Here is a 57671-nt window from a genome sequence, read left to right as displayed (position 1 = left end):
AATACACGCATGGAACTCCGTTCCGGCGCGCGGTGGAGGAGGGCATCCTCGACACCGAGGCGATCAGCCACGTAGGCACCCGCGGCCCCCTGTACGGCAAGCGCGATCTGGAGGAGGACCGCCGCCTGGGCTTCGGCATCATCACCTCCGCCGATGTCATGCGACGCGGCGTGGACGAGACCGTCGACGCGCTGCGCCAGCGGATCGGCGACCGTCCGCTCTACGTCTCCATCGACATCGACGTACTGGACCCGGCCCACGCCCCCGGCACCGGCACCCCCGAGGCGGGCGGTCTGACCAGCCGCGAGTTGCTGGAGATCCTGCGCGGTCTGGCCGGCACCGACCTGGTCGGGGCGGATGTCGTCGAGGTCGCCCCGGCCTACGATCATGCCGAGATCACCTCGGTGGCGGCCTCCCACGTGGCCTACGACCTGGTCAGCCTGCTGGCCCTGGGCGGGAAGTCATGAACCGGCCCGGATGCCGATCCGTACCTTCCGCAACTGGCGCGAGCTGCGATTTACCGCGCGTCGGACGGCGCCGGACGGCGTGCGGGTACTGACCTGGACGTCCGCCCGGTCCTCGGGCCCTTCAGCCCGCTCCCTCAAGACCCGCACCCCCTCTTATGAAGGTGGACAACTCCCGCGCGAAACGCGAAGACACCGTCGTCTCCCGTCTGGCGGCCCGGGCCGTACACAGCACAGCGGCACATCACCTACCGCGTTGATCCAAGGAGGCGCCGACATGGCGGAAGCAACGAGCACACGGGCCGAAGTCCCTGACAGACCCGGCGGAGCCCTGGGCGTGGAGACCCGGTCCATCGACTGGATTCCCGACGCCGAACGGCACGGGAAGATCTGGCACCAAGGCCCCCTGTGGTTCCTGGGCAATTTCCAGTACTTCACCATCGCGCTGGGCTTCGTCGGCCCCTCGCTGGGACTGCCCCTGGGCCACACCATCCTCGCGGGGGTGCTCGGCATCGTCGTCGGCACCCTGTTCATGGCCTTCCACGCCTCGCAGGGCCCGGTCCTCGGGCTGCCCCAGATGATCCAGTCCCGGGCCCAGTTCGGCTACCGCGGCGTCGTCGTGGTCCTGATCGGCACCCTGTTCACCTACCTGGGTTTCAACGTCGCCGACCAGGTACTGCTCTCCGAGGGGCTGAACGGCGTATTCGGCTGGAGCCCCGGCTGGGTGGCCGCCGGCACCGCGCTGCTGGCAGTCCTGCTCGCGGTCTACGGGCACGACTGGCTGCACCGGGCCTTCCGCTGGCTGCTGTACGTCTCGCTGCCCCTGATGCTGCTGCTGACCGTGGGCGTACTGACCGGACAGGCCGGCGGGCACACCCCCAGCCAGCACCTGGCCTTCACCTGGGCGGCCTTCTTCGCCCAGTTCTCCGCCGCCGCCGCGTACAACATCACCTACGCGCCCTACGTCTCGGACTACTCGCGCTACCTGCCCCGCACGACCTCCGCCCGTGCGCTCATCGCCTCCGTGTTCTTCGGCGCCTCCGGCTCCGCGGTCTGGCTGATCGCCCTGGGCGCATGGCTGGCCATCCGGCTCGGCGCCGCGGACGGCCTGGTGGGCCTGCGCGACGCCGGCGACCACTTCATCCCCGGCCTGGGCGCGGCCGCCGCCGTGCTCTCCGCGCTCAGCCTCGTCGCCACCATGGGCATGAACGCCTACGGAGGCATGCTGACGGTGCTGACCGGTATCGACTCCGTCCGGAGCATCAGACCCGGCCGAACGGCACGCATCGTCACCGTCCTGGGGCTGGCCGCGCTGTGGTACACCGTCGGCTCGCTGATCACGGCGGACGCCGTGTCCACCATCTTCACCGCCCTCACCCTGATGCTGTACCTGCTCGTCCCATGGACGGCGACCAACCTCGTGGACTTCTTCCTGGTCCGGCGCGGGCACTACGCCATCACCGACCTCTTCACCCCCACCGGTGTCTACGGCGCCTGGGCCTGGCGCGGTCTGACCGCCTACGCGATCGGCTTCGCCGCCGAGATCCCGTTCATGGTCCTCCCCGACCTCGGCGGCTGGCACTACACCGGACCGGCCGCGCAGCAACTGGCCGGAACCGACGTCGCCTGGATCGTCGGACTGATCGTGTCCGCCCTGGCCTACCTGGTGGTCTCACGCTCACTGAACCTCAGCACGGAGACGGCCGCGACGACCCTCAGCGAACAGGAGCTGGCCGCACGCTGACACCGGACGTCAGCAGTCCGCCGGACGGCCCCGGCACCACGACCCGCCCGAACACCCTCGGAGTTGTCTTGCCGCGGGTCATTCCGGCAACGCGACCAGCCCCCCAGGCGCAGCGCACGACGGGCCCGCACCCCTCGTGCGTCGGAGCGCGGGTGAGGCGGCGCTGTGAAACGTGGTCACACCACATTCCTCGCCGACACCGTCACGCGTGCTTGGTGCCGGCCTCACTGCCGGTGAAGCCGCAGCGCTGGTGGCAACGAACATCCCGGCGGCCGCTGACCAGGCACGTCCGGCGCCGGCACGTCTCCCACCTCCTCAGGAACAGCCAGGGCCTCGGACGGTTCCTCCCGCGCGATGACCCGGCGCTCCAGCACCAATTTCGGCTTCACCGAGAGCGGCCAGGATCCGGTCCGCCTCCGCCTGAAGCTTCTCCGCGGCCACCCGGGCCACCCGCTCCCGCTCCTCCAGCAAGCCCTTCACCGATGACACCGACCGCCTCCACACCGCCCTCGACGAACAGAACGGTCCAAGCCTCCCTCGGCAACACCGAAACCATGCTTGACCAGCGGAAAGTCAGCGATCGCATCCGGAAGGCAACTCAGGAGCGGGGGTTCGGTGGGCGGCGCACTTGAGGAAGAAGCTTCGGTCAGGCCGCCGCGGGCACCCGCACCCGCGCCGCCGCCCGAGACCCCATCACCGTGACCGTCACCACGCCGAGCACCGCCAGCAACCCCATCGCCACCGTCCCCGACCAGCCACCCGCGTGGAACGCCACCGCTCCCAACGTACTGCCGGCGCTGGAGCCGATGTAGTACGCCGACTGATACAGCGCCGACGCCTGCGCACGCCCCTCCTTCGCCGTGTGGCTCACCGCCGACGACGCCACCGCGTGCCCCGCGAAGAACCCCGCCGTGATCAGCACCAGGCCCAGCAGAACCAGCGCCAGGGAGTCCGACAGGGACAGCAGCAGGCCTGTCGTCGTCGTACCGCCGGCCAGATACAGCGCGCCCCTGCGTCCCAGGCGGCCCACCAGCTTCCCCGCCGTCGACGCCGACACCGTACCCACCAGGTACACCAGGAAGACCGAGCCGACGATGCCCTGGGGCAGGCTGAAGGGCGCCTCCGTCAGGCGGTAACCGATCACCGTGTAGACCCCGCCGAACACCGTCATGAACAGCGCGCCGATCGCGTACAGCCGCCGCAGCAACGGGTTCGCCAGATGCGTACGGACCGTGCGCGCCAGCACCCGTGGCCGCAGCGAGCCCGTCCGGAAGTGACGCGGCGCGGGCAGCAGCAGCCGGAAGGCCACCGCGCAGCCCACCGCCACGACGCCGATCACGGCGACCGCGACCCGCCAGCCCCACTCCTGCGCGACCCAGCCCGTGATGACCCGGCCGCTCATCCCGCCCACGCTGTTGCCGGCCACGAACAGGCCGATCGCCGTGATCAGCGCCTTGGGGCGGACCTCTTCGGCCAGATACGCGGTCGCCGACGCCGGCAGCCCCGCCAGCGCGGCACCCTGCACCGCCCGCAGGGCGACCAGCGCGCCCAGTGACGGGGCGAAGGGCACCAGCAGCCCGACCGTCGCCGCCACGGCCAGCGACGCCGTCATCACCGTACGCCGCCCGAACCGTTCCGACAGCGCGCTCATCGGGAGGACGAACAGCGCCAGCGCACCGGTCGCCGCCGAGACCGTCCAGCTCGCGTCGCTCGCCGGCACCCCGAACTCGCCGGAGATCAACGGCAGCAGCGCCTGCGTGGAGTAGAGCAGGGCGAACGTCGCGACACCCGCGAGGAAGAGCGCGAAGCTCATCCGCCGGTAGCCGGGCCCACCCGGGGCCATCCGGGAGTCGACGACGGGAAGTGCGGGGCGGGAGGGAGGGGCGGCGGCCGTGATCACGGACGCCCCGGTACTGGCAGCAGGCATGCCTCGAAGTTACGTACGCCCCCGTTCATCCGTCCAATGCACGGAAACCCCATAATCGTTCCCATGGTGCATCAGCAGAGGTCAGCGGCCCGTCTGTCACCGTCCAGTGACACGGAAGACATTGTCACCGCGCTCGCCCCCCGTCTGTCCTACTTCGCCGGGGTCGCCCGCACGGAGCACGTCACCCGCGCCGCCCAGGAGATGCAGGTCCCGCAGTCGACGCTCTCCCGGGCGATGGTCCGCCTCGAACAGGACCTGGGTGTCGATCTCTTCGCGCGCCGCGGCCGTACCGTCTCCCTCACCCCCGCCGGCCGTACGTTCCTCGCCTCCGTCGAACGGGCCCTCGCCGAGATCGGGCGGGCCGCCGACGAGGTACGCGCCGACGCCGACCCCGCCACCGGCAAGGTCGCCTTCGGCTTCCTGCACACCATGGGCGCCGAGACCGTCCCCGGCCTGCTGCACGCCTTCCGCGCGGACCATCCACGCGTCCGCTTCACCCTCGTACAGAACTACGGCGAGGCCATGATCGAACGCCTGCGCTCCGGCGAACTGGACCTCTGCCTCACCTCGCCCGTCCCCGACGCCCCCGACCTGGTCGGCCGCCGCCTGGACGAACAGAAACTCCGTCTGGTCGTCCCCGCCGATCACCGTCTCGCCACCCGCAGACGGGTTCGCCTGGCCGAAGCGGCCGACGAAACCTTCGTCACCCTCGAACCCGGCTACGGCCTCCGCCGCATCACCGACGACCTGTGCCAGCAGGCCGGTTTCCGCCCCCGCATCGCCTTCGAGGGAGAGGAGGCGGAGACCCTGCGGGGCCTGGTGGCGGCCGGCTTGGGGGTGGCGCTGCTCCCGCCTCCGGCCGTTCCCCGCCCGGGAGTGGCAGAACTGACGGTGACCTCACCGAGAGCGGCCAGGGAGATCGGCGTGGCCTGGCTGGACGGCCACCCGGACACCCCGCCGGTGGCCGCGTTCAAGAAGTTCCTGCTGGCAAGAAAGGGCAACCTGCTGCCGTGAAGGGCGCGGACAGCCCCCACCCCGAGCACAACCGCGACCGCGCCCGCCGCGGACCTAACGCCGCAGAGACCCGCCGAACCCCGCCGCCAACGGCATCCTCAGCCCCAGCGGTGGCGGAGCCATCAGCGCGTCCTGCACGGGCCGGGAGAACCCCCGCCCGAACAGCGCCCCCATCACGAAGTCCTCCGCCAGCGCGTGCACTTCCCGCCGGTACTGATGCAACCCGTGTCCGTCCGCGTGCACTTCGAACCGGCAGATGTCCCGGTTCGCCTTCTTGGCGCGCGCCGCGAACCGGAACGACAGTTCGGGATCGGTCCGTTGGTCGTTCGTGCCGTGCACGATCAGCACCCGTCGCCCGGTCAGCTGCCGTACCGGTTCCGGCGGCGCCGCCACGTCCTCCTCGGGCAGCCAAGGGGCCAGCGCCAGTACGGAGTTGACGGCCTCGTGGTCCGCCGCGCGAAGCGCCGCCCGGCCGCCCATGTCGACACCGGCGAGGCACACGGAGACATCGCCGTACCGTCGTACGACCTCGTCGACGGCCCATCGCGCGTCGTGCGCGAGCTGCGCCTCGATGCCGTTCCAGCCGCGGTAGCGGTAGTGGACGACGTGCACGGCAAGCCCGTCCGTACGGCCCGCGCGGGCGAGCCGGCGGCCCAACGTCCGTACGGAGGCGGCGGCCAGCATGGGTGACGGTCTGCGGGTCGACACCTCGTCACCGGCGGGAAGCAGCAGGACCACGCCACTGACCGACGTCGGCTCCGGGCCCAGCGCCTTTCCGAGCCGGGCCTGTCGTACCGGCGTCACTTGGTGTGCCATCAGAGCCCTTTCGAGGGGACGCCCCGGCGTAGCGGGGTAGGGAATCGAATCTCCAACTGTTCTGACCTCAACTTTCCTCACGGATCTGCACTTTTGACCTGATCCGTGTATTGCAAAATGCTAGACATGTAGCGTCTGTATAGTGATCGCATGACCGTGGTGAGGAAGGTTCGCCGGTTCGCTGGTGGAGTGTCCAATCTCGGGCTCCACGTTGTGTGGTGCCCGAAGTACCGCCGCCCGGTCCTCGGCGGACGGGTCGCGGAACGCCTGGACGAGCTGATCCGGGCCAAGGCCGACGAGCGTGGGTGGGAGATCATCTCCCTTGAGGTGATGCCGGACCACGTCCACCTGTTCCTGAAGCACGACCCGAAGTCGTCGGCCTCGTACGTCGCCAACCAGTTCAAGGGCTTCACCTCCCGCGTTCTGCGCTTCGAGTTCCCGCACCTGAAGTCGCGGATGCCCACCTTGTGGTCGTCGTCGTACTTCGTGGCCTCCGTCGGCGCGGTCAGCGCGGACGCGCTGGAGGAGTACATCAGCACCCAGTGGGAACGCCCCTTGAAGAAGGACAACGAGGCCCGCTCTTGATGCGGGCCCACAAGTTTCGCCTGCGCCCCACCGTCCGGCAGGCGCAAGCCCTGTCCGAGATGCTGCGCGATCACTGTTCCCTCTACAACGGGGCCCTGCAGGAACGTCGCGCCGCCTACCGGCACGTCTCGAAGACGAGTGTCAAGTACGGTGACCAGTCCGTGCAGCTCAAGGAGATCCGGGCGTTCGATCCGGAGCGACAGGGGCGTTGGTCCTTCTCCAGCCAACAAGCCACCCTCCGTCGTCTCGACAAGGCGATGCAGGCGTTCTTCCGCCGGGTCAAGGCCGGACAGACGCCCGGGTACCCGCGTTTCAAGGGGGTGGGGCACTTCGACACGGTGGACTTCCCAAAGGACGGGGACGGCTGCCGGTGGGACTCCACCCCGCACGATGCGCAGACCCGCGTACGACTCCAGGGCGTCGGACACGTCCGCGTCCACCAGCACCGGCCCGTGCGGGGCAGGGTCAAGACGATTAGCGTCAAGCGGGAGGGCAAGCACTGGTACGTGGTGCTTGCCTGCGACGACGTACCCGTCGAACCGCTTGTGCCCACGGGGTCGGTCGTCGGGATCGACATGGGCGTCACGCACTTTCTCACCACCAGCAACGGTGAGCACGTCGCGAATCCGCGCTTCCTCGAAGCGTCCGCTGCCGAACTGGCCGAGGCCCAGCGCGTGCTGGCGACGTTCCCCAAGTGCACCCGCCGCCGTACCAAGAAGCACCGGACGGCAGCACGAAGGGTCGCCAGGCTGCACGCCAAGATCCGGCGACAGCGACTGGACCACCACCACAAGACCGCGAACGTCCTGGTCCGTGAAAACGACGTGATCGGGCACGAGCGGCTGAACACGGCGGGCATGACCCGCGCCCCCAAGGCCAAGCCCGACCCCGAGCAGCCCAGCCGCTTCCTGCCGAACGGCGCCGCCGCGAAAGCGGGCCTGAACCGCAGCATCCTCGACGCGGGTTGGGGTATCTTCCTGGCAATTCTGGCGAACAAGGCTGAAAGTGCCGGTCGCCGAGTGATCCCGGTCGATGCCCGCAACACCTCCCGCACCTGCCCGCCTTCCGTAGGAGGATGCGGGCACGTGAGTGCGGAGAACCGCCCCACCCAAGAAAAGTTTGAGTGCACCGAGTGCGGCTTCCTCGCGAACGCCGACCACGTAGGCGCCCTCAACGTACGCCACAGGGCCGGGCTGGCCCTCTGTGCGGAGGCTTAGCCGCCGACACAGGAAGCCCGCGACTTCAGTCGTGGGTGGAGTCACGACAGAACAGTGTCAGAAGCATCGGTGTACGCGACCCGTCCTCGCGGTCACCGTTACATATCGACGGAAACGTACAGGCGAAGAAAGGGAGAAGAGGAGGGAGGGAGAGCGGGCGATCTACGCGCGTAGGAGTTAGAGTGCGGAAATGACGAGCCAGAGTGACCGGACGACGAGCCAGACGAGTCGGAAGACGACCGGGAGCGCGAACGCGAGCGTGAGTTCCGGTCCCAGTCCCACCCCGGACCAGATCCGCCGCGCACCCAAGGTCCTGCTGCACGACCACCTCGACGGCGGCCTGCGCCCCGGCACGATCGTCGACCTGGCCCGCGACACGGGCTACACCCAACTGCCGCAGACCGACGCCGACAAGCTCGGCGCCTGGTTCCGCGACGCGGCCGACTCGGGTTCCCTGGAACGGTACTTGGAGACCTTCGCCCACACCTGCGCCGTCATGCAGACCCGCGACGCCCTCGTCCGGGTGGCCGCCGAGTGTGCCGAGGACCTCGCCGAGGACGGTGTCGTCTACGCCGAGGTGCGGTACGCGCCCGAGCAGCACCTGGAAGCCGGGCTCACGCTCGAAGAGGTCGTCGAGGCCGTCAACGAGGGTTTCCGGGAAGGTGAGCGGCGAGCCCGGGAGAACGGTCACCGCATCCGGGTCGGCGCCCTGCTCACGGCGATGCGGCACGCCGCGCGCTCGCTGGAGATCGCCGAACTGGCGAACCGGTACCGCGATCTTGGCGTCGTCGGGTTCGACATCGCCGGTGCCGAGGCCGGCTTCCCGCCCACCCGGCACCTCGACGCGTTCGAGTACCTCAAGCGGGAGAACAACCACTTCACCATCCACGCCGGCGAGGCCTTCGGGCTCCCCTCCATCTGGCAGGCCCTCCAGTGGTGCGGCGCCGACCGGCTCGGCCACGGTGTGCGCATCATCGACGACATCCAGGTCCAGGACGACGGCTCGGTGAAACTCGGCCGCCTGGCCTCCTATGTACGGGACAAGCGCATCCCCCTCGAACTGTGCCCCAGCTCCAACCTCCAGACCGGCGCCGTCGCCTCCTACGCCGAGCACCCCATCGGACTGCTGCGCAAGCTGCACTTCCGCGCGACCGTGAACACCGACAACCGGCTGATGTCGGGCACCGGGATGAGCCGGGAATTCGAGCATCTTGTCGAAGCATTCGCTTATACGCTCGACGACCTGCAATGGTTCTCGGTCAATGCTATGAAGTCAGCATTCATTCCTTTCGATGAACGACTAGCGATGATCAATGACGTCATCAAGCCCGGATACGCCGAGCTGAAATCCGAATGGCTGTTCAGGCAGACCGTTTCCACCAGCGGTTCTGTCGATACGCAGGGCTGATCCAGAGGTCCGGGAAGCGGTCGGGTCGGTGCGACCCGGCCGCTTTTCGATGTTTGCGGCGGGCGGCTTCTCGTGTTTACGGTCATGAACCGCTCACATCCCCGTCTCGCATTCAAGGACGCATTCACTATGAAGCAGTCTGCTGCCAAGACCCTCGGTGTCGCCGCTCTCGGTGCCGCCTTCGCCGCGGCGGGTGCGGGTGCCGCCAACGCAGCCCCGGCCCTTCCCGCCCTCCCGGACTCCGCCGCGCTGGGCTCCGTGACCCAGACGCTGCCCGTGGAGAACGCGTCGAAGGCGCTGCCGGGTGCCGCCGAGGCCGTGGCCCAGGGGCAGAGTGCGCTCGGCGCGGGCGTGGCCGCCGCGCAGCCTGCCGTCACGAAGGTGCTGTCCGAGGGCCCGACCGCGCCGGTCTCCGGTCTGCTCGGCGGTCTCCCGCTGCAGGGCCTGCCCACCCACGGGCTCCCGCTGAACGGCATTCCGCTCGGCTGACCCACCCCGTGAACGCGCCGATGGGGCGCACCCCTTCTTCAGGGGTGCGCCCCATCGGCGTACAGGCGGGTCGTCAGGGTCGGCTACCAGGCGGCGTGGGCCTTGTTCTCGTACTTCTCGGAGGGCAGCAGGATCCACATGGCTATGTAGAGCAGGAACTGCGGTCCGGGCAGCAGACACGAGACCACGAAGATCACGCGCATCGTCGTCGCGGAGGTGCCGAAGCGCCGTGCCAGCGCGGCACACACTCCGCCGATCATGCGGCCGTTGGTGGGGCGGGCAAGGGCGGTCATGGCGTCTCCTGAGTGAGTACGGTGACGGGGACCGGCTGTTCCGGTCGCCTCATCTGCGTTCTGTACTCGACATTACGGACACACGGCGGACGAAGCGTCGCTCTACGGGGCGATCCCGACCCTGGGAATCGTCGGGGTCCTACCCTGAGTCGCGTCCTCCGTACGGACGGCCGCCCGGCGCCTGCGGTCGCTCCTGCGGCGGAGCCAGGACCGTACGGCGGGCACCACGGCGACATACGCGAGGCCCACGCCCACCGTGTTCAGGAGCAGTGAGTCGACGTCCACGACCTGACCGGGCACGCCGGTCTGCAACAGCTCGATGCCCAGCGAGATCATGGCACCGGCCATGACCGTACGGACGAGCGAGGCGAGCGGGGAGACATCGAGGCGTCCGCCCGCCATCGGCAGCAGCACACCCAGCGGAGCCAGCAGGGCCAGCCCCTCCACGATGCGCCGGACCGCGTCCTGCCAGCCGAGGGTCAGATCGGCCCGTATGCCCGCGAAGGGCTGCAGGTTGGCGGGCAGTTGCCACGGGACGTCCAGCGGACGCAGCGTGATCCAGGCGACGAGCGCGAGATGGGCGACGAGGAGAACACCTCCCGCCGCACGGATGCGATTCGCGGCACTTTCGCCGCCCGAGCCATGACGCTGCACGCCCCCCAAGACGCGGCCATCGGCACGATCGGTTCCGGGATGCCCCCGTTCAGGCGAGTGAGGCATGTGCCACACGGGAGCCGGGGCCCCGCCAGGACAGGCCTAGCCGCCGTCCACACCGGACGACGGGGGCACCTGGGCCCCCGGCCGGGAGCGGACTTCCGGGGTGCACGCGTACCGGCGCAGCGGGTCGCTGTCCGGGCCGCCCAGGACGACGGAGCCGTCTCCCTCGGCCGCGGCCGAGTCGGAGAACGTACAGACGATCTGGGCGAGGGCGTACGACGCGAGGTCGGCCGGGGACGTGCTCAGACGCAGGGTGTCCTTGGGGTCCTTCGGGCCCGGGCCGCGCACGCTCATCCCGCCGCGTACGTCGGTCGTGTAGCGGGCCTCGGTCTCGCGCGCCGTCGGAGTCCGGGCCAGCTCGTCCAGCAGCCCCTGGGCCACCAGGACGCGCCGCTCCGCCTCCGCCGTACCGTCGGGGACGCGCACCGCGCGGTCGACGGTCACCAGCTGGGAGGAGCACAGGAGGAACACCTGGACCGGGACGCCCGCGGACGTCTCCGCGACGTCCGGCGTGGCGGGCGTAGTGGGCGTGGAGACGTCCGAGAGGGAGCACGGGACGCGGGAGGGCGCCGGACCGAAGTCCGTCGGGACCTCCGTGGCCCGGATCCCGCACCCGGCGAGCAGCACGGCGAGCGCCCCGAGCAGGGGGACGGCCGGCCAGCGGCGTACGCCCTGTACACCCCGTACGCCTTGTACGTTCGTCACGCGCTCTCCCCGTCGCCGTTCGCGCCGTCCGGCTCGGCCGGTGTCTCCGTCAGTGCCGACGGGTCCCTGGGCAGCCGCAGGGTGAACACCGCGCCGCCCTTGGGCGAGTTGGCGGCGGTGATCTCACCGCCGTGGATGTGGGCGTTCTCCAGGGCGATGGACAGGCCCAGGCCGCTGCCCTCGGAGCGGGGGCGGGAGGCGCTCGCCTTGTAGAAGCGGTCGAAGACGTGCGGCAGGACGTCCTCGGGGATGCCCGGACCGTTGTCCCGCACCTCGATCAGCAGCTCGCCGCCGTCGCCGTCGGACGCGCACACCGACACCCGTACCGGCGAGCCGCCGTGCTTGAGGGCGTTGCCGATGAGGTTGGCCAGGATGACGTCCAGGCGGCGGGGGTCGAGCAGGGACATGATGCCGCGCTCGGCGTCCAGTTCGACCGCGTCCAGCCAGGCGCGGGCGTCGATGCAGGCCGTGATCTGGTCGGCGATGTCGACGTTGTCGAGGACCAGCCGGGCGGTGCCCGCGTCGAAGCGGGTGACCTCCATCAGGTTCTCCACCAGGGAGTTGAGCCGCCGCGTCTCGCTCACCACCAGCTTCACCGCCGGTTCGATCATCGGGTCGATGCTGCCGGTCTCCGCGTCCAGTTCCTCTTCGAGGATCTCCGTCACGGCGGTGATCGCGGTGAGCGGCGTACGCAGCTCGTGGGACATGTCCGCCACGAACCGCCGCGAGGCGTCCTCCCGGGCGCTCATGTCGGCGACCCGTGTCTCCAGGGCCTCCGCCGTGTGGTTGAACGTCCGGGCGAGGTCGGCCAGTTCGTCCGTCCCGGACACCCGCAGCCGGGTGTCCAGCTTCCCCTCGCCGAGCCGCCGGGCCGCGATACCGAGGCGCTGCACTGGCTTCAGCACGGTCGTCGCGGCGGCCTGTGCGAGCAGCGCCGAGCCGACCAGCGCGAGGCCGGTGGCGATGCCCAGCGACCAGGCCAGCGAGTTGAGGTCCTTCTCCTCGGGCTCCAGCGACTTCAGCATGTAGCCGGCCGGACCGCCGCCGATCACCTTCGTGCCCGCGACCAGGTACGGCTTGTCGCCGTTGATGATCCGCTGCCAGTACAGGTGGTACGGGGACTTGTTGTTCGAGGTGATCGCCTGCTGCTTTCCGACCGCCGTACGCAGCGACTCGGGCACGTCCGCCAGCGAGAAGGGGTCCAGCGCCCCGGAGTTGCCGACGACCGTCCGCCCGCTCTCGTCCTCGGCGACCAGCAGCACACTGAAGCGCTGGCTGCTGGCGGCCATCTGGCCCGCCGTGTGCTGGAGTTCGTCCTGCGTGGGGTGGGGGGACAGTACGCCCGCGCGGTTCTGCATCTCCTGCTGGAAGTCGCGCAGCACCGCGTCCTGCGTACGCGTGAGCACGGCCTCGCGGTTGAGCCAGTACGCGATCCCGGAGGCCGACACGGCCGCCGTCAGCGCCACCAGGCCGAAGACCACGACGAGCCGCAGCCGCAGGCTGGTGAAGCGCAGTCCGGAAAGTATCGCCCTGCGCGCCACGGCCCAGCCACGGAGCTTGTCCTGCGGTCTGCTCACTGAGGCGAGTCCAGCCGGTAGCCGACCCCGCGGACGGTACGGATCAACGTCGGCGACGAGGGCACGTCCTCGACCTTGGCGCGCAGCCGCTGCACACACGCGTCCACCAGCCGCGAGTCGCCCAGGTAGTCGTGCTCCCAGACCAGCCGCAGCAACTGCTGGCGGGACAGCGCCTGACCGGGCCGCCGGCTCAGCTCCAGGAGCAGCCGCAGCTCGGTGGGCGTCAGCTGCAGATCCTCGCCGTTCTTCGTCACCGTCATCGCCGACCGGTCGATGACCAGCGAACCGAAGGTCGCCGAGTCGCTGGACTCCCGCTCCCCGCGCCGCAGCACGGCCCGGATACGGGCGTCGAGCACCCGCCCCTGCACCGGTTTGACGACATAGTCGTCGGCGCCGGACTCCAGCCCGACGACCACGTCGATGTCGTCGCTGCGCGCGGTGAGCAGAATGATCGGCAGCTGGTCCGTGCGCCGGATGCGCCGGCACACCTCGAATCCGTCGATGCCGGGCAGCATCACATCCAGGACGATCAGATCAGGCCGCTGCTCACGCAGCAGCTTCAGACCGTCCTCACCGGTGGCAGCGGTGGCGACCCGGTGGCCCTGGCGGGTCAAAGACAGCTCCAGGGCCGTACGGATGGCGTCGTCGTCCTCGATCAGCAACAGGGAAGGCACGGATGCATTCTGGCCCATGGCATGGCCGGGCTGCGACTGTCAGGTGCTTGTCGGGCGATTTCGGGGTGTCGACGGGCCTTTACCGGGCCACTCTGTGACCTTCCTGTGTTGTTGGCCGTCCTGTTCCTGAGAAGTGCCCCTGTTGCACGCCTGTGACAGTCGGCGGACACCGTCATGAAGTGGCGTGGGCAAGCTTCTCGGCACAGGCAAGGGAGCACATCGGACCGGGCCGAAGACGGTAAGTCCACGACGGGGGGCGCGAGATGAGCACGCTGCACAGCACAAGCGCGAACGCAGTGATCACGCGTCTGCACGACGTCACCAGGACCACCGAGAAGTCCGGTGCCGTGAACGGACGGGGGTGCGTTCGCGGCACCGGGCGTCAGCACACCACGTACATGTCGGTGGTTGACGCACACACGGGGGGAAGCGGCGGCGCCGCCACGAAAGAGGCGGGGCTTACGGGGGCCGCGTACAGGGAGTCCACGGGGGAGCGTCGTTCGCTGTCGGAGGCGGAGTTCACCGCCTACGTCCAGGAGCGCCGCGCCTCCCTGTACGCAACCGCCTACCACCTCACCGGCGACCGCTTCGAGGCCGAGGACCTGCTCCAGAGCGCGTTGTTCTCGACGTACCGGGCATGGGACCGGATCAGTGACAAGGCCGCGGTCGGCGGGTACCTCCGCCGGACGATGACCAACCTGCACATCAGCGCGTGGCGCCGCCGCAAGCTGAACGAGTACCCGACCGAGGAACTGCCGGAGACGGCCGGCGACACGGACGCGATGCGCGGCACGGAACTGCGCGCGGTCCTGTGGCAGGCGCTCGCCCGGCTCCCCGAACTCCAGCGGACGATGCTGGTCCTTCGTTACTACGAGGGCCGCACGGACCCGGAGATCGCGGAGATCCTCGACATCAGTGTCGGCACGGTGAAGTCCAGCATCTGGCGGTCGCTCCGCCGGATGCGTGAGGACGAGGTCCTCAGCTTCGGCCGTGACGAGGAGGAATCCTTCGGGGAGCTTGTCGCCTGAGGGTGTGGGGGAAGCACCGCTCGGGGGAGCGGTGAACGGGGGAAGCACGGGGGAGCCACCGGGGCTGGGGGGCCGCGGGGGTGGCACCACACGGGGGAAAGCACAAAAGAAGCGGGACTGGAGGGCCGGGGGGTCCTTCCGGTCCCGCTTTTCGTGTGCGTACGCGCATGTGTGCGTACGTGCGTTTCGTGTACGTGTGTTGCGTGGGCGCGAGTGCGGGGTGAGTGCGCGGGTCAGGCCGCCGTGCTCGTCTGTGTGCGGCGGCCGGCCGCGGCGTCCGCCAGTCTGCCCATCGCCTCGTCCCGGTCGCACGCGTGGGCGCCCAGGGCCGTCTGGCGGGCCACGATGGAACGCTCGGCTCGCATCAGCCGCCAGCCGCGGCGCACCAGGAACGGCACCGACTTGCGACCCTCGCGCAGATCCCGCAGGAAGCGCCGGCGGAATGTCCGAGCCGGCCCCCGGCTCAGACAGAGCGCGTCCGCGAGGACGCCCTCCTCCCGGCAGCGCGCGACGATCTCGGCGGCGAAGATGCCCTCCGCGATGAACAGGGGGGTCCGGCCGATCTCGACGCTCTCCTCGCCCGTGCGCTCGCTCAGCGAGATGTCGTACACCGGGACGTTCGTACGACCCGTGCGGCACAGCTCGGTGATCGCGGTGACCGCCGTGTCCGCGTCCCACGACCGGGGGTGGTCCCAGTCGATGTCGGTGCTTCCCAGGACCTGCGGCAGTGTCGGGTCGGCGCCCTCCTTGTAGAAGTCGTCGAGCCGCAGCACCGGGAGACCGGAGCGGGCCGCGAGGAGGGACTTGCCGGAGCCTGAAGGGCCGCAGAGCAGCACGACTCGCGTGGGTGTGGGCGGGTGGGAGGTCACGAGACACCAGTGTGAGGCATCGGGCGCCCACCTGCCGACCCCGCGGGTCGGCTTTGAAAGCTGCGTCACACGTCAACTACCCTACGTGTCTATCCGATTACCCGGCGCACCAGAAGGCGGCCACCAGTCATGGCACGACGTACGTCCACCCAGAACCAGACCGCTCAGCGCGCCCTGATCGCCCTCGCGGCCACCGGCGCCGCCCTGGGGGCGGGCGCCGCGACGGCCTCCGCCGCCGAGGGCGGACCCGCGGTGGACGTCGTTCGCACCAACCCCACCACCTCGCTGGGGAACATCGACCCCCAGTCGGGCCTCGCGGCGCTCACCGGCTCGGTCGGTTATGTCACGGGGGCGGTCCAGGGCCTCAAGCCCAACCCCCTCGCCGGTACGGGCGTCGACCCGCTCGACAACGGCGTGGGCACCCAGCTCGCCGACTTCCAGCCCCTGACCTCCCAGGCCCTGACCGGCCCGGTCGCGCAGGCGCAGTCCATCGGCAGCATCCCGGTGCTGGGGCAGGCCGCGGGGCTGCTGGGCGGCTGAACGCCCGCCCGGCGACAGAAGAAGAGGGCCGCGCCTCCCCGGACGGTGGGAGGCGCGGCCCTCGGCTTCAGCGGCAGCGGCCGTCGGTCAGTTTGTCGGTCAGGCTGTCCGTCAGTACGAGGAACCCGACGCGCCCAGGGAACCCGTCGGGTGCCAGACCGTCTTCGTCTCCAGGAAGGCGGTCATGCGTTCCGTGCCAGGTGTGGCGAACCACTGTGCGTTGTCCACAGTCTGTGGACGGAGAACGCGCTTGAGGTTGTCGGCCGCCGCGATCTCCAGCTCCTTCGCGAGGACCTCGTCCGCGCCCGCCAGGTCGATCGCGTTGACGTCCTGGTGCGCGGCCAGGGACGGGGTGATCTCCGCCGTACGGCCGGAGAGGATGTTGACGACTCCGCCGGGTACGTCCGAGGTGGCCAGGACCTCGCCGAGGGAGAGCGCGGGAAGCGGGGACCTCTCGCTGGCGACCACGATCGCCGTGTTGCCGGTGGCGATCACCGGGGCGAGCACCGACACCAGGCCCAGGAACGACGACTCCTGGGGGGCGAGGACGACGACCACGCCGGTCGGCTCGGGGGAGGAGAGGTTGAAGTACGGTCCCGCGACCGGGTTTCCGCCGCCGACGACCTGGGCGATCTTGTCCGTCCAGCCCGCGTACCAGACCCAGCGGTCGATCGCCGCGTCCACCTGTGCGGTGGCCTTCGGCTTCGACAGGCTCTCCGCCTCGGCGACCTCCCGGACGAACTGCTCCTTGCGGCCCTCCAGCATCTCGGCGACGCGGTAGAGGATCTGACCGCGGTTGTACGCCGTGGCCCCGGCCCAGCCGCCGAACGCCTTGCGCGCGGCGACGACCGCGTCACGGGCGTCCTTGCGGGAGGACAGGGGCGCGTTCGCCACCCAGTTGCCCTTCGCGTCGCTCACCTCGTACACCCGGCCGCTCTCGGAACGCGGGAACTTCCCGCCCACGTACAGCTTGTAGGTCTTGAAGACGGACAGACGTGCGTCCGGCCGTGTGTCCACTCGGGGGTCAGACATCGAGGTACGCCTCCAGGCCGTGGCGACCGCCCTCGCGGCCGAAGCCCGACTCCTTGTAGCCGCCGAACGGCGAGGTGGGGTCGAACTTGTTGAACGTGTTGGACCAGACGACGCCGGCGCGCAGCTTGTTGGCCACGGCGAGGATCCGCGAACCCTTCTCCGTCCAGATGCCCGCCGACAGGCCGTACTGGGTGTTGTTGGCCTTGGCGACGGCCTCGTCCGGGGTGCGGAAGGTGAGGACCGAGAGCACCGGGCCGAAGATCTCGTCGCGGGCGATGGTGTGCGCCTGGGTGACGTTCGTGAAGAGCGTCGGGGCGAACCAGTAGCCGGAGGAGGGGAGTTCGCAGGCCGGGGACCAGCGCTCGGCGCCCTCCGCCTCGCCCGCCGCGACGAGCGAGGTGATGCGGGCGAGCTGCTCGGCGGAGTTGATCGCGCCGATGTCGGTGTTCTTGTCCAGCGGGTCGCCGAGGCGGAGCGTGGAGAGACGGCGCTTGAGCGAGTCGAGCAACTCGTCCTGGATCGACTCCTGTACGAGGAGCCGGGAGCCCGCGCAGCAGACCTGGCCCTGGTTGAAGAAGATGCCGGTGACGATGCCCTCGACGGCCTGGTCGATGGGCGCGTCGTCGAAGACGATGTTCGCGCCCTTGCCGCCCAGTTCGAGGGTGAGCTTCTTGCGGGTGCCGGCGACGGTGCGCGCGATCTCCTTGCCGACGGCCGTCGACCCGGTGAACGCGACCTTGTTGACGTCCGGGTGCGCGACGAGCGCGGCTCCCGTGTCGCCGTACCCGGGAAGGATGTTGACGACGCCCTTGGGCAGGCCCGCCTGACGGCAGATGTCCGCGAAGAACAACGCCGACAGCGGAGTGGTCTCCGCGGGCTTCAGGACGACCGTGTTGCCGGTCGCCAGGGCCGGGGCGATCTTCCAGGCCAGCATCAGGAGCGGGAAGTTCCAGGGGATGACCTGGCCCGCGACGCCCAGCGGCTTCGGGTTCGCGCCGAAGCCGGCGTGGCCGAGCTTGTCGGCCCAGCCCGCGTAGTAGAAGAAGTGCGCGGCGACCAGCGGGAGATCCGCGTCGCGCGTCTCCTTGATGGGCTTGCCGTTGTCCAGGGTCTCCAGGACGGCCAGCTCGCGGGAGCGCTCCTGGATGATGCGGGCGATGCGGAAGAGGTACTTGGCGCGCTCGGAGCCCGGGAGCGCCGACCACTTCTCGAAGGCCTTGCGGGCGGCCTTCACCGCGCGCTCGACGTCCGCCTCGCCCGCCTGGGCGACCTCGGCGAGGACCTCCTCGGTGGAGGGGGAGACGGTCTTGAAGACCCTGCCCTCGGCGGCCTCGGTGAACTCGCCGTCGATGAACAGGCCGTAGGAGGGGGCGATGTCGACGACGGCGCGGGACTCGGGCGCCGGTGCGTACTCGAATGCGGATGACCGCTTCTCGATGGTCATGGTGATCAGTCCACCGTCACGTAGTCGGGGCCGGAGTAGCGGCCGGTGGCCAGCTTCTGGCGCTGCATCAGCAGGTCGTTGAGCAGCGAGGAGGCGCCGAAGCGGAACCAGTGGTTGTCGAGCCAGTCCTCGCCCACGGTCTCGTTGACCACGACCAGGAACTTCACCGCGTCCTTGGTGGTACGGATACCACCGGCCGGCTTCACGCCCACCTGGATGCCGGTCTGCGCGCGGAAGTCGCGTACGGCCTCCAGCATCAGGAGGGTGTTCGAGGGCGTCGCGTTCACCGCCACCTTGCCGGTGGACGTCTTGATGAAATCGGCCCCGGCGATCATGCCGAGCCAGGAGGCGCGCCGGATGTTGTCGTACGTCGACAGCTCGCCGGTCTCGAAGATGACCTTGAGCCGGGCGGACGCCCCGCAGGCCTCCTTCACGGCGACGATCTCCTCGTACACCTTCAGGTAGTGGCCCGCGAGGAAGGCGCCGCGGTCGATGACCATGTCGATCTCGTCGGCGCCGGCGGCGACGGCGTCACGCACGTCGGCCAGCTTCACGCCGAGGGCGGCGCGGCCGGCGGGGAACGCGGTGGCGACGGAGGCGACCTTGACGGTGGACCCGGCGACGGCCTCCTTCGCGACGGCCACCATGTCGGGGTAGACACAGACGGCGGCCGTGGCGGGGGCCGTGCGGTCGGTCGGGTCGGGGCGGACCGCCTTGGCGCCGAGCGACCGGACCTTGCCGGGGGTGTCCGCGCCCTCCAGCGTCGTCAGGTCGACCATCGAGATGGCCAGGTCGATGGCGTACGCCTTGGCGGTCGTCTTGATGGAACGCGTGCCGAGGGAGGCGGCGCGCGCCTCCAGGCCGACCGCGTCGACGCCGGGCAGCCCGTGAAGGTAGCGGCGCAGTGTGCTGTCGGACGCGGTCACGTCCTTGAGCGGGAGTGCGGTGGATGCAGTGGTGGGCATGGTCACAAGCCGAGCATATCTACGCGCGTAGCGGCTGTACAGCCCGGGAAATCGCCGAGCCGGGGTTTGTTTCGCCCCCGCCGCCCCTACCCGTCCCGTCCCGTCCCGTCCCCAGGAGCTGTGCCCCTGGACCCCCCTTCGCGCTGAAGGCGCTCGTCCTCAAACGCCGGACGGGCCGGAACAGGCCGGACGGGCTGGAATAGGCGGTGTTCGGCGCGTCGGGCAGAATCGGGGGCATGACGACCCCGGACCACCCGTCGCCCGTGCAGGGCCCTACGCAGCCAGAGTCTCCCGACCGGGTCTACCGGTCGACCTCCGCCCTCGTGGCCGGAGCGCTGCTGCTCGGGATCGCGGCCTGGCTCGGCGGTGACGCGCTGTTCGTCGGCCACGGGCGGATCCCGTGGCTGGCGCTCGCCACGCTGCTCCTCGTCGTACCGCTGGTGATCGCCTTCACGCTGCGGCCCGTCGTGCTGGCCAATGACCACCGGCTGCGCGTGCGCAACCCGTTCCGGACCGTCGTGCTGCCCTGGGGCGCCGTCGCCGGGTTCCGGTCGGGCTTCTCGAACGAGGTCGTCGTCGAGTCCGGTGCGAAGTACCAGCTCTGGGCCGTCCCCGTCTCGCTGCGTGCCCGCAAGCGGGCCAACCGGGCCATGATGCGCCAGACCCGCGAGGCCGGGGGCACCGCCGGACGGACGCCCCTGGTGCCGTCCGGTCCGACCCGCGCCCAGACCGACCAGATCATGGACGACCTGGGCCGGCTGCGGGAGGCCCGGGGGGAGGCGGCCACCTCACAGGGCGAGGTCACCGTGAAATGGGCGTACGAGATCATGGCGCCCGCTGCCGCTGGTGCGGTTCTGCTGGCGATTCTGCTCGCGGTCGGCTGACCCGCGTGGCCTTCCCCGACGAGTCGTTGCGGCTGCCCTCCGCCTCCATACCCGACGGCTGCCGCGACTGGACCACCGTCCGCGCGGCGGGCTGGTCGGCCGCGCTGCCACCGCGCTGGACCTTCCTCCGGGTACGCCGCTCCATCGCGGCCGGCCTCGCCACCCTGGTGCTGTGCGTGGGTGCCCTGGTGGCCATGGCCGGCGGTCTGTGGCCGTTCGTCGCCGCCGGGTTCGCGGTGTACGTGCTGTGGGTGCTCGCCCGGCCCGAGCTCGTGTGGGTCGGCGCGCCTCTGCTGCTGCTCGCCCTCGCCGCGGAGGCCTCCGCGAAGTCGTGGGCGCTGACCGGCTTCGGAGTGGTGGTCGTGGTCGGCTCCTGGGCTGTCGTGGCCGTGCGGCTGCGGGCGCGCGGTGAGCAGCTGGAGCGGGCCGTGGCGGCTGCCGGGGGCGTCGCCGTGCCCGTGCCTGGCTCCGACGTTCCCGTACGGCGCGGGCGGTTGCTGTTCGCGCTGGGGTTCCTCGTGCTCGGGCTCGGTGTGCTGACCGGGAGCACCGCCGGTCTCTGGGGCTCGGCCGAGGACCAGGAGGGCGCCTGGGTCGTCACCGTCTTCCTGGCCGGCCTCGGGGTGACCGCGCTGGCCTCGGCATGGCTCGGCCGGCAGCGGGCGGGCGCGCTGCGCGGGGCTCCGGTGCCGGTGCTGCGCGTCCTCGTCCGGGACGACGCGCAGGGCGGTACGGAGGTGTACGCCGCCGACGACCTCGGCGCCGAGCGGCCCCTGTTCACCGTCGACCTCACCTCCTTCGACGAGGACGACGAGGAAGAGGAAGAGGACGAGGGCGAGGGCGACGGGGTTGCGGAGGACCAGGCCGGCGGGGACGGTGACGACGAGCTTCGGCGGGTGCTTCTCGGTCTTGACGACGACACCCTCGGGCCGGTCCGGGAAGCCGTTCTCTACGGCGCTCCCTTCGACGGCGCCGAGGTGCTCGTCGTCAGCGCCGACGAGGATCCCGAGCAGCCGCCGCTGACGGAGTGGTCGGCGGGGCCGGTCCGGCCGCTGTCGCCGGACGCGAGTCGCAGACGCGTGGCCCGGCACCGCGAACACGCCGTCGACAGTCTCCGACTGGAGCTTCAGGGGCGGGAGTTGGCCGGGCAGCAGGAGGCGGTCGGCAAGGTACGGCGATGGCGGGCGGGGTGGCTGGACTGGCTGGGCACCGTGCTTCCCGTGTTGTGGGGCCTGTGGCTGGCCCTGGACTGGATCTACGAGCCCGGCCACTCGACGTGGCAGCTGGTGTTCCTCCTCCTGCTCGGGCTGTTCGGCGCGGCCAACGTCTCCATGAAGCTCGCCTGGCGCGTCACGGCCGACCGGTCCGGCATCTGGATCAACGGGCTGCGCGGGACCCGACATGTGCCCTGGGACGATCTCCGTTTCGTACGCCGCCGGTCGCTGGAACTGAAGATCGACTGGCAGGACGGCGCCTGGTCGGTCTTCGCGCCCCGTTGGGGCCGGCTCCAGCGACGCCGGGGGCTGACCCATCCGTACGACGCCCTGGCCGCCGAACTGACCGCCATGCGCCTCGACGCCGACCTGCGGCCGACCGGCGAGAGCGACGCGACGGAACGGGGACGGCCGCTCTGGCCGCTGGCCGCGGTGCTGGCGGCGGCGTGGGTGGTGGCGTTGGTGGCGGCGCGCTGAGACGGGGCAGATCATGGACGACCCGGCCGGCTGGGGGAGGCGCGGGAGAAGGCGGTCGCCTCACCGGGCGAGGTGACCGTGAAACGGGCGTACGACATCACGGCGCCGGGCCGCCCCTGCGGGGAACCCGGCGCAGCTCGTACGGGAGTCAGCCCACCACGTTGACGAAGGTGGCCGGGGAGGCCGCGGCCGCGGTGGTGGCCGTACCGGCGTAGGACCAGCGGTAGTAGCCGTCGGCGTACGCGCGGACGGTGGTGGAGAGGGTGCCGTCCGCGGCGGTCCGGACGGTCTTGAGGGCGCAGTAGGCGCTGCTGCCCCGCGGGCGGAACTCCAGGGTCGCGGGCAGGCCGGCCTCGGCGGCGACGGACGTGCCGGTCGTCCAGTCCGCGTGGGTCACACCGCCCGTGACGGTGAGGTTGCGGCCCCACTTCACCGGCTTGGGGGTGGTGTCGACGCTCACCTCGGTGGCGCGCAGCATGGTGAACGAGGCCGCGTCGTCCCGGAACACGGCGTCGCTGTCGGCCGCGATCGCGTAGGCGCTGACGCTCCAGCCGCCGGCCAGCGAGCCGGCGGCCGGGACCGTGCCCGGGGTGAGGGCGAAGGTCAGGGTGCAGGTGGTCGTCGTGGCGGACGTCGGACCGCAGGCGGCCGCCGGGGCCACGCTGCTGTCCGGAGCGCTGAAGGAGCCGTGGTAGAGCCTGGCGCTGATCTGTTCGAGACCCGCCGGGTCGGCCGCGGTGACCTCGACGGTGACGGTTCTCGCACCGGTGCCGACCACGACGGGGGCGCCGTCGTTGACGACCACACCGGTGATCTCGGTGTCACCGAACTGCTCGTCCGCGTGTGCGGCCGGCACGGCGAGGGCGGTCAGGGCCACGACGCCACAGGCTGCGGCGACGCTTGAGTTCATACGCATGCGAATTCCCCAATGTGAATGCCACGGCCTGTCAATTTCCCACCGGCAGGCCCGAATTGACGTGTGCAGCGTACTCGTTGACCGGAGATTTCGGAACGTTTCCGTATGCGGTTCAAACAGGCCCGTAATTTCCTGGGGAAGGGAATGCGGGTGAATATCTGGTGAGCCGGTTGCGTGGAAAGCCGAAGGGGAAATTCGATTCAAATTTCAGCGGACCTGGCGACCACCTACGCGTACCGTGCCTCGTCAGGGCGGGGCGCTTCGCCCTATGGTGATCCGGTGGTCCGGCGTGTGAACGAGGGGCAACTTCCGGGTGAAACATCCCCCATGAGTGGATCACGTTCCTCTCTTGTCTCAGTAACCTGCGGATGCCGCATGACCGACGAACCAGCGTCGACTCATGCGGCTTCCTGATATGGGGAAACAGGAGTGGGGATGGATGGCGACAAGAATGGGGGGCGCGGCCGCACCGGGCACGCGCTGTCACATAGACATAGGTGCAGATGGCACTTACTCGTGGCGGCTGACCGCCACGAACGGGCGGGTGATCGCCGTGGCCGCAAGGGCGTACCGGGACTACGAGGAGTGCCGTGCCGCCTTCGATCGAATGTGTACCGACATCGGGGGGTTACCGGGCGCGGTGCACCACACGACGGGGGGCAGTGGATGGGTCTGGCGGTTGCGTGATCGCACGGGGGGTGCGGTGGCCGTGTCCGCGCGCTCTTACGAGCGTCACTCGACCTGCCAGGCCGCTTATGAGCGGTTCCGGATGCTGTTGGCCGCACTCGGGTCGGGTGGGGTGATTTCGTGGGACGACGCCGGCTGAGAGGGCCGGGCTGACGGCTCGGACGGTTTGCGTCAATTCGCGGTAAGTGGATATTTCGTACCAAGGGGTCGAGGCCCGCCATGCCGGCGAGCGTCGGCCCTTATTTGTTTCTTGTCGCCGCGTTCACGTCGACATTGGAAGTTGCCTGGCGGGAGCACCTCGTTCACATGCGCGTGAGCGGGTGTCCATGACGCCTCAGGAGTGTCGTCCTGTGTGACGACTCGAATCTTTGAGCGACCTATGGCTCCGGCGGACGACCCGCCGAGACGCCTGCACCCCGACAGGGGTGTGCCCGACCGCGTGTTCAGGGGCATTCTGCGCGGCGGTGGCGGCCTGGTCCTCGCGATCATGCTGCTGGTCGGTGGCTTTCTGACGTACCGGGCCTGGCAGGCGCTGTCGCTCGCGAAGTGGGACTTCGTCACCACCGAGGTGTGGGAGCCCGAAGGGGGCAAGTTCGGGATCGCGGCGGTGCTCGTCGGGACGGTGCTGATCGCCATGGTCGCGATCCTGTTCGCCGTACCGCTGGCGCTCGGCACCGCGCTCTACATCTCCGAGTACGCGCCGCCGAGGATCCGCCAGACCCTGGTCAGTGTCGTCGACCTGATGGCCGCCGTGCCGTCGGTCGTCTACGGACTGTGGGGCCTGTTCTACTTCCAGGGGCATGTGCTCACCCTGTCGCGCTGGATCTCGACCTACTTCGGGTGGATCCCGCTCTTCAAGGTCGACGGCACCGACCCGGCAGACCCGCTCGCCACGGCCACGGTCTACACCTCCTCCACCTTCATCGCGGGCATGGTCGTGTCCTTGATGGTCGCGCCGATCATCTGCTCGGTGGTCCGTGAGGTGTTCTCGCAGGCCCCGGTCGGAGAACGGGAGGGGGCGTACGCCCTCGGCGCCAACCGCTGGGGCATGATCCGCAGCGTCGTCCTGCCCTTCGGCAAGGGCGGAATGATCGGCGGCACCATGCTGGGCCTGGGCCGGGCGCTCGGCGAGACCATCGCAGTGGTCCTGATCATCTCGCCGGTGTTCGTGATCCAGCCGCACATCCTGCAGAACGGCACCAGCTCGGTCTCGTCCCTGATCGCCCTGCGCTACGGCGAGGCGTCCCCCCTGGGCATGTCGGCGCTGATGGCCGCAGGCCTCGCGCTCTTCCTGATGACCCTCGTCGTCAACTTCGCCGCTTCGTCGATCGTCGCCCGCAGCCGTTCCGGCGCGACGAGCGACTCCTGAGGAGACCGCGCCCGATGACCGTCACCGCACCACAGAGCCCCGCGGGCCCGCCGAAAGAACCGGCCCCGGCCCCGGCCCCGGCCCCGGCCACCGAACTTCCCGGACACCGGTCCGACGGCAGGTCGACGCGCGGAGAACCGCGCCGCAACCTCTCCACGCTGCGCGCCACCGACGTGTACGCCATGACGGGTGCCGCCGCCGCGTCCCTCGCCATCACCTGGGTGATGTTCGACCGGCTGCTGCCCTTCAACGGCGTCCTGGGCTTCCTCGTCATCGCGTACGTGCTCTTCATGGGCCTGTACGCGCTCCTGGTCTCCTTCGACGAGGACGGCCCCGCGGTCCGCGACCGGGTGGCCGCCGCTGTCGTGCAGAGCCTCGGCCTGGTGATGCTGGCCGTCCTGGGATTCGTGGTCGTCTACACCCTCTACGAGGGCCGTGAGGCGCTGCCGCACCTGAACTTCTACACCGAGTCGATGGCCGACGCGGGTCCGGTCGAGCCGCTCACCGCCGGCGGCATCCTGCACGCGATCGTCGGCACGCTGTGGCAGATCTCCATCGCCCTGTTCTTCTGCATACCGACCGGGCTGGTGTGCGCGGTCTTCCTCAACGAGGTCCCGGGCGCCTTCAGCCGGTTCGTCCGCACGATCGTCGAGGCGATGACAGCGTTGCCGTCCATCGTGGCGGGCCTGTTCATCTACGCGACCTTCATCCTGACCCTCGGCTTCGACCAGTCCGGCCTCGCCGCCGCGCTCGCCATCTCCGTGATGATGCTGCCGATCATCATCCGCGCGTCGGACATGGTGATCCGGCTGGTCCCCGGCACGCTGCGCGAGGCGTCGTACGCGCTCGGCACCTCACGGTGGCGCACGGTCTGGCACGTGGTGCTGCCCACCTCCCGGTCCGGACTGACCACGGCGGTCATCCTGGGGACCGCGCGCGGTGTGGGCGAGACCTCGCCGGTCCTGCTGACCGCCGGCTTCACCCAGGAGTTCAACTCCGACCCGTTTCACGACCCGATGGTGTCGCTGCCCCTCGCGGCCTTCAAGCTCGTCGAGAACCCCGAGCCCACCTACGTCGCCCGCGGCTTCGGCACCGCCGCGGTGCTGCTGGTGCTGGTGCTCGTGCTGTTCGTCGCCGCCCGCATCGCCGGCGGCCGCGGACCGGGCAAGCTGACCCGCCGCCAGGAACACCACCGGGTCAGGACCTCCCGCCGCGACGCGCAGCGCTTCGCGGCGAAAGCGGCCTCCGGCCGGCCGACGACCGGCCCCGCCTCGACCAGTCCCGCATCGACGAGGAGCACCACGTGATATCCGCACCCGTCCGTCGTCCACGCGGCATGCGCGTGTACCAGGCGTCGGCGCTGGTCGTCGCACTGGTCTGCGCGCTGCTGGCCGTCAACCCCCCGGGCGCCGACGCCGCCACCTACACCAAGATCAGCGGCTCCGGCTCGACGTGGAGCGCCAACGCGATCGAGCAGTGGCGCCGCAACGTCCGCCAGCAGGGCATGACCGTGAACTACGCGTCGGTGGGCTCGTCGGTCGGCCGTACCCAGTTCGCGAACGGCACCTCGGACTTCGGCGTCTCCGAGATCCCGTACGGCCTCACCGAGTTCGGCCAGCTGGACCCGCCGCCCGCGCGAAAGTTCGCCTACATGCCGATCGTCGCCGGCGGTACGTCGTTCATGTACAACCTGAACATCGGGGGCAAGCGGGTCACCAACCTCCGGTTGTCCGGGGACGTCCTGACCAAGATCTTCACCGGCAGGCTCAAGCAGTGGAACGCGCCGGAGATCAAGGCGGACAACCCCAGGCTGGCGCTCCCGGCCCGCCGGATCGTCCCGGTCGTCCGCTCCGACGGCTCCGGTACGACCGCGCAGTTCACCCTGTGGATGTCCAAGCAGCACAGCGCCCTGTGGAACGACTACTGCAAGCGGGCCGGCAAGCCCACGCCCTGCGGTCTGACGTCGTACTTCCCGAACATCCCGGGCTCCGGCTTCGTCGCCCAGTCCGGCTCGCTCGGCGTCGCGGGCTACACCAAGCAGTCGCAGGCAGACGGCGCCATCACGTACGTCGAGTACTCGTACGCCCGGAACGCGGGTTTCCCGGTCGCCAAGGTCCTCAACAGGTCCGGCTACTACGTCGAGCCGACCGCGTCGGGTGTGGCCGTCGCGCTGACCAAGGCGCAGATCAACAACGACCCGCGCTCCGCGAACTACCTGACCCAGAACCTGGACGGGGTGTACACGTACGGCGACCGGCGGACCTACCCGCTGTCCAGCTACAGCTACATGATCGTCCCGACCAAGGAGGAGGCGAACTTCACCAAGGACAAGGGCAGGACACTCAGCGCGTTCAACAACTACTTCCTCTGCGAGGGCCAGCAGCAGGCCGACCGGCTCGGCTACTCGCCGCTTCCGAAGAACCTGGTGGAAGCCGCCATGGCCCAGACGCGGAAGATCCCCGGCGCCGAAACGGCGGGCATCGACATCAACAAGTGCAACAACCCGACGTTCTCCGGCGGCAAGAACCTTCTGATCGACAACGCCCCCTACCCGGCGGCGTGCGACAAGAAGGGCTCGGACCAGTGCTCCACGGGCACCGGCGGAGCCAAGACGCCCACCGCCCCGAGCGGGACCGGGACCACCGGCGGCACCGGTTCGGGCGGCTCCGGCACCACGGGCGGCACGGGTACGACGGGCGGTACGGCCGGCACCACGGGCGGCACGAGTGCGACGGGCGGTACGGGTACGGGTACGACGGGCGGCACCACCGGCACCACCGGCGCCGGCACGGCGGGCACGACCGGCGGAGCAACGGGAACCACGACGGGCGCAGCCGTCGTCGACCCCGACACCGGTGAGGTGGTCGGCACAGGTCAGGGCGCCGGCGACACCTCGGTCGTCGCCAGCCCCGTCGCCCTCGGCTCAGGCGACGCCCTCGGCCTGCGCACGGCGCTGATGGCACTGTCGGCCCTGCTCCTGCTCGGCGTCGTCGTCGGACCACCCCTGGTCGGACGTCTGCTGGCCAACCGCACGCGCCGCCGGGGAGGCGTGCTGTGACCGCCGCGACCCGGCCCCGCGTCGTCGCGGCCGTGGGCGCCCTGCTGGCCGGACTCGTGCTGGCCCTGCTCCCCGTGGCACCCGCCACCACGCCTGCCTCGGCGGCGGACGGGACGGAGGGCTCCGCGCTGACACTGACGGGACGGAAGGGCGCGTACGACGACTTCTCCGGCCTGCGGGTGACCGTCCACCAGACGAAGAACCTGCGCTCCCAGGGCGTTCGGGTGAGCTGGGAGGGCGGGGCGCCGACGCTTCCGGACACCGGCTTCAACGCCGACTACCTGCAGATCATGCAGTGCTGGGGGGACGATCCGACCGGTCCCACCCGTGACCAGTGCGAGTACGGGACCGGGCTCGTCCCGGGCACCTTCACCGGTACGCGGAGAGTCGACAACGGGTCGGCCTACGATCCGGGGGAGAAGCAGTACACGGGCGCGGGCGCCTTCGTCCCGTTCCGCCCCGCCACCGGGAAACCGGCCACCACCCGCTCGGACGACTACACCTACTTCAGCCCGCTCGACAGCAACGAGCAGGCGGCCACCCGTACGTTCGCCAACGGCACGGGCGAAGTGGAGTTCGAGCTGCAGGACGGGGTCCAGTCGGACTACCTCGGCTGTGGAGTGAACACGGCGCCCGCGGGCGGCACCCCGGCTCCGCGGTCCTGCTGGCTGGTGGTCGTGCCGCGGGGCAATCACGAGGCGAACGGCCAGGAAGTCCTCAACCCCAGCAGTAACAGCCTCAACACCTCTCCGCTGTCCGCGACGAACTGGGCTCAGAGAATCGTCTTCCGCCTGGACTTCCTGCCGGTCGGCCAGTTCTGCCCGGAGGGTCAGCCGGAGCGGCCCACGGTCGGCTCCGAACTGGTCACGGACGCCGTCACGTCGTGGCAGCCGAAGCTGTGCACGTCCACGGCGAGCACCTTCGGCTTCAACTCGGCGGGCGAGGAGGACGCCAGAGGCCAGGTGGCGAACACGACGAGCGAGACGCCCTTGCTGGGCTTCACGGTCGACCCGGTGGCCGAGCCGGAGGGCGGACCGTCCGTCGTGCACGCACCGGTGGCCGTGTCCGCTCTGGCGATCGCCTTCTTCGTGGAAGGCCCGTCCGGCGTGGTGCAGGAAATGAAACTGAACCCGCGGCTCGTGGCCAAGATGCTCACCCACTCCTACGTGGGGGACGTACCGCAGGCCGTTCCCGTTCCGGCACATCTGAAAGGGAACCCGCAGTACTACACCAAGGATCCGGAATTCCGGAAACTGAACCCGGAATTCCCGGAGAATTTGCCGGGTGAACCCATGAGCCTCGTGGTCCCCCTCGGGAGCTCCGACACCGCACGGCTGGTCTGGAACTGGCTCCGGTCGGACACGGAAGCTCGTGAATTTCTCGCCGGAAAGAAAGACCCATGGGGAATGCGGCTGAACTCCTACTTCACGGGTCTGGACAAGAACACGGCCCTGAACAGTTACCCCAAGAGTGACGAGACGCGGGCTGCGGCGCTGGCCGCGGGCGGAGCCCATCCTCTCGACTACGGAATCCTTGACCTCGCTCCGTACTCGGCCGACCTCCACGACGGCGCCGTGCGCGCCCGCCGGGGATCCAACGGCCGCACCATCATGCAGAACGAGTTGCAGTCGCCGGCCCCGAAACTTGTCGAGGAGCAGATCTACCCGGGCCGGCACGCCGTCATGGCCATCGTCGAAGCCGCGTCGGCGAAGCGCTACGGACTGAACGTGGCCGCCCTGCCCAACGCGGACGGCCGTTTCGTGAAGCCCTCGACCGACACACTGCTGGCCGGCGTCGACGCCATGCGGCCGTCGTCCGAGAACGCCTCGGTCCTCGAGCCCGACCCGGCGCGGGCCAAGGGCCAGGCGTACCCGCTCACGGTGGTGACGTACGCGGCGGCCTCCGTGAACCAGGACGCCGAATCCCGCGAAGCCTACGCGCAGTTCATCAGGTTCGCGGCGGGATCGGGCCAGACGCCGGGCCTGTCGGCGGGCCAACTGCCTCCCGGTTACGCGCCGTTGACGGCGAAGCTGCGACAGCAGGCCGAGGCCGCCGCTGACGACCTGGAGCGCGGAGCGGTCTCGGAGGATCCGCCGGCCGGCGATCCGGGCTCCGGCGGCTCCGGGGGTCTCGCGGGCGGGGCGGACACCGGAGGAGGCACCTCCGGTGGGGCGGCCGTCGGCGGAACGAGCGGAGGCGCGACGGGCGGCAGCGTGACGGGCGGCGGTGGTGACGCCAGTCCGTCGGCGTCGCGGCCCGTCGCAGCGGGCGGCTCCCCGCCACCCTCCACGGGGCCGCAGCAGAACGTCGCGGAATCCCAGGGCGGGGTCACCCCGGGAGGGATTCTCGGAATTGTCCGCTGGGTTCTTCTCGTCGTCCTGCTCGTGGGTGGAGCAGCGGGTCTTTCAGGTCCGATAATGCTGTATTTCGCGCAGCGCCGGACTCCCTAGGAGACACCTAGGAAGCTTTCCCGTAACCTTTCCCTCTTCGGGAATTGGTGGTCGCCGTGCGGAATTACTGGAAATGTGTGCGGTGACCGGTCGACGGGTCGGTCGCAAAAGAAATCCGGATTCAGGTCGAACGTCCAGTCTTCGAAATTCGAAAACGAGGAGTTCAGAAGTGAACGTCAAGTCTCGCGCCAAGGTCGGCGCCGCGGTTCTCGGTGCTGCCGCCCTCGGTGTCGGTGTCCTGTCCACCCCTGCCTCTGCGGACTACTCGACTCCCTCGTGGCGTGCCCTGGCGGGCGTCGGCTCGGACACCACGCAGTACGTGGTGAACGGCCTTGGCGAGGTCGCCGTCGACGCCAGTGGCAACAAGATCATCGGTTCGTGGGACGCCGTCCCGCCCACCGGTGCCACCACCACGATCACCCCCAAGGACCCCGCGACGAGCCCGCACTGTGCGAACATCGTCCGCCCGAACGGCTCGTCCGCCGGCATCGACAGGCTGAACGCCGAGGTCGCCGACACGACGACGGCGGACTGTGTCGACTTCGCCCGTTCCTCGCGCGGCCCGTCCACCGCGGGCACGAACCTCACCTTCATCCCGTTCGGCAAGGACGCGGTCACCTACGCCACGGACCTGGGCAGCACGCTGCCGACGAACCTGACGAAGGCGCAGCTCGCCTCCATCTACCAGACGTGCGCCTTCGTGAACGCCTCCGGCGCCACCCAGACGGTCTCCAAGGCGCTGCTGCCGCAGAGCGGTTCGGGCACCCGGACGTACTGGCTGACCTCCATCGGCGTGACCGAGGCGCAGATCGCCACGGCCAAGGCCGCCGGCTGCGTCGACGACACGGTGCAGGAGCACAACGGTGCGGCGATCGCCAACGGCACCCAGATCATGCCGATGTCGGTCGCGCAGTGGCTCGCCCAGGGCAAGACCCTCCCGAACGTCCCGAACCGTCGCGGTGAGTCGCGTCTGCGCGGCATCGAGGGCACGGCCCCGACCACCGGTACGGGCACGGCCATCGAGCTCAACCCGAACTTCTTCTTCGCCCGTGACGTCTACAACGTCGTCCCGAGCACCAAGATCACCGGGGCGACCGCCGACCCGACCATCGTCCGTGCCTTCGTCGGTGCCACCTCCCAGGTCTGCGCGAACCTCGCCACCATCAAGACCTACGGCTTCGGTGACCTCAGCGCCGACTCCGGGGCGTCCAGCTGCGGTGACACCAACCTCACCGGCAACCGGTAGCCGTTGACCGCCACCTGACCTCCGCGTGACGGCCGGGCACCCTCCAGGTGCCCGGCCCCACGCGCTGTCCTGTTTTCCGTCCGTCAACCGTCCCTCGGGGGGCAACCGCAATGACAGTGCCACATCCGTTCCGAAGAGTCGCCGCGATCATGGCCGTCTGTGCCGTGCTCGCCGCGGGCCTGGTGACCCTGGTCGCGTTCCAGAGCCAGTCAGCCCGGGCGGCGTCCGTCGGGGAGTTCACCATGGAGCCCGCCACCGGCAGGCTGAGCGATCCGCAGCCCTTCGCCGGTTCCATCGGAATCCCCGGCAAGTGCCCCGACACCACGGTCGAGGAACTCAACTGGAACAACTTCCTCCGCCTGTACGTGGTCAAGGCCGACGGCACCACCGAGGTGACAGCGCTGAACGGGATCAGCGCGGGAGCGCCCTTCAGTGAGGCGACGTCGGCTGTCTCGCTGAAGGCGGAGGACAACCCGGGGATGGCCGTGGCCGACCTGGCCGGAGTCATCGCGGGCGACGGCACGTACGAACTGCGCGTACGGTGCGTGGACCCCTTCGACCTGAGCCCCGCCCCCGAGGACTGGGTGCCCGGCGACCCGTACTGGACCCAGAAGATCACCGTCACCGGCGACAACTGGGTGGTCGGTGAGGGCGCCGAGGCCACCACCACCGAGCTGACGTACAGCCCCTCCACTCCCGAGCCCGGCCAGGAGGTGACGCTCAGCGCGACCGTCGGCCCCGCGGAGGCGGCGGGCACCGTGGCGTTCCTGGACGGTGAGACGTCGCTGGGACAGGCCACGGTCGCCGGCGGGAAGGCCGATCTCAAGACATCGGCGCTGACCGAGGGACCGCACAGGATCGTCGCCCGCTTCACACCCACGGACACCACCAAGTGGGCGGTCTCCGAGTCCGCGTCCAGAGACGTGACCGTGCAGGCGCCGCGATTCGAGATGCAGAACGCCTCGGGGGAGCGGCTGCCCGTCAACCCCGAGCTGCAGCGCGGCCAGGAGGTGAAGCTCATCCTCCGCGGCTGCACGGTGGGCACGCCGTACGCCGTCGCCCTCAACGGGAACGACACCGCGTTCCCGGCTGCCACGGCCGACGCGAACGGCACGGTGAGCTGGGCATCCCTGAAGGTTCCGGACGACGCGGTCGGCGGGAACAACGCATGGAAGGTGACCCCGAGGTGCGGCGAAGTCGACACGGTCGCCTTCACCGTCCCCGAGCCGTCCGAGTCCCCGTCGCCGACCGCGACCGACGACCCGACCGGTGACCCGACGGACGATCCCACGGACGACCCGACCGCCGACCCCACCGACGACGCGACCGACGGCGGTTCGGGCGACACCTCCGGTACGACGTCCGGCACGACCGGCGGTGACGGCACGTCCGGCACGACCGGTGGCACCAGTGGTACCGGCGGCACCTCGCCCCAGGGCGGCCTCGCCTCCACCGGCAGCCGGATCGCGCTGTTCTCCGGCATCGGCGCCGTCGTCCTCCTCGCGGCCGGCATCTTCGCCGTCAGGTTCGGCCGCCGCAACGGGCTGCTGACCTTCGGCGAGCCCCGCCCCTAGGGCCTGTCCGGCGGATCATGCCGGAGACGCGGGGCTTGGTACGCACTCCCCCAGAGGGGGGACCCCCAGCGGCGTTGTCGTCGGTTGCCGACCCCCCACTCTCGGCTTCGCTCGACCGGGGGGACCCCCATCGCGTCGACGCCCTCCTCCGCCTTGCAGCTGCACGTACCAAGCCCCGCTCACGTTCGCCGAAGAGGCACCGTTGCTTCCCTCCGACCTGATCCGCCGGACAGGCCCTCACAGCAGACGGAGCACGGGCGGCGGGCCACCGTCCCGCCGCCCGTACCTGTCGTTTCGCCACCCCATACCTCTCCACAGGAGCGCACCCCGTGACCGTGTTGTCCCCGCCCCCGCCGGCCGCCGCGCCGCCGGTGCCGGCGCCCGCACCCGAGCCCCGGCCCGCCTCGGGGCGACCCCGGGTCGAGCGCCCCGGCTTCGCGTTCGCCGGGGCGGCGATGTGCCTGCTCGCGGCGCTGCTGCTCGGTTTCGCGGCCAACCTGACCCTCGTGGGCCACCTCCAGCACAGCCGCGACCAGCAGACCGCCTACGACGAACTCCGGCGTCAACTCGCCCTCGGCACCGCCCCGGTGGGCCAGCAGACGTACGACGGCAAGATGCTGCGGCCGGGTGCGCCCGTCGCGCTGCTGCGCATCCCCGTGCTGGGCCTGAAGGAGGTCGTCGGGGAGGGCACCACCTCCGGGGTGCTGATGTCCGGCCCCGGCCACCGCCGGGACACCCCGTTGCCTGGGCAGGCGGGCACCAGCCTGATCATGGGCCGCCAGTGGGGGTACGGCAGCCCGTTCAACGAGCTGCGCAAGCTGCCCGTCGGCACCGAGATCCGGGTGACGACCGGTCAGGGCACGGCCGTCTACGAGGTCTCGGGCATCCGCCGCGAGGGTGACCCGCTGCCGGCCACCCTCAAGGAGGGCGAGGGCCGGCTCACGCTCGTGACGGCCGACGGATCGCCCTACACGCCCTCGGGCACCCTCCGCCTCGACGCCACCCTGACGAGTGACGCCCAGCCCAGCCCGCCCCGCCCGCTGACGCTCGCCTGGATCGGTGAGGCCGAGCAGGCCATGGGCACCGAGGACGGGGCCTGGCTCCCGGTCTTCCTCTGGTCGCAGGCGCTGCTCGCCGCGGCCCTGCTCACCATGGCCGCGTACCGCGTGTGGGGCCGCTGGCAGACCTGGGTCGTCAGCGTGCCCGTACTGGCCGCCCTCGGCCTCGCCGTCTCCGGCGCCGCCACCCGGCTGCTGCCCAACCTGCTCTGACCGACGAGGAGTTCACCCATCATGTCCGACACCAACGACACGCTCGTCGACGCGGTCCATGCCCCGACGGTGAAGCTGGAGACCGTGCGGACGAGCAGGCCCGCCGACACCCCGGCGAGCAACCCGGCCACCCTGGAGGCCGACTCCATCTCGGCCTGGTTCGGTGATCACAAGGTCCTGGAGCAGGTGTCCCTCTCCATGCCCGCCCGCAAGGTCACCGCGCTCATCGGCCCGTCCGGCTGCGGCAAGTCCACCTTCCTGCGGATCCTCAACCGCATGCACGAACTGATCGGCTCCGCCTCCCTCTCGGGCCGGGTGCTGCTCGACGGCGAGGACATCTACGACCGGGGCCGCCGCATCACCCACGCCCGCCGTCAGATCGGCATGGTCTTCCAGAAGCCCAACCCCTTCCCGGCGATGTCGATCTACGACAACGTCACCGCGGGCCTCAAGCTGGGCGGCATCAGGGCCTCCCGCGACGAGAAGGACGTACTCGTCGAGGAGTGCCTGACCAAGGCGGGCCTGTGGAAAGAGGTCCGCGACCGGCTCCGGCAGCCCGGCGGCGCGCTCTCCGGTGGCCAGCAGCAGCGCCTGTGCATCGCGCGGTCGCTGGCGGTACGCCCGAGGGTCCTCCTCATGGACGAGCCGTGCTCCGCCCTGGACCCCACCTCCACCCGCCGCATCGAGGAGACGATCCACGAGCTGTCCGAAGAGGTCACCATCGTGATCGTCACCCACAACATGCAGCAGGCGGCCCGCGTCTCCGACCAGTGCGCGTTCTTCCTCGCCGAACAGGGCACTCCCGGCCTCATCGTCGAACACGGCACCACACGCGCGATGTTCGACAACCCGCAGGATCCACGCACGACGGACTACGTCAACGGACGCTTCGGATAGGCGAACGAGGGGCGTTCGAGCCGCGGCCGAGCAGGTGAGGAGTCCACCCATGAACGTCAGGTCCCGCTCCGGAACGGCCGTCGCACCGTCCGACGCCGGTGACACCTCGCTCACGGGCAGACGGCGGCCGGTGATCGGCGGCCGGTCCGTCCAACCGCCCGGAGGCGTTCCCTCCCGAGGCGCCCCGCACCGTGGCCGGGCGACCGCCGCGGCCTTCCTGGGATTTGTCGCGGCCGTCGCCCTTGCGGGCTGTGCCGTCCCCGGAGGGTCCGACGAGCCCTTGGCGGCCCCGCCGGCGTCCGCCCCGTCCGTGCTTCCCTCCGCTCTCCCGTCCGCCGAGCGGGAGCCGGAGGACCCGGCCGGGCGCTCCGCTCCCGCACCGCCGCCCCCCGAGGAGGTGCCGGCCGACCCGGCTCCCACGACCGCCACCACCGACCCCACGCCCCACCCCACACCGTCCCGGACCGCGTCCACCGGGTCGCCGGAGGCGGCACTGCCGGCCTCGTCACCCACGGCGTCCCCGTCCGTTGCCCCGCGCCTCCGCGCCACACCCACCGAGGCACCCCGCGCCGAGACGCCCGACGGGCGCAGCCGTGACGGTTCGACCACCCTCCGGATCGGCTCCTGGTCGGCCCGTGTCGTCCGGGGCGGGCAGGAGGAGGTGGACAGGTGCCGGGACGCCGTGCAGTGGACGGGGCCCGACCTCGGGACGACGGAGGACGGCTTCGCGCTACGGACCGCCGTCGTCGTGGGCCACGACTACTGCGGGTTCGACCGGTTCGCCGAACTGCCCCTGGGCACGGTCGTCACGGCCACGACACCACGCGGCACGTTCGAGTACCGCGTGTACGCCCGCCATGTCTCACCCGGCCGCGGTACCCCCTCCCACGGCCTCTACTGGGGCGACCTCACTCTTCAGTCCTGCGTCGGCCCGGACACGGGTTTCAGCTATCTCATGCGGGTGTGAAACGCGATCGTCACCGGACGCCGTAAGCGCGTGGGCCGGCCGCGAGATGCGGCTGACTCATGTGTGACCGCACCCCACGACCGGCCTGTGCACGGCATCGGCAGCCCGCCAGGGTGTGAGAGGGGCGGCGGGCGCCTGGAGGCGGATGCCCTCCAAGGGGGGCGAGGAAGGCATCCGTGCCGCCGTTCCAGGATGGGACGGGTGCGGAGGGGACGAGCAGCCGGGGAGCATCCGGCAGCCCAACACCCGGTGAATCAGGGCCGGACGGCGTCCGGTCGGCCGCGGCTCAGATGCCCGCCGCCGTGGACAGGTCCCGCTTGATCGTCTCCAGCAGGTCCGTCGCCTTCGCGCGGGCCGCCGGGAGATCCGCGTGCGTGGCCACCGGGAGGACGACCTCCAGGTAGCACTTCAGTTTGGGCTCCGTACCGCTGGGGCGGACGATGACGCGGGCGCCGTCGAGCGTGTAGCGCAGGCCGTCCGTGGGCGGGAGCGTCTCCGTGCCCCGCGTGAGGTCCTCGGCCTTCGTGATCGCCAGGCCCGCGAGGTGGGTCGGGGGCTGCTCGCGCAGCCGGCCCATGGCGTTCGCGATCACCGACAGGTCCTCGACGCGGACCGAGAGCTGGTCCGTGGCGTGCAGACCGTGCTCGACGGCGATGTCGTCGAGCAGGTCGAGGAGCGTACGGCCCTCGGACTTCAGCTCGGAGGCGAGTTCCGTGATGGCGAGCGCGGCGGTGATGCCGTCCTTGTCGCGTACACCCTCGGGGTCCACGCAGTAGCCGAGGGCCTCCTCGTAGCCGTAGCGCAGGCCGTCGACGCGGGCGATCCACTTGAAGCCGGTCAGGGTCTCCTCGTACGGCAGACCCGCCTTCTCGGCGATCCGGCCGAGGAGGGACGAGGAGACGATCGACTCGGCGAACGTGCCCCGCGCTCCGTGCCGGACCAGGTGGGTGGCGAGGAGGGCGCCCACCTCGTCGCCGCGCAGCATGCGCCAGCCGTCGCCGCCCGGTACGGCCACGGCGCAACGGTCCGCGTCCGGGTCGTTCGCGATGATCAGGTCCGGGTTCGTCTCGCGGGCCTTCGCGAAGGCGAGGTCCATCGCGCCGGGCTCTTCCGGGTTCGGGAAGGCGACGGTCGGGAAGTCCGGGTCGGGGTCGGCCTGTTCGGCGACCAGCTCGGGGGCGGGGAAACCGGCCCGGGCGAAGGCCGCGAGGAGGGTCTCCCGGCCGACGCCGTGCATCGCGGTGTAGACCGTGCGGGCGGTACGGGGCGAGCCGGGGGTGAGAACGGCGTCCGTACGGGCCAGGTAGGCGTTCAGGACCGTGTCGTCGAGGGTTTCCCAGCCGGTTTCCGGGCGCGGTACGTCGTTCAGCGCGCGTACGGCGTCGATCTCGGCGGCGATCTCGGCGTCGGCGGGCGGGACGATCTGGGAACCGTCGCCCAGGTACACCTTGTAGCCGTTGTCGCGGGGCGGGTTGTGGCTGGCGGTGACCTCCACGCCCGCGACGGCGCCGAGGTGCCTTATGGCGAACGCGAGTACGGGGGTGGGGAGGGGGCGGGGGAGGACGGCTGCCCTGAGACCGGCTCCGGTCATCACGGCGGCGGTGTCCTGGGCGAAGTCCGCCGACTTGTGGCGGGCGTCGTAGCCGATGACGACGAGGCCGTCGGTCCGGCCCTTCGCCCTGAGATACGCGGCGAGGCCGGCGGCGGCGCGGATGACGACCGAGCGGTTCATGCGCATGGGGCCGGCGCCGAGTTCGCCGCGGAGGCCCGCGGTGCCGAACTGGAGGGTGCCGGTGAAGCGGGTGGTGAGTTCGGGGAGGTCCTGGGCGTCGATGAGCTTGGCGAGTTCCTCACGGGTTTCGGCGTCGGGGTCCTCGGCCAGCCACGCCTTGGCGCGTGCGATGAGTTCGTCGTCGTGCACGTCGGTGCCTCTCGTTGTGGTGGTGCGTTGCCTTGCGTGGTCGGGTGCGGGGCCATTGTCGTCGCCCCCGCCGCCCCTACCCGTCCCATCCTGTCCCTGGGGGCTGCGCCCCCAGACCCCCCGTTCGCGCTGAACGCGCTCGTCCTCAAACTCCCCCAGAGGGGGGACCCCCAGACGGGCTGGAAATGCGGGAGGTTCGGGGGCTGACCAAGCGTTACAGGCGGTCCAGGACCTGGGTCAGGAGGGCGCCCATGCGTGTCGCGCTGTCGCGGCCCGCCTGGAGGACCTCCTCGTGGTTCAGGGGCTCCCCCGTCATCCCCGCCGCGAGGTTCGTCACCAGGGAGATGCCCAGGATCTCGGCGCCGGCCTCGCGAGCCGCGATCGCCTCCAGCACCGTCGACATCCCGACCAGGTCCGCGCCGATGGTCCGCGCCATCCGGATCTCCGCCGGCGTCTCGTAGTGGGGGCCCGTGAACTGGGCGTACACGCCCTCCTCAAGGCTCGGGTCGATCTCCTTGCACAGGGCACGCAGCCGCGGCGAGTACAGGTCCGTCAGGTCGACGAAGTTCGCGCCGACGATCGGGGACGTCGCCGTGAGGTTGATGTGGTCGCTGATCAGGACCGGCTGGCCGGGGCGCATGTCGGCGCGCAGCCCGCCGCAGCCGTTGGTCAGGACGATGGTCTTGCAGCCGGCGGCCACGGCGGTACGGACACCGTGCGCCACGGACGCGACGCCCCGGCCCTCGTAGTAGTGCGTGCGGCCCAGGAAGACCAGCGCGCGCTTGTCACCGATCCGGTACGAGCGGATCTTGCCGCCATGGCCCTCGACCGCCGACGGCGGGAAGCCGGGCAGGTCGGTGACCTGGAGCTCGGCCTCGGGGTCGCCCAGGGCGTCCACGGCCGGTGCCCAGCCGGAGCCCATCACGAGGGCGACGTCGTGGGTCTCGGCGCCCGTGAGCTCGCGCAGGCGCGCGGCGGCGGCGTCGGCGGCGGAGTAGGGGTCGCCCTGGATGTCGTCCGGAAGAAGAGATGCGTTCACGCGCATGAGGGTATCCGGTTCGAGCCTACGCGCGTAGATGAGGGAGGTCACGGGATGGCGATCGTTGTCCTGTCGTTTCCAACGGCACGCGGCCGACGGCTTTCAACAGGGACGTTTTCTCAGTTCCATCACATAGTCGTGCGGCGCCCCCGCCGACTCCGCCGCGTCGGCGATCTCACCCAGGTTCCGGGCCGACGGCAGGCCGCCCTCGTATCCGTTGAGGACGTACACCCACGCCGGTTCCTCGCCCTCCAGCGTGTCCACGCGCAACCGCATCCGGCGGTAGATGTCGAGGCCCACGCCCTCCCAGCGGTCCAGGGAGTCCTCGTCGAGCGGGGCGATCTCGTACAGGGCGACGAAGACCTGGGAGCGCGGTGCCTCGACGATCGTCGGGAGGGCGCCCTCCCAGCCCATGTGCTCGCCGCCGAACGTCAGCCGCCAGCCGGTCAGCCAGCCGGTGGCGCGCAGCGGCGAGTGCGGTGCGCGGCGCGTCATGAGCCGGGCGTCGAGATTGCCGGCGTAGGCGGCGTAGAGCGACATGGATCGAGAGTACGGCAGCGGACACGGCCGTCACTCCGGCAGCACACGCCTCTCCCGCACCCGTACAGACGTCCGTCCTCGCCCGTGCCGCACCCGTCGGCCGTCCCCCTGGCACGCGCCCCGGGACCCGTGCGGGGGCCCCGTGGCATCGGCACCCCGGCGCGTACGGGACAATGGGGTATGTGACTCGGATCGTGATCATTGGTGGCGGACCCGGCGGCTACGAAGCGGCGCTGGTGGCAGCGCAGCTCGGCGCGGAGGTGACCGTCGTCGACTGCGACGGTCTGGGCGGGGCGTCGGTGCTCACCGACTGCGTACCGTCGAAGACCCTGATCGCCACGGCCGAGGTGATGACCACCTTCGACTCCTCGTACGAGGAGCTGGGGATCATCGTCGCGGACGACACCCCACCCGACAAACAGGCCGCCCGCGTCGTAGGCGTCGACCTCGGCAAGGTCAACCGACGGGTGAAGCGCCTCGCCCTCGCCCAGTCGCACGACATCACCGCCTCCGTCACCCGGGCCGGCGCACGCGTCCTGCGCGGGCGCGGGCGGCTCGACGGCCTCCAGGGCGTCGACGGCTCCCGCAAGGTCGTCGTACGGGCCGTGGACGGCAGCGAGGAGACACTCGTCGCCGACGCCGTGCTGATCGCCACCGGCGGACACCCGCGTGAGCTGGAAGACGCGCAGCCCGACGGTGAGCGCATCCTCAACTGGACCCAGGTCTACGACCTCACCGAGCTGCCCGAGGAACTCATCGTGGTCGGGTCCGGTGTGACCGGAGCCGAGTTCGCCGGTGCCTATCAGGCCCTCGGGTCCAAGGTCACCCTCGTCTCCTCCCGTGACCGCGTGCTGCCGGGTGAGGACCCCGACGCCGCCGCCGTCCTCGAAGAGGTCTTCCGGCGCCGTGGCATGAACGTCATGGCCCGCTCCCGCGCCGAGTCCGCCAAGCGCGTCGGCGACCGGGTCGAGGTCACCCTCTCCGACGGGCGGGTTATCAGCGGCTCGCACTGTCTGATGGCCGTCGGCGCGATTCCCAACAGCGCCGGAATGGGCCTGGAGGAGGCCGGGGTCAAGCTCCGCGACTCCGGGCACATCTGGACCGACAAGGTGTCGCGGACGACAGCCCCGGGCGTGTACGCCGCCGGTGACGTGACCGGCGTCTTCGCCCTCGCGTCCGTCGCCGCCATGCAGGGCCGTATCGCCATGTACCACTTCCTCGGCGACGCGGTGGCCCCCCTGAACCTGAAGACCGTCTCCTCCAACGTCTTCACCGACCCCGAGATCGCCACCGTCGGCTACACCCAGGCCGATGTCGACGCCGGGAAGATCGAGGCCGTGGTCGTCAAACTGCCGCTGCTGCGCAATCCGCGCGCGAAGATGATGGGCATCCGGGACGGTTTCGTCAAGCTCATGTGCCGGCCCGGTACCGGGATTGTCGTGGGCGGGTGCGTCGTGTCGCCGCGCGCCTCCGAACTCATCCACCCGATCTCGATCGCCGTCGACAACAATCTGACGGTCGAGCAGATCGCGAACGCGTTCACGGTCTATCCGTCCCTTTCGGGATCGATCGCCGAGGTCGCCCGGCAGCTTCACACGCGCAAGGCGGCGGGCGAGGCCTGACGGCCGGGAGGTGCCGGGGAGGCGCCGGAGAGGGCAACTTCCGGCTGGTCACGGGGATTTGCTGCCCATTCCTGTGGCATAGGCAGAGGAGATAGGCGCGTATACCACTTCGCGTACCTCCATGCGAACAACTTCTGCTATTCGGCGCAAACTGCTGAAAGCAGACGGTCCTTGGGGTTACTGTCAGTTTCGTGTTCGCTGCAGAACGTCGTCAATTGATCCTCGAAATGGTGCGTGCCAATGGAGCTGTGTCGCTCCGTGAGCTCGCCCGCGTCGTCCAGACCTCCGAAGTGACCGTACGGCGGGACGTGCGCGCACTGGAGGCAGAAGGACTCCTCGACCGCCGGCATGGCGGTGCGGTATTGCCGGGCGGGTTCACGCGAGAATCCGGCTTTCCGCAGAAATCCCATCTCGCGACCGCCGAGAAGACGGCCATCGCCGACCTCGCCGCGAGCTTCGTCGAAGAGGGCGAGGCCATCGTGGTCGGGGCGGGGACCACCACGCAGGAGCTGGCACGCCGGCTCGCGCGGGTCCCCGGGCTGACCGTCGTCACCAACTCCCTGTTGGTGGCTCAGGCGTTGGCCCACGCGAACAGAGTGGAGGTCGTGATGACCGGTGGCACTCTGCGCGGTTCCAACTACGCCCTGGTCGGCAGCGGTGCCGAGCAGTCCCTGCACGGGCTGCGGGTGTCCAAGGCCTTCCTCTCCGGAAGCGGGCTCACGGCCGAACGCGGGCTGTCCACCTCCAACATGCTGTCGGCGTCCGTCGACCGCGCGCTGGTGCAGGCCGCCGCCGAGGTCGTCGTGCTCGCCGATCACACCAAGCTCGGTTCGGACACCATGTTCCAGACCGTGCCCACGGATGTGATCACCCGCCTCGTCACCGACGAACCGCCCGTCCACGACGACCGCGCCGGTACGGAGCTCCAGGCCCTGGCCGACCAGGGAGTGCAGATCGCCGTGGCCGGATCGTCGGGCTCGGGCAACAGTTCCCCGGGAAACGGGCCGCAGGGCGGTGAGCACGTCCCGACCCGCCAACAGCGCCGGGACGTGCCGCTTCCCAACCCGCGCCGGGGCCAGCTGCCCGGCGGCTCGGCGGGCCATCCGCTGCGCGGCACGATGCTGGGCGAGCAGCCCGGCGGACCCGGTGAGCGCGAGCGGGAACGAGCCAGGGTGGCGGACCTCCGCCGCCGCTGACCGTCGTACGAACCGGGTAACCGGGGCCAACCGGGTTACCGGGGTACGGCCTTCAGGCCCCGCAGTGTCAGGGTCAGGAGGCGGTCGGCGAGGTCCGGGTCGTCCGGGGTCTCCTCGGCCGCCAGCGCGATGGCGTTGGTGAGCTGGAGCAGGTCGCCGATGGAGACATCGGTGCGCAGGGTGCCGGCCTGCTGGGCGCGGGCGAGCAGGGCCGCGCCCGCCTCCCGCATCGGGTTGCTGCACCTGGCCAGGGCCGAGTCGGCGTCGGACGACACCGACATGAGCGCCCGTGCCAGGCCGCGGTACTCACCGGCGTGCGTGACGATCTCGCGCAGCCAGGTCACCAGCGCGGCGCACGGCTCCGGGGCGGTCAGCAGTTCGCGGGAGCGGGCCAGCAGGTCGCTCACCGCGTCCTCGAAGACCGCGCTCAGCAGGGCGTGCCGGTTGGGGAAGTGGCGGTAGAGCGTGCCGATACCGACTCCGGCGCGCCGTGCCACGTCCTCCAGGGAGGCGTCGGCCCCGTGCTCGGCGAAGGCGGAACGCGCCTCGGCGAGCAGCCGCTCGTAGTTGCGGCGGGCGTCCGCACGCATGGCGCGCGGCGGCACGGCGCCCCCGTCCTCCGCCGCCTCCCGTGAGGTCGCCTCCTGCGAGGCTGTGCCCACCATCCCGCTCACCTGCCCTCTCGCCCGACTCCCGTACCGGGTCGGCCTGCACCCAGGATGCCATCGGGTGGAGAGCGACGAAGCGCCCGGCGGACCGACTGCTCGGTCCACCGGGCGCTTCGGAACTCCGTAGGACCACTCAGTCCTTGATCTCGCAGATGGGAGCGCCCGAGGTGAGGGAGGCGCCGACCTCGGCGGCGAGGCCCTTGATGGTGCCGGCCTTGTGGGCGTTGAGGGGCTGCTCCATCTTCATGGCCTCCAGGACGACGATCAGGTCGCCCTCCTTGACCTCCTGGCCCTCCTCGACCGCGACCTTGACGATCGTGCCCTGCATGGGCGAGGCGAGGGCGTCGCCGGAGGCTGCCGGGCCGGTCTTCTTGGCGGCGCGGCGCTTCGGCTTGGCGCCGGCCGCGAGACCGGTGCGGGCCAGGGACATACCGAGGGAGATCGGGAGGGAGACCTCCAGGCGCTTGCCGCCGACCTCGACGACCACGGTCTCGCGGCCCGCCTCCTCGTCCGCCTCGATGTCGGCGGGCGCGGCGAAGGCCGGGATCTCGTTGGCGAACTCGGTCTCGATCCACCGCGTGTGGATCGTGAACGGGGCGTCGGAGCCGGTGAGTTCGGGTGCGAACGCGGGGTCGACGACCACCGCGCGGTGGAAGGGGATGGCGGTGGCCATGCCCTCGACCTGGAACTCGGCCAGCGCGCGGGCCGCCCGCTGGAGGGCCTGGGCGCGGGTGGCGCCGGTGACGATCAGCTTGGCGAGGAGCGAGTCCCACGCCGGACCGATCACGCTGCCGGACTCGACGCCCGCGTCGAGGCGGACACCGGGGCCCGAGGGCGGGGCGAAGGTGGTGACGGTGCCGGGGGCGGGCAGGAAGCCGCGGCCCGGGTCCTCGCCGTTGATCCGGAACTCGAAGGAGTGACCACGCAGTTCGGGGTCGCCGTAACCGAGTTCCTCGCCGTCGGCGATACGGAACATCTCGCGCACGAGGTCGATGCCGGCGACCTCCTCGGTGACCGGGTGCTCGACCTGCAGACGCGTGTTGACCTCCAGGAAGGAGATCGTGCCGTCCGTGCCGACCAGGAACTCGACGGTCCCGGCGCCGACGTAGCCGGCCTCCTTCAGGATCGCCTTGGAGGACGCGTACAGCTCCGCCACCTGCGCCTCGGAGAGGAACGGTGCCGGGGCCTCCTCCACCAGCTTCTGGTGGCGCCGCTGGAGTGAGCAGTCACGCGTCGACACGACGACCACGTTGCCGTGGGAGTCGGCCAGGCACTGGGTCTCCACGTGCCGGGGCTTGTCGAGGTAGCGCTCGACGAAGCACTCGCCGCGCCCGAACGCGGCCACGGCCTCGCGGACCGCCGAGTCGTACAGCTCCGGCACCTCTTCGAGGGTGCGGGCGACCTTCAGACCGCGTCCGCCACCGCCGAAGGCGGCCTTGATCGCGATCGGCAGACCGTGCTGCTCGGCGAAGGCGACGACCTCGTCCGCGCCGGAGACCGGGTCGGGGGTGCCGGCGACCAGGGGGGCGCCGGCACGCTGGGCGATGTGCCGGGCGGCGACCTTGTCGCCGAGGTCACGGATGGCCTGCGGGGGCGGGCCGATCCAGGTCAGGCCGGCGTCGATGACTGCCTGGGCGAAGTCGGCGTTCTCCGAGAGGAAGCCGTATCCGGGATGGATCGCGTCCGCCCCTGAGTCCTTGGCGGCCTGCAGCACCTTGGCGATGTCGAGATAACTGCTCGCCGGGGTGTCACCGCCCAGGGCGAACGCCTCGTCCGCGGCACGCACATGAAGCGCGTCCCGGTCCGGCTCGGCGTACACGGCCACGCTCGCGATCCCGGCATCCTGGCAGGCCCGGGCAACGCGGACAGCGATTTCGCCACGGTTGGCGATGAGCACCTTGCGCACGATTGAGGCTCCCTCCTTGAAACAAGCCGAGTTTAGGGACTGCCGACACGGCGCATCGACCCGTCCCCACTGGTGAGCTTGCCCACACGGAGCGTGATGCGAGGCTCGCCCTACCCGTGAAATCCCTTGTCGCACCTATGTACACGGGACTCCATCGGGAAACCCTAGCCCCCTGATGTGGTCAAGGTCTCTGTGAGAGCGTGCTGCGGCCCACTCGGATTCTTTGTGGACACCCTACGAACGGCCCAATGATTCTTTGCCCGCCGAGGAACCTCCCCCGAACCCTTGTCCGCACGTTTACCGGTTAGTAGCGTTCACGATGTACCGAACGTAGTACCAACCGAACGTACTAGTGGTAACAACAGCCTTCCTCGTGCGGCGCCCTGCGCGGTGCCCGCGCGCAGTCGAAAGTGGGTGGGGGCCGGTGGTCCGCAGACCGGTGGCATGGATCGTCGCGATCGTCCTCTTCGTGGAGGCGTTCGGTATAGCCGCGCTGAACTGGTTCCTGGGGATCGTGGCCGACAACCAGCGGATGTCCCTCGCCGGCCTCGACCCGGACATGATGTCCGTGTCCTCGAAGGTCGGCGGCGTGGTCTTCGGTCTCTACTTCGCGCTGTGCGGCGTGGTGGCCCTGCTCGTCGCCTGGCGCGACCGCTCCCCGGCCGGGCTCGGCCGCATCCTGCTGATCAGTGTGGCCGTGGTGCACGCGCTGCTGGGGGCGTTCGCCTGGGGGCTGGTGGGCGTGCCGGCGTTCCTGACCATGGTCGTGGTGCTGACGCTGGTGGTGCTCCTGCTGATGACGTACGACAAGCAGAACCCCACCGCGACCGAGACCCACGAGACCCCCGACGCCCCCGAGGACGCCTCCCCGCTGGCGCCCCCGCCGGCCCCCAGCACCCCCTGAGCGCTACACCTCCCGGGGCGTCCACAACTCCGTGATGCCGACGCCCAGTTCGGCGAGCAGCTTGCGCACCAGGGGCAGGCTGATGCCGATGACGTTGCCGTGGCCGCCGTCGATGCCGTCGATGAACGGTGCCGAGCGGCCGTCGAGGGTGAACGCCCCGGCGACGTGGAGCGGCTCGCCCGAGGCGACGTACGCGGCGATCTCCTCGTCCGTCGGCTCGCCGAAACGGACCACGGTGGACGCGGTGGCGGACACGACGCGTCCCGTCGCCGTGTCGTGGACGCAGTGCCCGGTCTCCAGGGTGCCCGTCCGGCCGCGCATCGACTTCCAGCGGGCGGTGGCCTCCTCGGCGTCGGCGGGCTTGCCGTACGCCTCGCCGTCGAGGTCGAGGACGGAGTCGCAGCCGATCACCAGCGCGCCGTGCGCCTCGGGCAGCGCGGCCACCACGGCGGCCTTGGCCTCGGCCAGGACGAGGGCCAGTTCGGCCGGGGTCGGCGCGGTCACGGCGTCCTCGTCGAACCCGCTGACGATCACCTCGGGGTCGAGTCCGGCCTGCCTGAGCAGGTTGAGCCGGGCGGGGGACTGGGAGGCGAGCACGAGACGGCGGCGCGGCTGATCGGTCATGCGGCCAGGGTATCGGCGGGGTTCGGGCTCCGGACAGGCCCTACAGCACGCCGAGCACGATCATCGCGAGCAGCATGGCCAGCGCCATGAGAAACCCGAGCCGCCGAAGCATCTGCTGCGCGTCGCGCAGTTCCTTCGGCGGCTCGTTCTCGGGGTCGGACCACAGCATGCCACCAGCGTGGGGCTTGGCGGGCCGGGGCGCCTGAGTAGACGTACTCAGATTGGCGCCCTTTCCTGTCCTTCCGTGCGCGGTTCCTCGCGCCCCTTTGGGGCGCTCAGCCCGGCCAGTAGGTGCGGGTCCAGGACGATGGGCCGGGGTGGGGCAGGTGCTGGGTGGCGATTCTTGCCGGGTCCGCCCAGGCGTCCTTCGTGCCCGGTGCGCCGGGCGGGGTGGAGGGCGCCGCCACTGCGCGGGCCCGGACCACCGCCAGGGCGGCGGCGAGCTCCTCGGGGGTCGGATTGCCCCGTACGACCTTGATGTTCACAACGGCTCCTGAACGGTCCGGGCGGTCTAGAGGGGGATGTTGCCGTGCTTCTTCGGGGGCAGGGACTCGCGCTTCGTACGGAGCTGGCGCAGGCCCCGTACGACCTGGCGGCGGGTGTCGGACGGCAGGATCACCGCGTCGACGTAGCCACGCTCGGCCGCGATGTAGGGGTTGAGGAGGTGGTCCTCGTACTCTTGGATCAGCCGGGCGCGGACCACGTCCGGATCCTCACCGTTCGCCTCCGCCTCGGCGATCGTGCGGCGGTGCAGGATGTTGACCGCGCCCTGGGCGCCCATCACGGCGATCTGGGCGGTCGGCCAGGCGAGGTTGAGGTCGGCCCCCAGGTGCTTGGAGCCCATGACGTCGTAGGCGCCGCCGAAGGCCTTGCGGGTGATGACCGTGATCAGCGGGACGGTCGCCTCCGCGTAGGCGTAGATCAGCTTCGCGCCCCTGCGGATGATGCCCGTGTGCTCCTGGTCGACACCCGGCAGGAAGCCGGGGACGTCCACGAAGGTGAGGACCGGGACGTTGAAGGCGTCGCACGTACGGACGAAGCGGGCCGCCTTCTCCGAGGCGTCGATGTCGAGGCAGCCCGCGAACTGCATCGGCTGGTTGGCGACCACACCGACCGGACGGCCCTCCACCCGGCCGAACCCGGTGAGGATGTTCGGCGCGAACAGGGACTGCGTCTCGAAGAACTCGGCGTCGTCCAGGACGTGTTCGATCACCGTGTGCATGTCGTACGGCTGGTTCGCGCTGTCCGGGATCAGGACGTCCAGCTCGCGGTCCTCGTCCGTGACGGCGAGGTCCGCCTCCTCCGGGAACAGCGGGGGCTCGCTGAGGTTGTTGGACGGCAGGTACGACAGCAGCTGCTTGACGTACTCGATGGCGTCCTTCTCGTCGCCGGCCATGTGATGGGCCACGCCCGAGGCGGAGTTGTGGGTGCGGGCGCCGCCCAGCTCCTCCATGCCGACGTCCTCGCCGGTGACCGTCTTGATGACGTCCGGGCCGGTGATGAACATGTGCGAGGTCTGGTCGACCATGACCGTGAAGTCGGTGATGGCCGGCGAGTACACGGCGCCGCCGGCGCAGGGGCCCACGACGAGCGAGATCTGCGGGATGACCCCGGACGCGTGGGTGTTGCGGCGGAAGATCTCGCCGTACGCGCCCAGGGACGCCACGCCCTCCTGGATACGCGCGCCGCCCGAGTCGTTGATGCCGATCACCGGACAGCCGGTCTTCAGCGCGAAGTCCATGACCTTGACGATCTTCTGGCCGTACACCTCGCCCAGCGCGCCGCCGAACACGGTGAAGTCCTGCGAGAACACGGCGATCGGACGGCCGTCGACGGTGCCGTAACCGGTCACCACACCGTCTCCGTACGGGCGGTTGTTCTCCAGCCCGAAGTTGGTCGAGCGGTGGGTGGCGAACTCGTCCAGCTCCACGAACGAGTCCTCGTCGAGGAGCAGTTCGATCCGCTCACGGGCCGTCAGTTTGCCCTTGGCGTGCTGCTTCTCGACAGCCCGTCCCGAGCCGGCGTGCGTCGCCGCCTCGACGCGGCGCTGCAGGTCGGCGAGCTTGCCCGCGGTGGTGTGGATGTCGATCTGCTGCGGCTGTACCGGCTCGGCCATCGGGATGCGGCTCCCTGCAAAGAGTGACGTGCTCAGAAGGGGGGGGTGGCTACTCATCCGTAGCGTAGTGGCGTGCCTACCCATCGGCAGTGCGGCGTTTACCACACTCCTCTCCTCTTCACAGAGGGGCAGGGAAGATCTCCAGAAGATGTCACGTGAGCGCGCGGCCACCCATATGCTCAAGATGTCGCGGCGGGACACGCCGGAGAGGTGACATCGCGAGAGCGGTCGAGCGCCTGTGAACCTCAGCCTTCAGGGGCTGGAATCCATCCCCACTCTGCGGGATGGAGGGTGTCAAATCTAGTGTTGCTTGCATGATGGAGACGCCACCGAACGGTGAAGGTAACCCGCCCGACGGGCACGGTGAGCCGAGGTCGGACCGCTGGTCCGACCTCGACCGCCCCCCTCTGAACGTCGCCGGCCTGCGCAGGGCCCTCGTGCGCGAGGGCAGTCTGTGGTCCGACGTGAACGTGGTGCGGAGTACCGGCTCAACCAACGCGGACCTGGTCGCCCTGGCGACCGCGGGCAAGGCAGCAGAGGGCGTGATCCTGCTCGCCGAGGAGCAGACCGCCGGGCGCGGCCGGCTGGACCGGCAGTGGACGGCGCCCGCGCGTTCCGGGCTCTTCTTCTCCGTGCTGCTGAAGCCGACGCAGGTCCCGGTGGCCCGCTGGGGCTGGCTGCCGCTGCTCACCGGGGTCGCGGTGGCGACGGGCCTGTCACGTGCCGCGGGCGTCGACACGTCACTCAAGTGGCCCAATGACCTGCTGGTGAACGTGGGGGGCGCGGAGCGCAAGGCGGGCGGGATCCTCGCGGAGCGCGCCGGTGCGGACGGTGTGGTGATCGGCATCGGCATCAACGTCACCCTGCGCGAGGACGAGCTGCCGGTGCCGACGGCGGGGTCGCTGGCGCTGGCCGGGGCGGTGGGGACGGACCGGGATCCGCTGCTGAGGGCGGTGCTGCGGTCGCTGGAGCAGTGGTACGTGCGGTGGCGGTCGGTGGAGGGGGACCCGGTGTCGTCCGGGCTCCAGGAGACGTATGCGGCGGGGTGCGCGACGTTGGGGCGGACGGTGCGGGCAGAGTTGCCGGGGGACCGGTCCATCGTGGGCGAGGCGGTTGCCGTGGACGGGGACGGAAGGTTGGTGCTCGCCACGGGGGAGGGGGTGCAGGAGCCGGTGGGGGCGGGGGACGTCGTGCACCTGCGGCCGGCCTGAACGCATTTCCCGGTGCCGGGCGGCGTTTTCAGCCCGTCCGGCGCTTGGGAACGAGGCCCGTTCAGGGCCGTAGGGGGGTCTGGGGGCGTGGCCCCCAGTGGGGTCACACCAACACCGGGTACGTCGTCCCTGCTGGACCTGGCGGAGCGAAGCCGTATCGTTGAGGGCGGTCGATATCTGACCGTGACAGATCGGAAGGGCAGCAGGCGTGACCGTCGACGACACGGGCTCCGACACGGCGGCCAGCCGGGTGTACGGGCAGGACGCCGACCCCGGTGAGGACCCGCTCGCCCTGCGCCTCGAACAGCTCATCCTCGGCGCCGAGCGGCGCTACACCCCTTTTCAGGCCGCCCGCAGCGCCGGTGTCTCCATGGAACTCGCGTCCCGTTTCTGGCGGGCGATGGGTTTCGCCGACATCGGACAGGCCAAGGCGCTGACGGAGGCGGACGTACTCGCGCTGCGCCGGCTCGCCGGCCTTGTCGAGGCGGGGCTGCTGAGCGAGGCGATGGCCGTGCAGGTGGCGCGGTCCACGGGGCAGACCACCGCCCGTTTGGCCGAGTGGCAGATCGACTCCTTCCTGGAGGGGCTGACCGAGCCGCCCGAGCCCGGAATGACGCGCACCGAGGTGACGTATCCGCTGATCGAGCTGCTCCTGCCCGAGCTGGAGGAGTTCATCGTGTACGTCTGGCGGCGCCAGCTCGCCGCCGCGACCGGGCGGGTCGTGCAGGCCGCCGACGACGAGGAGATGGTCGACCGGCGGCTCGCCGTCTGCTTCGCCGACCTCGTCGGGTTCACACGGCTGACCCGGCGTATGGAGGAGGAGGAGCTCGGCGAACTCGTCGAGGCCTTCGAGACCACGGCCGCCGACCTGGTGGCGGCGAACGGCGGGCGGCTCGTCAAGACGCTCGGCGACGAGGTGCTGTACGCGGCGGACGAGCCGGGTGTGGCCGCGGAGATCGCGCTGCGGCTGATCGAGACGATGGCGCACGACGAGACGATGCCCGAGCTGCGGGTCGGGATGGCCTTCGGCACGGTGACCACCCGCATGGGTGATGTGTTCGGGTCGACGGTGAATCTGGCCTCGCGGTTGACGTCGATAGCGCCGCGGGACGCCGTGCTCGTCGACGCGGCGTTCGCCGAGGAGCTGATCCGTACCGGCGACGCGCCCGCCTCCGAGGCGGAGGCGGCCGAGGCCGCCGCCACCGCGGAGAAGGAGGGCGAGGAACCGCCGGTGTACCGCTTCGCGCTCCAGCCGATGTGGCAGCGGCCCGTGCGCGGACTCGGCGTGGTCGAACCCTGGCTGCTGACCCGGCGGGCCGGTCCCGTCGCGTAGGCCCGGTGCCACCGCGTTTCCCGCCGGGCTCCTCCGTCCAGTAGCGGTGGTTCAGCGCGTCCGCGCCCGGGCTCGGCGTGGTCGAACCCGGGCTGTTCCGGCGGGCCGGTCCCGTCGCGTAGGCCCGGTGCCACCGCGTTTCCCGCCGGGCTCCTCCGTCCAGTAGCGGTGGTTCAGCGCGTCCGCGCCCGGGCTCGGCGTGGTCGAACCCGGGCTGTTCCGGCGGGCCGGTCCCGTCGCGTAGGCCCGGTGCCACCGCGTTTCCCGCCGGGCTCCTCCGTCCAGTAGCGGTGGTTCAGCGCGTCCGTGCGCGGGCTCGGCGTGGTCGAACCCGGGCTGTTCCGGCGGGCCGGTCCCGTCGCGTAGGCCCGGTGCCACCGCGTTTCCCGCCGGGCTCCTCCGTCCAGTAGCGGTGGTTCAGCGCGTCCGTGCGCGGGCTCGGCGTGGTCGAACCCGGGCTGTTCCGGCGGGCCGGTCCCGTCGCGTAGGCCCGGTGCCACCGCGTTTCCCGCCGGGCTCCTCCGTCCAGTAGCGGTGGTTCAGCGCGTCCGTGCGCGGGCTCGGCGTGGTCGAACCCGGGCTGCTCCGGCCGGCCGGTCCCGTCGCGTAGGGCCGACTGTCGCTGGTTTCCCGCTGCGCCTCGCCGCTCAGTGGTGGTGGTTCAGCGGGTCCACGCACAGGCCGATGAGCGGTACGCACACTCCCCCCGGCTTTGCGGGCTGCGGGGCCGGTGCGGGGGCCTTCGGGGGCTCGGGTGTCGGTGTGGGGGGCGGTGCCGCCTGCTGTGGGGGCTGGGGCTGAGGCGCCACCGGGGCCGGTGTCGGTGCCGCCGGGCGTGACTGGCCGGGCGTGGTGACGGGCGCCGGTGGGTCGGGCTGCTGCGGGATCGTGGTGGCGTCGGCGGCGGGCCCGGGTGACGGGGGGAGCGCGCCGGGCGGGAAGGGCCGCAGCGGGCCCGTCCCGTTCGGCGGAGCGGTCGGGAGTGCCGTCGAGGGTGTGGTCGGGATGGAGGTCGCGCCGCCCATGGGAGCACTCGCCGACGGGTTCGCCGTGGGGGCGCCGCCGACGGTGGCCGCCGTGTTGCCGGTGCGGTCGGCCGAGGTGTCCGCGCTTGTGTCCGAGTCCGTGTTCGCGCCGGCGTTCGTGTCCGCGTCCAGGTCGGACTGGGCCTGTGCCCTGCCGACGCCCACTCCGCCGTCGGGTGCCAGCCGTACGAGGCTCAGGACCCCGGCGGCCAGCGCGAAGCCGCCCGCCGCGAGCAGGACCTTGCGGGGGCGGGGCTTGCGGTGGCGGCCCCGGGGGCGGTTGAGGAGGGGCGTGGGCGGGTCCTCGGGTGCCGGGGGAGAGGTCCATGGCCGGGCGGGGGCCTGGAACCGCTGCGGGACCCGGGGTGGGGCCTGGGGCGGGACCTGCGCGTGCCTCGGTGTGCCTGTCTCGACCGGCCTTGTCGTCGTGTCCGTCATCGCGATCCCTCCCCGTTGCGCTCGCGCCCCGGGTGCGCCGTGGCGGAGCGCACGTTATGCGCTCCCGGGTGGGGAGTTTCAGGAGATCGGCGCCATGTCACCCGAACGAGGAGAGAGGCCTCCGGGTCTCCTTCTCCCTCCGTTTCTCCCTCCGTTTCTCCCTCCGTCCGTTCTTCCCCTGGGCGTGGCCGGGCTGCGATGATCGGGGCGGCCGTAGTTAACCTGCGTTAACCAGGAGGGTGTCATGGGCGAGGAACGGTCCGGGGAGCGGTTCGGGGAGTTTGTCGTCGTGCGGCGGCACGGGTTCGTCGCCGAGCTGGTCCTCGACCGGCCGAAGGCCATGAACGCGGTCTCCTCCGCCATGGCCCGGTCCATCGCCGGCGCGTGTGCCGCGCTGGCCGCCGACCGTGACGTACGCGCGGTGGTGCTGACCTCCACCCATGAGCGGGCGTTCTGTGTCGGGGCCGACCTCAAGGAGCGGAACTCGATGTCCGACGCCGAACTGGTCCGGCAGCGGCCGGTGGCGCGGGGTGCCTACACCGGCGTACTGGAGCTGCCGATGCCGACGGTCGCCGCGCTGCACGGGTTCGCGCTGGGGGGCGGGTTCGAGCTGGCGCTGTCCTGCGATCTGATCGTGGCGGACTCCACGGCGGTGGTGGGGTTGCCCGAGGTGTCCGTGGGCGTGATCCCGGGGGGTGGTGGTACGCAGTTGCTGCCCCGGCGGGTGGGCGCGGCACGGGCCGCCGAGCTGATCTTCACCGCGCGGCGGGTGGAGGCGGGTGAGGCGCGGGAGCTGGGGCTGGTGGACGTACTGGTGGAGGAGGGGCGCGACCGGGAGGAGGCGCTGGCGCTGGCGTCCCGGATCGCGGCGAACTCCCCGGTGGGGGTACGGGCGGCCAAGCGGGCGTTGCGGGTGGGGTTCGGGCTGGATCTGCGGGCGGGGCTTGAGGTGGAGGACGCCGCGTGGCGTTCCGTCGCCTTTTCGGGGGACCGGGCGGAGGGGGTCGCGGCCTTCGCCGAGAAGAGGGCGCCCGTCTGGCCGGGGGAGTAGCTCTCCCGGCCAGACGGGCGACCGTGAGAGGACCTCTGTTCGCCCTCTCGATGTCTCAATTCATCCCAAACCTTCCTAACCTGGATCAATGGGTGAGGAAAGCCGGCTCCACGCCGTCGTGACACTCGCGCAGGGCATGGCCGCGGCGCAGAGCTCCCGCGAGTCCTGGCGTGCCGCCGCGCTCGGTGCCTGTCATGCGCTGGCCGGGAACTTCGCCGCGCTGTCGGTGTGGGAGCGGGAGCTGGGGCGGCTGCGGGTGCTGGTGAACGTGGGGGAGATGGCCACCGACGAGGAGGAGTTCCCGGAGGGGGAGGCCTATCCCGTGCACCAGTTCCCGGAGATCACCGAGTTCCTGCACGAGCGATGGGCGGGCGGCGGGGAGCCCAACGCCTGGGTCGAGACCGCCGAGGGGCCCGCGCGCGGGTCGTCGGCGGGGCGTGCCGGGTACTGCCATCAGCGCGTCGCCGCCCTGCGGCGCCGGGGACGCGGCTGCTGTGTCGTCGCCCCCGTCGTGCTGCACGGCCGGGCCTGGGGCGAGCTGTACGTCGCCCGGCCCGTCGGTGCCCCCGTCTTCGGCCGTGCCGACGCCGACTTCGCCACCGTCCTGGCCTCCGTCGTCGCCGCCGGGATCGCCCAGACCGAGCGGCTGGAGGAGGCCCGGCGCCTCGCCTTCACCGACGCGCTCACCGGGCTCGCCAACCGCCGGGCCGTGGACGCCCACCTCGACGAGGCGATCGAGCGGCACCGGCGGGACGGTGCCGTGGTCAGCCTGGTCGTCTGCGACCTGAACGGACTCAAACGCGTCAACGACACCCTGGGGCACGCGGTCGGGGACCGGCTCCTCGAACGGTTCGGGTCGGTGCTGTCGCTGTGCGGGGCCATGCTGCCCGGCGCCCTCGCCGCGCGTCTCGGGGGTGACGAGTTCTGCCTGCTGGTGGTCGGCGCGCCCGCCGACGACGTGGTCCGGGCGGGTGTCGAACTGTGCCGTCGCGCCGCCGAGCTGGAGCTGGGGGAGGGGGTCGCCTGCGGGATCGCCTCGACCGACGACGCGATCGGGCCGGTGCGGACGGCTCGCCGGTTGTTCCGGCTCGCCGACGCGGCGCAGTACCGGGCGAAGGCGGTCCACGCGGACCGGCCGGTCGTCGCGGGGCGTGAGGGGCCCGACGATCCGGTGGTACGGCTTGCCGAGGAGCCCTCCGGGCGGGGGGCGGTTGAACGGCGGCGGTTCCGTGGGCGTCGGTTGTGAGGTGCGGGGGGTTGGTGCGGGCGTCACTGGGGCTGCGCCCCCAGACCCCCGCTCCGGCCCTGAACGGGCCTTGTCCTCAAACGCCGGACGGGCTGGATGGGTAAGGGGTGTACCGGGCACCCGGTAGTGACATCTTCGAATTCACTGGTTACGCTCCTGAATATGGATATGCACACTGTGGTGGTGGGGACGTCCGGGACGTCCGCGGTCGACGTGCTCGCCGTGGCGCGTGGTGGGGCCCGGATCGAGCTGTCCGGGGAGGCTGTCGCCGCCCTCTCGAAGGCACGCGGGATCATCGACGCGCTGGCCGCCAAGCCCGAGCCCGTGTACGGCGTGAGCACCGGGTTCGGTGCCCTCGCGAGCCGGCACATCAGCCCCGAACTGCGCGCCCAGCTGCAGCGCAACATCGTCCGCTCGCACGCCGCCGGCATGGGACCGCGGGTCGAGCGCGAGGTCGTACGGGCGCTGATGTTCCTGCGGCTCAAGACCGTCTGCTCGGGGCACACGGGCGTGCGGCCGGAGGTCGCGCAGACCATGGCCGACGTGCTCAACGCCGGGATCACCCCGGTCGTGCACGAGTACGGCTCCCTCGGCTGCTCCGGCGACCTCGCACCCCTCTCCCACTGTGCCCTCACGCTCATGGGCGAGGGCGACGCGGAGGGGCCGGACGGAGTCGTGAAGCCGGCCGCCGAACTCCTCGCCGAGCACGGCATCGTCCCCGTCGAGCTGCGCGAGAAGGAGGGCCTGGCCCTCCTCAACGGCACCGACGGCATGCTCGGCATGCTGATCATGGCCCTCGCCGACCTCGACACCCTCTACAAGTCCGCCGACGTCACCGCCGCGCTCTCCCTGGAGGCGCTCCTCGGCACCGACAAGGTGCTCGCGCCCGAGCTGCACGCGATCCGGCCGCACCCGGGGCAGGGGGCCAGCGCCGCCAACATGCTCGCCGTGCTGAAGGGGTCCGAGCTCACCGGGCATCACCAGGACGGCGCGCCCCGCGTCCAGGACGCCTACTCCGTGCGCTGCGCCCCGCAGGTCGCCGGTGCCGGGCGCGACACCATGGCGCACGCGCGGCTCGTCGCCGAGCGGGAGCTCGCCTCGGCCGTCGACAATCCCGTCGTCCTGCCCGACGGGCGGGTCGAGTCCAACGGGAACTTCCACGGCGCCCCGGTGGCGTACGTCCTCGACTTCCTCGCCATCGCCGCCGCCGACCTGGGATCCATCGCCGAGCGGCGCACCGACCGCCTCCTCGACAAGAACCGCTCGCACGGGCTGCCGCCGTTCCTCGCGGACGACGCCGGTGTGGACAGCGGGCTGATGATCGCCCAGTACACGCAGGCCGCCCTGGTCAGCGAGTTGAAGCGGCTCGCCGTACCCGCCTCGGCCGACTCGATCCCGTCCTCCGCGATGCAGGAGGACCACGTCTCGATGGGCTGGTCGGCGGCGCGCAAACTCCGTACGGCCGTCGACAACCTCGCCCGGATCATCGCCGTGGAGCTGTACGCGGCCACGCGTGCCATCGAGCTGCGGGAGGGGCTGACGCCCGCGCCCGCGTCCCGGGCCGTCATCGACGCCGTACGGGCGGCGGGCGTCGAGGGGCCGGGTCCTGACCGGTTCCTGGCGCCCGACCTCGCCGCTGCGGACGCGTTCGTGCGGGGCGGTCACCTGGTCGCGGCGGTGGAACCGGTGACCGGGCCGTTGCGGTAGCCGCCGGCCGCTCGCGGTGAGCGGGTCGGGGGCCTGCCGGTGCTGCCGAGCGGAGTCCTCGTCCCGCTCAGAAGCCCAGGCGCTCCCGCCGCAGCGAGTACACGACGAACCCGGCGCCCAGAGCGAGGGAGAACGTGCCGCCGACGACGTACGGCGTGGTGTCGAAGCTGCCGGTGTCGGCGAGGCGGGTGCCGTCGCCGACGGCCGAGTCCGAGGTCGTCGCGGCGGTGTCCGTGGCCGTGGTGGCGGTCGTACTCGTGCTCACCCTCGTACTCGTGCCCGCGCGCTCGGCGGTGGTGCCGGTGATGGAGATCTGCCGGGTGTGCTCCGACATCGTGGACATGGTCGTGTCCGCTCTGTGCCGCTGCTCCACCGGCTTCTCGGCCGTCGCGTTGGCGGACGGGACGAACCACAGGGCACCCAGCAGGGTGCCCGCGGCGGTGGCGGTCAACAACGATCGACGTGCGGATGACACGGAATATCGATCCCCTTGTGGCGCTGGCGAATTGGCCGTGACCCCGATGTTAATGACAGGCGTGGGTCGTGGGAAAGTTGCGGGAGCTGTGAGCCGTACGCTCTGCGTCCATGAGTACATCAGAGACATCG

At 70.8% G+C, this 57671-nt stretch carries 52 protein-coding genes (2 of these 52 only partly in view); 29 read left to right on the top strand and 23 right to left on the bottom strand.

The annotated features are described in order from the left end of the window. Positions 1-467 carry the 3' end of an agmatinase gene (gene speB, locus ACW4TU_RS15780; RefSeq protein WP_457428454.1) on the top strand. Its footprint begins 481 nt before the window's first position, so 467 of the gene's 948 nt are visible here — the last part of the coding sequence; the start codon falls outside the window, past its left edge; the stop codon is at positions 465-467. 274 nt (positions 468-741) lie between these two features. Then, a complete protein-coding gene (locus ACW4TU_RS15775) occupies positions 742-2208 on the top strand; it encodes a purine-cytosine permease family protein (RefSeq protein WP_457428453.1) in 1467 nt (488 codons plus the stop codon). A 646-nt stretch (positions 2209-2854) separates the two neighbouring features. Here ACW4TU_RS15775 and ACW4TU_RS15770 read toward each other — a convergent pair. Then, positions 2855-4135 (bottom strand): MFS transporter, encoded by a 1281-nt coding sequence (locus ACW4TU_RS15770; RefSeq protein ID WP_457428452.1) that lies wholly within the window; start codon positions 4133-4135, stop codon positions 2855-2857. A gap of 63 nt (positions 4136-4198) precedes the next feature. Between ACW4TU_RS15770 and ACW4TU_RS15765 the strand changes: the two genes are divergently transcribed. Continuing rightward, positions 4199-5149: a LysR family transcriptional regulator gene (locus ACW4TU_RS15765; RefSeq protein ID WP_457428451.1), complete on the top strand. Its 951-nt coding sequence runs from the start codon at positions 4199-4201 to the stop codon at positions 5147-5149. A 54-nt stretch (positions 5150-5203) separates the two neighbouring features. Here ACW4TU_RS15765 and ACW4TU_RS15760 read toward each other — a convergent pair whose 3' ends face one another. Next, complete coding sequence (locus tag ACW4TU_RS15760) at positions 5204-5965, bottom strand: prolyl oligopeptidase family serine peptidase (RefSeq protein ID WP_457428450.1); 762 nt, start codon at positions 5963-5965, stop codon at positions 5204-5206. A 150-nt stretch (positions 5966-6115) separates the two neighbouring features. On the opposite strand from ACW4TU_RS15760, the gene tnpA reads away from it, so the two are divergent. The 4 genes from tnpA to ACW4TU_RS15740 all read left to right on the top strand — a co-directional run bounded on the left by tnpA (position 6116) and on the right by ACW4TU_RS15740 (position 9664). Continuing rightward, positions 6116-6550 carry an IS200/IS605 family transposase gene (gene tnpA / locus ACW4TU_RS15755; RefSeq protein WP_457428449.1) on the top strand — a complete coding sequence of 145 codons (435 nt, stop codon included), beginning with the start codon at positions 6116-6118 and terminating at the stop codon, positions 6548-6550. Continuing rightward, positions 6547-7767: an RNA-guided endonuclease InsQ/TnpB family protein gene (locus ACW4TU_RS15750; RefSeq protein WP_457428448.1), complete on the top strand. Its 1221-nt coding sequence runs from the start codon at positions 6547-6549 to the stop codon at positions 7765-7767. The genes tnpA and ACW4TU_RS15750 overlap by 4 nt, the downstream gene beginning before the upstream one ends. 190 nt (positions 7768-7957) lie before the next feature. Beyond that, a complete protein-coding gene (locus tag ACW4TU_RS15745; RefSeq protein ID WP_457428447.1) occupies positions 7958-9175 on the top strand; it encodes an adenosine deaminase in 1218 nt (405 codons plus the stop codon). A 129-nt stretch (positions 9176-9304) separates the two neighbouring features. Beyond that, positions 9305-9664 carry an ATP-binding protein gene (locus ACW4TU_RS15740; RefSeq protein ID WP_457428446.1) on the top strand — a complete coding sequence of 120 codons (360 nt, stop codon included), beginning with the start codon at positions 9305-9307 and terminating at the stop codon, positions 9662-9664. Between the two features lie 83 nt (positions 9665-9747). Here ACW4TU_RS15740 and ACW4TU_RS15735 read toward each other — a convergent pair whose 3' ends face one another. The 5 genes from ACW4TU_RS15735 to afsQ1 all read right to left on the bottom strand — a co-directional run bounded on the left by ACW4TU_RS15735 (position 9748) and on the right by afsQ1 (position 13630). After that, on the bottom strand, positions 9748-9957 hold the full coding sequence (locus ACW4TU_RS15735; protein WP_457428445.1) for a PspC domain-containing protein: 210 nt from the start codon (positions 9955-9957) through the stop codon (positions 9748-9750). A 102-nt stretch (positions 9958-10059) separates the two neighbouring features. Then, positions 10060-10611, bottom strand: a complete 552-nt coding sequence (locus ACW4TU_RS15730) for a VanZ family protein (protein ID WP_457428444.1) — start codon at positions 10609-10611, stop codon at positions 10060-10062. Positions 10612-10713: 102 nt separating this feature from the next. Continuing rightward, entirely contained in the window at positions 10714-11379 is a 666-nt protein-coding gene (locus ACW4TU_RS15725) for a hypothetical protein (protein WP_457428443.1), read from the bottom strand. After that, entirely contained in the window at positions 11376-12956 is a 1581-nt protein-coding gene (locus tag ACW4TU_RS15720) for an ATP-binding protein (RefSeq protein WP_457428442.1), read from the bottom strand. Before ACW4TU_RS15720 ends, ACW4TU_RS15725 begins: the two co-directional genes overlap by 4 nt. Further along, the gene (afsQ1, locus tag ACW4TU_RS15715; protein ID WP_189150343.1) at positions 12953-13630 is read right to left on the bottom strand and encodes a two-component system response regulator AfsQ1; all 678 of its coding nucleotides are present in this window, start codon (positions 13628-13630) and stop codon (positions 12953-12955) included. The genes ACW4TU_RS15720 and afsQ1 overlap by 4 nt, the downstream gene beginning before the upstream one ends. Positions 13631-13893: 263 nt before the next feature. On the opposite strand from afsQ1, the gene ACW4TU_RS15710 reads away from it, so the two are divergent. Further along, the gene (locus ACW4TU_RS15710; protein WP_457428441.1) at positions 13894-14658 is read left to right on the top strand and encodes a SigE family RNA polymerase sigma factor; all 765 of its coding nucleotides are present in this window, start codon (positions 13894-13896) and stop codon (positions 14656-14658) included. A 233-nt stretch (positions 14659-14891) separates the two neighbouring features. Here ACW4TU_RS15710 and ACW4TU_RS15705 read toward each other — a convergent pair whose 3' ends face one another. Beyond that, complete coding sequence (locus tag ACW4TU_RS15705) at positions 14892-15596, bottom strand: uridine kinase family protein (protein ID WP_457428440.1); 705 nt, start codon at positions 15594-15596, stop codon at positions 14892-14894. Between the two features lie 60 nt (positions 15597-15656). Here ACW4TU_RS15705 and ACW4TU_RS15700 point away from each other — a divergent pair, with 60 nt between their 5' ends. Beyond that, a complete protein-coding gene (locus ACW4TU_RS15700; RefSeq protein WP_457428439.1) occupies positions 15657-16067 on the top strand; it encodes a hypothetical protein in 411 nt (136 codons plus the stop codon). 111 nt (positions 16068-16178) lie between these two features. Here ACW4TU_RS15700 and ACW4TU_RS15695 read toward each other — a convergent pair whose 3' ends face one another. The 3 genes from ACW4TU_RS15695 to deoC are packed head-to-tail and all read right to left on the bottom strand — an operon-like array spanning position 16179 to position 19508. Further along, a complete protein-coding gene (locus ACW4TU_RS15695; protein WP_457428438.1) occupies positions 16179-17099 on the bottom strand; it encodes an aldehyde dehydrogenase family protein in 921 nt (306 codons plus the stop codon). Continuing rightward, on the bottom strand, positions 17092-18543 hold the full coding sequence (locus ACW4TU_RS15690) for an aldehyde dehydrogenase family protein (protein WP_457428437.1): 1452 nt from the start codon (positions 18541-18543) through the stop codon (positions 17092-17094). The genes ACW4TU_RS15695 and ACW4TU_RS15690 overlap by 8 nt, the downstream gene beginning before the upstream one ends. Positions 18544-18548: 5 nt before the next feature. Next, on the bottom strand, positions 18549-19508 hold the full coding sequence (gene deoC / locus ACW4TU_RS15685; RefSeq protein ID WP_457428436.1) for a deoxyribose-phosphate aldolase: 960 nt from the start codon (positions 19506-19508) through the stop codon (positions 18549-18551). Between the two features lie 236 nt (positions 19509-19744). Between deoC and ACW4TU_RS15680 the strand changes: the two genes are divergently transcribed. Beyond that, positions 19745-20392: a PH domain-containing protein gene (locus tag ACW4TU_RS15680; RefSeq protein ID WP_457428435.1), complete on the top strand. Its 648-nt coding sequence runs from the start codon at positions 19745-19747 to the stop codon at positions 20390-20392. A gap of 5 nt (positions 20393-20397) precedes the next feature. Further along, positions 20398-22083 carry a hypothetical protein gene (locus tag ACW4TU_RS15675; RefSeq protein ID WP_457428434.1) on the top strand — a complete coding sequence of 562 codons (1686 nt, stop codon included), beginning with the start codon at positions 20398-20400 and terminating at the stop codon, positions 22081-22083. 148 nt (positions 22084-22231) lie between these two features. On the opposite strand, the gene ACW4TU_RS15670 is transcribed toward ACW4TU_RS15675, so the two are convergent. Beyond that, the gene (locus ACW4TU_RS15670; protein ID WP_457428433.1) at positions 22232-22999 is read right to left on the bottom strand and encodes a calcium-binding protein; all 768 of its coding nucleotides are present in this window, start codon (positions 22997-22999) and stop codon (positions 22232-22234) included. 1126 nt (positions 23000-24125) lie between these two features. Between ACW4TU_RS15670 and pstC the strand changes: the two genes are divergently transcribed. From pstC to ACW4TU_RS15625, 9 genes are all read left to right on the top strand, one after another. Continuing rightward, positions 24126-25055, top strand: a complete 930-nt coding sequence (pstC, locus tag ACW4TU_RS15665; RefSeq protein ID WP_457428432.1) for a phosphate ABC transporter permease subunit PstC — start codon at positions 24126-24128, stop codon at positions 25053-25055. Positions 25056-25069: 14 nt separating this feature from the next. Then, a complete protein-coding gene (pstA, locus tag ACW4TU_RS15660; protein ID WP_457428431.1) occupies positions 25070-26362 on the top strand; it encodes a phosphate ABC transporter permease PstA in 1293 nt (430 codons plus the stop codon). Next, positions 26359-28113, top strand: coding sequence for a phosphate ABC transporter substrate-binding protein PstS (pstS, locus tag ACW4TU_RS15655; protein ID WP_457428430.1), 1755 nt, complete (start codon positions 26359-26361; stop codon positions 28111-28113). The genes pstA and pstS overlap by 4 nt, the downstream gene beginning before the upstream one ends. Continuing rightward, positions 28110-30563, top strand: a complete 2454-nt coding sequence (locus tag ACW4TU_RS15650) for a hypothetical protein (RefSeq protein ID WP_457428429.1) — start codon at positions 28110-28112, stop codon at positions 30561-30563. Before pstS ends, ACW4TU_RS15650 begins: the two co-directional genes overlap by 4 nt. A 169-nt stretch (positions 30564-30732) precedes the next feature. Beyond that, positions 30733-31809, top strand: a complete 1077-nt coding sequence (locus ACW4TU_RS15645) for a hypothetical protein (protein ID WP_457428428.1) — start codon at positions 30733-30735, stop codon at positions 31807-31809. 149 nt (positions 31810-31958) lie between these two features. Continuing rightward, on the top strand, positions 31959-33383 hold the full coding sequence (locus tag ACW4TU_RS15640) for an Ig-like domain-containing protein (protein ID WP_457428427.1): 1425 nt from the start codon (positions 31959-31961) through the stop codon (positions 33381-33383). 329 nt (positions 33384-33712) lie between these two features. Beyond that, positions 33713-34654 (top strand): sortase, encoded by a 942-nt coding sequence (locus tag ACW4TU_RS15635; protein WP_457428426.1) that lies wholly within the window; start codon positions 33713-33715, stop codon positions 34652-34654. 21 nt (positions 34655-34675) lie between these two features. Next, complete coding sequence (gene pstB / locus ACW4TU_RS15630) at positions 34676-35551, top strand: phosphate ABC transporter ATP-binding protein PstB (protein ID WP_457428425.1); 876 nt, start codon at positions 34676-34678, stop codon at positions 35549-35551. Between the two features lie 49 nt (positions 35552-35600). Continuing rightward, positions 35601-36518, top strand: coding sequence for a hypothetical protein (locus ACW4TU_RS15625; protein WP_457428424.1), 918 nt, complete (start codon positions 35601-35603; stop codon positions 36516-36518). Between the two features lie 286 nt (positions 36519-36804). Here ACW4TU_RS15625 and ACW4TU_RS15620 read toward each other — a convergent pair whose 3' ends face one another. The 3 genes from ACW4TU_RS15620 to ACW4TU_RS15610 form a co-directional block, all read right to left on the bottom strand. After that, complete coding sequence (locus ACW4TU_RS15620; RefSeq protein WP_457428423.1) at positions 36805-38439, bottom strand: phospho-sugar mutase; 1635 nt, start codon at positions 38437-38439, stop codon at positions 36805-36807. A 214-nt stretch (positions 38440-38653) separates the two neighbouring features. Continuing rightward, positions 38654-39478: a purine-nucleoside phosphorylase gene (locus tag ACW4TU_RS15615; RefSeq protein ID WP_457428422.1), complete on the bottom strand. Its 825-nt coding sequence runs from the start codon at positions 39476-39478 to the stop codon at positions 38654-38656. 102 nt (positions 39479-39580) lie between these two features. After that, a complete protein-coding gene (locus ACW4TU_RS15610; RefSeq protein ID WP_189150331.1) occupies positions 39581-40018 on the bottom strand; it encodes a gamma-glutamylcyclotransferase family protein in 438 nt (145 codons plus the stop codon). 173 nt (positions 40019-40191) lie between these two features. Here ACW4TU_RS15610 and ACW4TU_RS15605 point away from each other — a divergent pair, with 173 nt between their 5' ends. Continuing rightward, positions 40192-41640: an NAD(P)H-quinone dehydrogenase gene (locus ACW4TU_RS15605; protein WP_457428421.1), complete on the top strand. Its 1449-nt coding sequence runs from the start codon at positions 40192-40194 to the stop codon at positions 41638-41640. Positions 41641-41867: 227 nt separating this feature from the next. Continuing rightward, positions 41868-42836, top strand: coding sequence for a DeoR/GlpR family DNA-binding transcription regulator (locus ACW4TU_RS15600; protein ID WP_457430128.1), 969 nt, complete (start codon positions 41868-41870; stop codon positions 42834-42836). A gap of 35 nt (positions 42837-42871) precedes the next feature. Here ACW4TU_RS15600 and ACW4TU_RS15595 read toward each other — a convergent pair whose 3' ends face one another. Together ACW4TU_RS15595 and ACW4TU_RS15590 are read right to left on the bottom strand one after the other, a co-directional pair. Next, entirely contained in the window at positions 42872-43426 is a 555-nt protein-coding gene (locus tag ACW4TU_RS15595; protein ID WP_457430126.1) for a TetR/AcrR family transcriptional regulator, read from the bottom strand. Positions 43427-43637: 211 nt separating this feature from the next. Beyond that, entirely contained in the window at positions 43638-45410 is a 1773-nt protein-coding gene (locus ACW4TU_RS15590; protein WP_457428420.1) for an acetyl/propionyl/methylcrotonyl-CoA carboxylase subunit alpha, read from the bottom strand. 424 nt (positions 45411-45834) lie between these two features. Here ACW4TU_RS15590 and ACW4TU_RS15585 point away from each other — a divergent pair, with 424 nt between their 5' ends. Then, positions 45835-46314, top strand: coding sequence for a hypothetical protein (locus ACW4TU_RS15585; RefSeq protein WP_457428419.1), 480 nt, complete (start codon positions 45835-45837; stop codon positions 46312-46314). Between the two features lie 3 nt (positions 46315-46317). Here the strand turns inward: ACW4TU_RS15585 and ACW4TU_RS15580 are convergent, their stop codons facing one another. The 4 genes from ACW4TU_RS15580 to ACW4TU_RS15565 form a co-directional block, all read right to left on the bottom strand. Beyond that, entirely contained in the window at positions 46318-46938 is a 621-nt protein-coding gene (locus tag ACW4TU_RS15580; RefSeq protein ID WP_457428418.1) for a nucleoside triphosphate pyrophosphatase, read from the bottom strand. Positions 46939-46978: 40 nt separating this feature from the next. Next, positions 46979-47107, bottom strand: a complete 129-nt coding sequence (gene mmpB / locus ACW4TU_RS15575) for a morphogenic membrane protein MmpB (protein ID WP_268240764.1) — start codon at positions 47105-47107, stop codon at positions 46979-46981. A 106-nt stretch (positions 47108-47213) separates the two neighbouring features. Beyond that, positions 47214-47423, bottom strand: coding sequence for an acyl-CoA carboxylase subunit epsilon (locus ACW4TU_RS15570; RefSeq protein WP_457428417.1), 210 nt, complete (start codon positions 47421-47423; stop codon positions 47214-47216). Positions 47424-47449: 26 nt separating this feature from the next. Beyond that, positions 47450-49054, bottom strand: coding sequence for an acyl-CoA carboxylase subunit beta (locus tag ACW4TU_RS15565; protein ID WP_457428416.1), 1605 nt, complete (start codon positions 49052-49054; stop codon positions 47450-47452). A gap of 317 nt (positions 49055-49371) precedes the next feature. On the opposite strand from ACW4TU_RS15565, the gene ACW4TU_RS15560 reads away from it, so the two are divergent. Next, the gene (locus ACW4TU_RS15560) at positions 49372-50265 is read left to right on the top strand and encodes a biotin--[acetyl-CoA-carboxylase] ligase (protein ID WP_457430124.1); all 894 of its coding nucleotides are present in this window, start codon (positions 49372-49374) and stop codon (positions 50263-50265) included. A 208-nt stretch (positions 50266-50473) separates the two neighbouring features. Then, the gene (locus ACW4TU_RS15555) at positions 50474-51598 is read left to right on the top strand and encodes an adenylate/guanylate cyclase domain-containing protein (RefSeq protein ID WP_457428415.1); all 1125 of its coding nucleotides are present in this window, start codon (positions 50474-50476) and stop codon (positions 51596-51598) included. 647 nt (positions 51599-52245) lie between these two features. Here ACW4TU_RS15555 and ACW4TU_RS15550 read toward each other — a convergent pair. After that, complete coding sequence (locus ACW4TU_RS15550; RefSeq protein ID WP_457428414.1) at positions 52246-53061, bottom strand: hypothetical protein; 816 nt, start codon at positions 53059-53061, stop codon at positions 52246-52248. A gap of 244 nt (positions 53062-53305) precedes the next feature. Here ACW4TU_RS15550 and ACW4TU_RS15545 point away from each other — a divergent pair, with 244 nt between their 5' ends. The 3 genes from ACW4TU_RS15545 to hutH all read left to right on the top strand — a co-directional run bounded on the left by ACW4TU_RS15545 (position 53306) and on the right by hutH (position 57065). Then, entirely contained in the window at positions 53306-54112 is an 807-nt protein-coding gene (locus ACW4TU_RS15545) for an enoyl-CoA hydratase-related protein (RefSeq protein WP_457428413.1), read from the top strand. Positions 54113-54200: 88 nt separating this feature from the next. After that, positions 54201-55358, top strand: coding sequence for a GGDEF domain-containing protein (locus tag ACW4TU_RS15540; RefSeq protein WP_457428412.1), 1158 nt, complete (start codon positions 54201-54203; stop codon positions 55356-55358). A gap of 168 nt (positions 55359-55526) precedes the next feature. Next, the gene (gene hutH / locus ACW4TU_RS15535) at positions 55527-57065 is read left to right on the top strand and encodes a histidine ammonia-lyase (protein WP_457430122.1); all 1539 of its coding nucleotides are present in this window, start codon (positions 55527-55529) and stop codon (positions 57063-57065) included. A gap of 67 nt (positions 57066-57132) precedes the next feature. Here the strand turns inward: hutH and ACW4TU_RS15530 are convergent, their stop codons facing one another. Then, positions 57133-57540 (bottom strand): cell wall protein, encoded by a 408-nt coding sequence (locus ACW4TU_RS15530; protein WP_457428411.1) that lies wholly within the window; start codon positions 57538-57540, stop codon positions 57133-57135. A 110-nt stretch (positions 57541-57650) separates the two neighbouring features. On the opposite strand from ACW4TU_RS15530, the gene ACW4TU_RS15525 reads away from it, so the two are divergent. Then, positions 57651-57671, top strand: partial view of a hypothetical protein gene (locus tag ACW4TU_RS15525; protein WP_457428410.1) — the 5' portion only. It continues 333 nt past the right edge of the window; only the first 21 of its 354 coding nucleotides appear in the window; it begins with the start codon at positions 57651-57653; its stop codon lies beyond the right edge, outside the window.

It is taken from the genome of Streptomyces kryoterrae (assembly GCF_054072135.1).
The sequence above is the reverse complement of the archived record's forward strand: the minus strand, read 5'-3'. Positions and strand labels throughout refer to the sequence as shown.

Excerpts from the sequence above, each read along its gene's own strand:
- ACW4TU_RS15775 (WP_457428453.1), top strand. The coding sequence starts at position 742 with ATGGCGGAAGCAACGAGCACACGGGCCGAAGTCCCTGACAGACCCGGC.
- ACW4TU_RS15770 (WP_457428452.1), bottom strand. The coding sequence starts at position 4,135 with ATGCCTGCTGCCAGTACCGGGGCGTCCGTGATCACGGCCGCCGCCCCT.
- ACW4TU_RS15765 (WP_457428451.1), top strand. The coding sequence starts at position 4,199 with ATGGTGCATCAGCAGAGGTCAGCGGCCCGTCTGTCACCGTCCAGTGAC.
- ACW4TU_RS15760 (WP_457428450.1), bottom strand. The coding sequence starts at position 5,965 with ATGGCACACCAAGTGACGCCGGTACGACAGGCCCGGCTCGGAAAGGCG.
- tnpA (WP_457428449.1), top strand. The coding sequence starts at position 6,116 with ATGACCGTGGTGAGGAAGGTTCGCCGGTTCGCTGGTGGAGTGTCCAAT.
- ACW4TU_RS15745 (WP_457428447.1), top strand. The coding sequence starts at position 7,958 with ATGACGAGCCAGAGTGACCGGACGACGAGCCAGACGAGTCGGAAGACG.
- ACW4TU_RS15740 (WP_457428446.1), top strand. The coding sequence starts at position 9,305 with ATGAAGCAGTCTGCTGCCAAGACCCTCGGTGTCGCCGCTCTCGGTGCC.
- ACW4TU_RS15735 (WP_457428445.1), bottom strand. The coding sequence starts at position 9,957 with ATGACCGCCCTTGCCCGCCCCACCAACGGCCGCATGATCGGCGGAGTG.
- ACW4TU_RS15710 (WP_457428441.1), top strand. The coding sequence starts at position 13,894 with ATGAGCACGCTGCACAGCACAAGCGCGAACGCAGTGATCACGCGTCTG.
- ACW4TU_RS15700 (WP_457428439.1), top strand. The coding sequence starts at position 15,657 with ATGGCACGACGTACGTCCACCCAGAACCAGACCGCTCAGCGCGCCCTG.
- ACW4TU_RS15695 (WP_457428438.1), bottom strand. The coding sequence starts at position 17,099 with ATGTCTGACCCCCGAGTGGACACACGGCCGGACGCACGTCTGTCCGTC.
- ACW4TU_RS15690 (WP_457428437.1), bottom strand. The coding sequence starts at position 18,543 with ATGACCATCGAGAAGCGGTCATCCGCATTCGAGTACGCACCGGCGCCC.
- deoC (WP_457428436.1), bottom strand. The coding sequence starts at position 19,508 with ATGCCCACCACTGCATCCACCGCACTCCCGCTCAAGGACGTGACCGCG.
- ACW4TU_RS15680 (WP_457428435.1), top strand. The coding sequence starts at position 19,745 with ATGACGACCCCGGACCACCCGTCGCCCGTGCAGGGCCCTACGCAGCCA.
- ACW4TU_RS15670 (WP_457428433.1), bottom strand. The coding sequence starts at position 22,999 with ATGCGTATGAACTCAAGCGTCGCCGCAGCCTGTGGCGTCGTGGCCCTG.
- pstA (WP_457428431.1), top strand. The coding sequence starts at position 25,070 with ATGACCGTCACCGCACCACAGAGCCCCGCGGGCCCGCCGAAAGAACCG.
- ACW4TU_RS15640 (WP_457428427.1), top strand. The coding sequence starts at position 31,959 with ATGGCCGTCTGTGCCGTGCTCGCCGCGGGCCTGGTGACCCTGGTCGCG.
- pstB (WP_457428425.1), top strand. The coding sequence starts at position 34,676 with ATGTCCGACACCAACGACACGCTCGTCGACGCGGTCCATGCCCCGACG.
- ACW4TU_RS15625 (WP_457428424.1), top strand. The coding sequence starts at position 35,601 with ATGAACGTCAGGTCCCGCTCCGGAACGGCCGTCGCACCGTCCGACGCC.
- ACW4TU_RS15610 (WP_189150331.1), bottom strand. The coding sequence starts at position 40,018 with ATGTCGCTCTACGCCGCCTACGCCGGCAATCTCGACGCCCGGCTCATG.
- ACW4TU_RS15605 (WP_457428421.1), top strand. The coding sequence starts at position 40,192 with ATGGGGTATGTGACTCGGATCGTGATCATTGGTGGCGGACCCGGCGGC.
- ACW4TU_RS15600 (WP_457430128.1), top strand. The coding sequence starts at position 41,868 with ATGGTGCGTGCCAATGGAGCTGTGTCGCTCCGTGAGCTCGCCCGCGTC.
- ACW4TU_RS15595 (WP_457430126.1), bottom strand. The coding sequence starts at position 43,426 with ATGCGTGCGGACGCCCGCCGCAACTACGAGCGGCTGCTCGCCGAGGCG.
- ACW4TU_RS15580 (WP_457428418.1), bottom strand. The coding sequence starts at position 46,938 with ATGACCGATCAGCCGCGCCGCCGTCTCGTGCTCGCCTCCCAGTCCCCC.
- mmpB (WP_268240764.1), bottom strand. The coding sequence starts at position 47,107 with ATGCTGTGGTCCGACCCCGAGAACGAGCCGCCGAAGGAACTGCGCGAC.
- ACW4TU_RS15565 (WP_457428416.1), bottom strand. The coding sequence starts at position 49,054 with ATGGCCGAGCCGGTACAGCCGCAGCAGATCGACATCCACACCACCGCG.
- ACW4TU_RS15560 (WP_457430124.1), top strand. The coding sequence starts at position 49,372 with ATGGAGACGCCACCGAACGGTGAAGGTAACCCGCCCGACGGGCACGGT.
- ACW4TU_RS15550 (WP_457428414.1), bottom strand. The coding sequence starts at position 53,061 with ATGACGGACACGACGACAAGGCCGGTCGAGACAGGCACACCGAGGCAC.
- ACW4TU_RS15545 (WP_457428413.1), top strand. The coding sequence starts at position 53,306 with ATGGGCGAGGAACGGTCCGGGGAGCGGTTCGGGGAGTTTGTCGTCGTG.
- ACW4TU_RS15540 (WP_457428412.1), top strand. The coding sequence starts at position 54,201 with ATGGGTGAGGAAAGCCGGCTCCACGCCGTCGTGACACTCGCGCAGGGC.
- hutH (WP_457430122.1), top strand. The coding sequence starts at position 55,527 with ATGCACACTGTGGTGGTGGGGACGTCCGGGACGTCCGCGGTCGACGTG.